At 45.2% G+C, this 57,671-nt stretch carries 63 protein-coding genes, 1 tRNA gene and 1 other annotated feature (2 of these 65 running past the window's edge); of the genes, 58 read left to right on the plus strand and 6 right to left on the minus strand.

Annotation, left to right across the window (positions count from 1 at the left end; all coding sequences use genetic code 11):
- Window positions 1–669 carry the final stretch of an ATP-binding protein gene (locus tag NST47_RS14310; RefSeq protein WP_341155751.1) on the plus strand. 1,185 nt of this gene lie to the left of the window's left edge, so only the last 669 of its 1,854 coding nucleotides appear in the window; the start codon falls outside the window, past its left edge; it ends in the stop codon at window positions 667–669.
- 91 nt (window positions 670–760) lie between these two features.
- Here NST47_RS14310 and serA read toward each other — a convergent pair whose 3' ends face one another.
- Window positions 761–2,347 carry a phosphoglycerate dehydrogenase gene (serA, locus tag NST47_RS14315; protein ID WP_341155752.1) on the minus strand — a complete coding sequence of 529 codons (1,587 nt, stop codon included), beginning with the start codon at window positions 2,345–2,347 and terminating at the stop codon, window positions 761–763.
- 66 nt (window positions 2,348–2,413) lie between these two features.
- Window positions 2,414–2,674: a binding site (T-box leader), on the minus strand.
- Window positions 2,675–2,780: 106 nt separating this feature from the next.
- On the minus strand, window positions 2,781–3,698 hold the full coding sequence (locus NST47_RS14320; RefSeq protein ID WP_076227673.1) for a hypothetical protein: 918 nt from the start codon (window positions 3,696–3,698) through the stop codon (window positions 2,781–2,783).
- A 67-nt stretch (window positions 3,699–3,765) separates the two neighbouring features.
- Between NST47_RS14320 and NST47_RS14325 the strand changes: the two genes are divergently transcribed.
- Both NST47_RS14325 and NST47_RS14330 read left to right on the plus strand, forming a co-directional pair.
- A complete protein-coding gene (locus NST47_RS14325) occupies window positions 3,766–4,359 on the plus strand; it encodes a CPBP family intramembrane glutamic endopeptidase (RefSeq protein ID WP_341155753.1) in 594 nt (197 codons plus the stop codon).
- On the plus strand, window positions 4,359–4,580 hold the full coding sequence (locus NST47_RS14330) for a hypothetical protein (RefSeq protein WP_076227669.1): 222 nt from the start codon (window positions 4,359–4,361) through the stop codon (window positions 4,578–4,580). Before NST47_RS14325 ends, NST47_RS14330 begins: the two co-directional genes overlap by 1 nt.
- Before the next feature lie 51 nt (window positions 4,581–4,631).
- Here the strand turns inward: NST47_RS14330 and NST47_RS14335 are convergent, their stop codons facing one another.
- Entirely contained in the window at window positions 4,632–5,537 is a 906-nt protein-coding gene (locus NST47_RS14335) for a polysaccharide deacetylase family protein (protein WP_341155754.1), read from the minus strand.
- A 114-nt stretch (window positions 5,538–5,651) separates the two neighbouring features.
- On the opposite strand from NST47_RS14335, the gene NST47_RS14340 reads away from it, so the two are divergent.
- The 26 genes from NST47_RS14340 to NST47_RS14465 all read left to right on the plus strand — a co-directional run bounded on the left by NST47_RS14340 (window position 5,652) and on the right by NST47_RS14465 (window position 27,616).
- On the plus strand, window positions 5,652–5,957 hold the full coding sequence (locus NST47_RS14340) for a hypothetical protein (RefSeq protein WP_341155755.1): 306 nt from the start codon (window positions 5,652–5,654) through the stop codon (window positions 5,955–5,957).
- Window positions 5,958–6,157: 200 nt separating this feature from the next.
- Complete coding sequence (locus NST47_RS14345; RefSeq protein WP_076227663.1) at window positions 6,158–6,760, plus strand: genetic competence negative regulator; 603 nt, start codon at window positions 6,158–6,160, stop codon at window positions 6,758–6,760.
- A gap of 90 nt (window positions 6,761–6,850) precedes the next feature.
- Window positions 6,851–8,350, plus strand: coding sequence for a DnaB-like helicase C-terminal domain-containing protein (locus tag NST47_RS14350; protein WP_341155756.1), 1,500 nt, complete (start codon window positions 6,851–6,853; stop codon window positions 8,348–8,350).
- Between the two features lie 168 nt (window positions 8,351–8,518).
- Window positions 8,519–9,211 (plus strand): glutamic-type intramembrane protease PrsW, encoded by a 693-nt coding sequence (gene prsW / locus NST47_RS14355; protein ID WP_076227659.1) that lies wholly within the window; start codon window positions 8,519–8,521, stop codon window positions 9,209–9,211.
- A gap of 47 nt (window positions 9,212–9,258) precedes the next feature.
- On the plus strand, window positions 9,259–9,420 hold the full coding sequence (locus NST47_RS14360; RefSeq protein WP_179097343.1) for a hypothetical protein: 162 nt from the start codon (window positions 9,259–9,261) through the stop codon (window positions 9,418–9,420).
- A gap of 109 nt (window positions 9,421–9,529) precedes the next feature.
- On the plus strand, window positions 9,530–10,888 hold the full coding sequence (ypeB, locus tag NST47_RS14365) for a germination protein YpeB (RefSeq protein WP_341155757.1): 1,359 nt from the start codon (window positions 9,530–9,532) through the stop codon (window positions 10,886–10,888).
- 133 nt (window positions 10,889–11,021) lie between these two features.
- The gene (locus tag NST47_RS14370; protein ID WP_341155758.1) at window positions 11,022–11,675 is read left to right on the plus strand and encodes a flagellar brake protein; all 654 of its coding nucleotides are present in this window, start codon (window positions 11,022–11,024) and stop codon (window positions 11,673–11,675) included.
- A gap of 201 nt (window positions 11,676–11,876) precedes the next feature.
- Window positions 11,877–12,554: a (d)CMP kinase gene (gene cmk, locus NST47_RS14375; protein WP_341155759.1), complete on the plus strand. Its 678-nt coding sequence runs from the start codon at window positions 11,877–11,879 to the stop codon at window positions 12,552–12,554.
- A 1-nt stretch (window position 12,555) separates the two neighbouring features.
- Complete coding sequence (locus NST47_RS14380; RefSeq protein WP_076227651.1) at window positions 12,556–13,140, plus strand: lysophospholipid acyltransferase family protein; 585 nt, start codon at window positions 12,556–12,558, stop codon at window positions 13,138–13,140.
- A gap of 124 nt (window positions 13,141–13,264) precedes the next feature.
- A complete protein-coding gene (gene rpsA / locus NST47_RS14385; RefSeq protein WP_341155760.1) occupies window positions 13,265–14,545 on the plus strand; it encodes a 30S ribosomal protein S1 in 1,281 nt (426 codons plus the stop codon).
- Window positions 14,546–14,567: 22 nt separating this feature from the next.
- Window positions 14,568–15,686, plus strand: a complete 1,119-nt coding sequence (gene fni, locus NST47_RS14390) for a type 2 isopentenyl-diphosphate Delta-isomerase (RefSeq protein ID WP_341155761.1) — start codon at window positions 14,568–14,570, stop codon at window positions 15,684–15,686.
- Window positions 15,687–15,784: 98 nt separating this feature from the next.
- Window positions 15,785–16,405 (plus strand): YphA family membrane protein, encoded by a 621-nt coding sequence (locus NST47_RS14395; protein ID WP_341155762.1) that lies wholly within the window; start codon window positions 15,785–15,787, stop codon window positions 16,403–16,405.
- Window positions 16,406–16,546: 141 nt separating this feature from the next.
- Window positions 16,547–17,869: a ribosome biogenesis GTPase Der gene (gene der / locus NST47_RS14400; RefSeq protein ID WP_341155763.1), complete on the plus strand. Its 1,323-nt coding sequence runs from the start codon at window positions 16,547–16,549 to the stop codon at window positions 17,867–17,869.
- 9 nt (window positions 17,870–17,878) lie between these two features.
- The gene (gene plsY / locus NST47_RS14405; protein WP_341155764.1) at window positions 17,879–18,475 is read left to right on the plus strand and encodes a glycerol-3-phosphate 1-O-acyltransferase PlsY; all 597 of its coding nucleotides are present in this window, start codon (window positions 17,879–17,881) and stop codon (window positions 18,473–18,475) included.
- Between the two features lie 14 nt (window positions 18,476–18,489).
- Complete coding sequence (locus NST47_RS14410) at window positions 18,490–19,497, plus strand: NAD(P)H-dependent glycerol-3-phosphate dehydrogenase (protein WP_341155765.1); 1,008 nt, start codon at window positions 18,490–18,492, stop codon at window positions 19,495–19,497.
- A 267-nt stretch (window positions 19,498–19,764) separates the two neighbouring features.
- A complete protein-coding gene (locus NST47_RS14415; RefSeq protein WP_341155766.1) occupies window positions 19,765–20,043 on the plus strand; it encodes a stage VI sporulation protein F in 279 nt (92 codons plus the stop codon).
- A 150-nt stretch (window positions 20,044–20,193) separates the two neighbouring features.
- On the plus strand, window positions 20,194–20,373 hold the full coding sequence (locus tag NST47_RS14420) for a DUF2768 family protein (RefSeq protein WP_076227637.1): 180 nt from the start codon (window positions 20,194–20,196) through the stop codon (window positions 20,371–20,373).
- 19 nt (window positions 20,374–20,392) lie between these two features.
- Window positions 20,393–20,686, plus strand: a complete 294-nt coding sequence (locus tag NST47_RS14425; RefSeq protein ID WP_341155767.1) for a 2Fe-2S iron-sulfur cluster-binding protein — start codon at window positions 20,393–20,395, stop codon at window positions 20,684–20,686.
- A 58-nt stretch (window positions 20,687–20,744) separates the two neighbouring features.
- Window positions 20,745–21,347 (plus strand): nucleotidyltransferase domain-containing protein, encoded by a 603-nt coding sequence (locus NST47_RS14430; protein WP_341155768.1) that lies wholly within the window; start codon window positions 20,745–20,747, stop codon window positions 21,345–21,347.
- A gap of 33 nt (window positions 21,348–21,380) precedes the next feature.
- Window positions 21,381–21,716 (plus strand): 2Fe-2S iron-sulfur cluster-binding protein, encoded by a 336-nt coding sequence (locus NST47_RS14435; RefSeq protein ID WP_341155769.1) that lies wholly within the window; start codon window positions 21,381–21,383, stop codon window positions 21,714–21,716.
- 3 nt (window positions 21,717–21,719) lie between these two features.
- Window positions 21,720–22,466, plus strand: a complete 747-nt coding sequence (locus NST47_RS14440) for a hypothetical protein (protein ID WP_341155770.1) — start codon at window positions 21,720–21,722, stop codon at window positions 22,464–22,466.
- Between the two features lie 276 nt (window positions 22,467–22,742).
- Window positions 22,743–24,221 (plus strand): stage IV sporulation protein A, encoded by a 1,479-nt coding sequence (gene spoIVA / locus NST47_RS14445; protein WP_076227629.1) that lies wholly within the window; start codon window positions 22,743–22,745, stop codon window positions 24,219–24,221.
- Window positions 24,222–24,412: 191 nt separating this feature from the next.
- Window positions 24,413–24,688, plus strand: coding sequence for an HU family DNA-binding protein (locus NST47_RS14450; protein ID WP_076227627.1), 276 nt, complete (start codon window positions 24,413–24,415; stop codon window positions 24,686–24,688).
- A 411-nt stretch (window positions 24,689–25,099) separates the two neighbouring features.
- Window positions 25,100–25,357 carry a YolD-like family protein gene (locus tag NST47_RS14455; RefSeq protein WP_341155771.1) on the plus strand — a complete coding sequence of 86 codons (258 nt, stop codon included), beginning with the start codon at window positions 25,100–25,102 and terminating at the stop codon, window positions 25,355–25,357.
- A gap of 224 nt (window positions 25,358–25,581) precedes the next feature.
- Window positions 25,582–25,655 (plus strand) — tRNA-Pro (locus NST47_RS14460).
- A gap of 584 nt (window positions 25,656–26,239) precedes the next feature.
- On the plus strand, window positions 26,240–27,616 hold the full coding sequence (locus tag NST47_RS14465; RefSeq protein ID WP_341155772.1) for a sulfatase family protein: 1,377 nt from the start codon (window positions 26,240–26,242) through the stop codon (window positions 27,614–27,616).
- A 59-nt stretch (window positions 27,617–27,675) separates the two neighbouring features.
- Here the strand turns inward: NST47_RS14465 and NST47_RS14470 are convergent, their stop codons facing one another.
- Together NST47_RS14470 and NST47_RS14475 are read right to left on the minus strand one after the other, a co-directional pair.
- Window positions 27,676–28,362 (minus strand): response regulator transcription factor, encoded by a 687-nt coding sequence (locus NST47_RS14470; RefSeq protein ID WP_076227622.1) that lies wholly within the window; start codon window positions 28,360–28,362, stop codon window positions 27,676–27,678.
- A gap of 75 nt (window positions 28,363–28,437) precedes the next feature.
- Window positions 28,438–29,913, minus strand: a complete 1,476-nt coding sequence (locus tag NST47_RS14475; RefSeq protein WP_341155773.1) for a HAMP domain-containing sensor histidine kinase — start codon at window positions 29,911–29,913, stop codon at window positions 28,438–28,440.
- A 157-nt stretch (window positions 29,914–30,070) separates the two neighbouring features.
- Here NST47_RS14475 and NST47_RS14480 point away from each other — a divergent pair, with 157 nt between their 5' ends.
- The 3 genes from NST47_RS14480 (at window position 30,071) to NST47_RS14490 (ending at window position 33,248) form a co-directional block, all read left to right on the plus strand.
- On the plus strand, window positions 30,071–31,393 hold the full coding sequence (locus tag NST47_RS14480; RefSeq protein ID WP_341155774.1) for an ABC transporter substrate-binding protein: 1,323 nt from the start codon (window positions 30,071–30,073) through the stop codon (window positions 31,391–31,393).
- A 67-nt stretch (window positions 31,394–31,460) separates the two neighbouring features.
- The gene (locus NST47_RS14485) at window positions 31,461–32,348 is read left to right on the plus strand and encodes a carbohydrate ABC transporter permease (protein ID WP_341155775.1); all 888 of its coding nucleotides are present in this window, start codon (window positions 31,461–31,463) and stop codon (window positions 32,346–32,348) included.
- Between the two features lie 24 nt (window positions 32,349–32,372).
- A complete protein-coding gene (locus NST47_RS14490) occupies window positions 32,373–33,248 on the plus strand; it encodes a carbohydrate ABC transporter permease (protein WP_341155776.1) in 876 nt (291 codons plus the stop codon).
- A gap of 298 nt (window positions 33,249–33,546) precedes the next feature.
- On the opposite strand, the gene NST47_RS14495 is transcribed toward NST47_RS14490, so the two are convergent.
- Window positions 33,547–35,115, minus strand: a complete 1,569-nt coding sequence (locus tag NST47_RS14495; RefSeq protein WP_341155777.1) for an IS1182 family transposase — start codon at window positions 35,113–35,115, stop codon at window positions 33,547–33,549.
- Window positions 35,116–35,373: 258 nt separating this feature from the next.
- Here NST47_RS14495 and NST47_RS14500 point away from each other — a divergent pair, with 258 nt between their 5' ends.
- The 26 genes from NST47_RS14500 to NST47_RS14625 all read left to right on the plus strand — a co-directional run.
- Complete coding sequence (locus NST47_RS14500) at window positions 35,374–36,300, plus strand: phosphatase PAP2 family protein (RefSeq protein WP_076227608.1); 927 nt, start codon at window positions 35,374–35,376, stop codon at window positions 36,298–36,300.
- 103 nt (window positions 36,301–36,403) lie between these two features.
- Window positions 36,404–36,631, plus strand: coding sequence for a trp RNA-binding attenuation protein MtrB (gene mtrB, locus NST47_RS14505; protein WP_076227605.1), 228 nt, complete (start codon window positions 36,404–36,406; stop codon window positions 36,629–36,631).
- Window positions 36,632–36,734: 103 nt separating this feature from the next.
- Window positions 36,735–37,268, plus strand: a complete 534-nt coding sequence (locus tag NST47_RS14510) for a hypothetical protein (RefSeq protein WP_341155778.1) — start codon at window positions 36,735–36,737, stop codon at window positions 37,266–37,268.
- 83 nt (window positions 37,269–37,351) lie between these two features.
- Window positions 37,352–38,212 (plus strand): heptaprenyl diphosphate synthase component 1, encoded by an 861-nt coding sequence (locus NST47_RS14515; RefSeq protein ID WP_341155779.1) that lies wholly within the window; start codon window positions 37,352–37,354, stop codon window positions 38,210–38,212.
- A gap of 11 nt (window positions 38,213–38,223) precedes the next feature.
- A complete protein-coding gene (locus NST47_RS14520; protein WP_076227596.1) occupies window positions 38,224–38,943 on the plus strand; it encodes a demethylmenaquinone methyltransferase in 720 nt (239 codons plus the stop codon).
- 25 nt (window positions 38,944–38,968) lie between these two features.
- Entirely contained in the window at window positions 38,969–39,841 is an 873-nt protein-coding gene (locus NST47_RS14525; RefSeq protein WP_341159672.1) for a UbiA-like polyprenyltransferase, read from the plus strand.
- Window positions 39,838–40,461, plus strand: coding sequence for a UbiX family flavin prenyltransferase (locus tag NST47_RS14530; protein WP_341155780.1), 624 nt, complete (start codon window positions 39,838–39,840; stop codon window positions 40,459–40,461). Before NST47_RS14525 ends, NST47_RS14530 begins: the two co-directional genes overlap by 4 nt.
- Window positions 40,458–41,432 carry a polyprenyl synthetase family protein gene (locus NST47_RS14535; protein WP_341155781.1) on the plus strand — a complete coding sequence of 325 codons (975 nt, stop codon included), beginning with the start codon at window positions 40,458–40,460 and terminating at the stop codon, window positions 41,430–41,432. The genes NST47_RS14530 and NST47_RS14535 overlap by 4 nt, the downstream gene beginning before the upstream one ends.
- 78 nt (window positions 41,433–41,510) lie before the next feature.
- Window positions 41,511–41,954 carry a nucleoside-diphosphate kinase gene (ndk, locus tag NST47_RS14540; RefSeq protein WP_076227589.1) on the plus strand — a complete coding sequence of 148 codons (444 nt, stop codon included), beginning with the start codon at window positions 41,511–41,513 and terminating at the stop codon, window positions 41,952–41,954.
- 15 nt (window positions 41,955–41,969) lie between these two features.
- Entirely contained in the window at window positions 41,970–42,749 is a 780-nt protein-coding gene (locus tag NST47_RS14545) for a CheR family methyltransferase (RefSeq protein ID WP_341155782.1), read from the plus strand.
- Window positions 42,750–42,819: 70 nt separating this feature from the next.
- Window positions 42,820–42,984 (plus strand): hypothetical protein, encoded by a 165-nt coding sequence (locus NST47_RS14550; protein ID WP_341155783.1) that lies wholly within the window; start codon window positions 42,820–42,822, stop codon window positions 42,982–42,984.
- A 176-nt stretch (window positions 42,985–43,160) separates the two neighbouring features.
- Entirely contained in the window at window positions 43,161–44,324 is a 1,164-nt protein-coding gene (gene aroC / locus NST47_RS14555) for a chorismate synthase (protein ID WP_076227585.1), read from the plus strand.
- A 62-nt stretch (window positions 44,325–44,386) separates the two neighbouring features.
- A complete protein-coding gene (gene aroB / locus NST47_RS14560; RefSeq protein ID WP_341155784.1) occupies window positions 44,387–45,481 on the plus strand; it encodes a 3-dehydroquinate synthase in 1,095 nt (364 codons plus the stop codon).
- A gap of 3 nt (window positions 45,482–45,484) precedes the next feature.
- On the plus strand, window positions 45,485–45,862 hold the full coding sequence (gene aroH, locus NST47_RS14565) for a chorismate mutase (RefSeq protein ID WP_076227581.1): 378 nt from the start codon (window positions 45,485–45,487) through the stop codon (window positions 45,860–45,862).
- Window positions 45,863–46,235: 373 nt separating this feature from the next.
- The gene (gene trpE, locus NST47_RS14570; RefSeq protein ID WP_341155785.1) at window positions 46,236–47,777 is read left to right on the plus strand and encodes an anthranilate synthase component I; all 1,542 of its coding nucleotides are present in this window, start codon (window positions 46,236–46,238) and stop codon (window positions 47,775–47,777) included.
- A 30-nt stretch (window positions 47,778–47,807) separates the two neighbouring features.
- Window positions 47,808–48,851: an anthranilate phosphoribosyltransferase gene (gene trpD, locus NST47_RS14575; protein WP_341155786.1), complete on the plus strand. Its 1,044-nt coding sequence runs from the start codon at window positions 47,808–47,810 to the stop codon at window positions 48,849–48,851.
- Window positions 48,838–49,638, plus strand: a complete 801-nt coding sequence (trpC, locus tag NST47_RS14580; protein WP_341155787.1) for an indole-3-glycerol phosphate synthase TrpC — start codon at window positions 48,838–48,840, stop codon at window positions 49,636–49,638. The genes trpD and trpC overlap by 14 nt, the downstream gene beginning before the upstream one ends.
- 8 nt (window positions 49,639–49,646) lie before the next feature.
- A complete protein-coding gene (locus tag NST47_RS14585) occupies window positions 49,647–50,402 on the plus strand; it encodes a phosphoribosylanthranilate isomerase (RefSeq protein ID WP_341155788.1) in 756 nt (251 codons plus the stop codon).
- The gene (gene trpB, locus NST47_RS14590; RefSeq protein WP_341155789.1) at window positions 50,383–51,588 is read left to right on the plus strand and encodes a tryptophan synthase subunit beta; all 1,206 of its coding nucleotides are present in this window, start codon (window positions 50,383–50,385) and stop codon (window positions 51,586–51,588) included. The genes NST47_RS14585 and trpB overlap by 20 nt, the downstream gene beginning before the upstream one ends.
- Window positions 51,575–52,387: a tryptophan synthase subunit alpha gene (gene trpA, locus NST47_RS14595; RefSeq protein WP_341155790.1), complete on the plus strand. Its 813-nt coding sequence runs from the start codon at window positions 51,575–51,577 to the stop codon at window positions 52,385–52,387. The genes trpB and trpA overlap by 14 nt, the downstream gene beginning before the upstream one ends.
- Window positions 52,388–52,465: 78 nt before the next feature.
- Window positions 52,466–53,566, plus strand: coding sequence for a histidinol-phosphate transaminase (gene hisC, locus NST47_RS14600; RefSeq protein ID WP_341155791.1), 1,101 nt, complete (start codon window positions 52,466–52,468; stop codon window positions 53,564–53,566).
- A 30-nt stretch (window positions 53,567–53,596) separates the two neighbouring features.
- Window positions 53,597–54,691: a prephenate dehydrogenase gene (locus NST47_RS14605; protein WP_341155792.1), complete on the plus strand. Its 1,095-nt coding sequence runs from the start codon at window positions 53,597–53,599 to the stop codon at window positions 54,689–54,691.
- Between the two features lie 339 nt (window positions 54,692–55,030).
- A complete protein-coding gene (locus NST47_RS14610; protein ID WP_076227563.1) occupies window positions 55,031–55,621 on the plus strand; it encodes an RNA polymerase sigma factor in 591 nt (196 codons plus the stop codon).
- Entirely contained in the window at window positions 55,621–56,250 is a 630-nt protein-coding gene (locus tag NST47_RS14615; protein WP_341155793.1) for an anti-sigma factor family protein, read from the plus strand. The genes NST47_RS14610 and NST47_RS14615 overlap by 1 nt, the downstream gene beginning before the upstream one ends.
- A 72-nt stretch (window positions 56,251–56,322) precedes the next feature.
- Window positions 56,323–56,901 carry a histidine phosphatase family protein gene (locus NST47_RS14620; protein ID WP_341155794.1) on the plus strand — a complete coding sequence of 193 codons (579 nt, stop codon included), beginning with the start codon at window positions 56,323–56,325 and terminating at the stop codon, window positions 56,899–56,901.
- Window positions 56,902–57,052: 151 nt separating this feature from the next.
- A protein-coding gene (locus NST47_RS14625; RefSeq protein WP_341155795.1) for a hypothetical protein crosses the window boundary here: on the plus strand, window positions 57,053–57,671 show its 5' portion. Its footprint extends 506 nt past the window's final position; the window shows 619 of its 1,125 coding nt (coding positions 1–619); its start codon is at window positions 57,053–57,055; the stop codon falls past the right edge of the window.

A 57,671-nucleotide genomic window follows, 5' to 3' on the forward strand; every position in this document is an offset into this window, starting at 1 on the left:
CGTACGCCATTATCGATGCTGCAGGGCTACAGCGAGGCGCTGCTTGATGATATCGCAGGTTCCGCTGAAGAGCGACAGGAGCTGGCTCAGGTCATCCATGAGGAATCGCTTCGAATGGGTAGACTGGTCAGAGACCTTTTGGATTTGGCTCGGATGGAGACCGGTAATATCGAGCTGCATTTTCGAGTGGTGGAGGTACGGAGCTTTATCAAGCGCATGCATCGCAAGTTTGCTGCCCTATCGAAGGAACAAGGCATTCTGATGAGCTATGAGCTGCCAGAGGAAGAGCTGATTCTGTACCAAGCCGATGAAGATCGGTTAGAGCAGGTGCTGACGAATTTATTGGATAATGCCATACGGCATACGCCCGCTCAAGCGGAAATCGTCATGCGTGCTGAGCGGCACACATACAAGGATGAAGCTGCAGTTCTAATCGAAATTATCGATCAAGGTATCGGGATTCCTGCGGGGGATCTGCCTTATGTATTTGAACGCTTTTACAAAGCGGACAAGGCCCGTACACGCGGTGCAACAGGGGGGACAGGACTTGGTTTATCGATTGTTCGTAACCTGGTAGAGGCGCATCAAGGCGCTGTTGCTGTTAAAAGCACCGTGGGGCAAGGAACGACATTTTCTGTGCTGCTTCCCGTTAAAATGATAACAACATAAAAAGAGAGCTCCGATAACGTATCGGAAGCTCTCTTTTTATGTTGAACGAACAAGATTATTCTTGTTGTTCGTGAAACAGTCGAACAGGATATTAATCCAGTGTGAGCTCATTCACATGTGTCAGCTCAGGCAATTGGATAAGCTGTTGTAGAACTTCCTTAGGTGTCTTTTTATCTGTTGACAAGACCATAATGGCCGAGCCGCCAACAACCTTACGACCTACCTGCATCGTAGCGATGTTGACATCATTGTTGCCAAGCAAAGTTCCTACTTTACCGATGATGCCGGGTTTGTCGTTATGAGAAATGAGCAGCAAATTGCCGTTTGGTGCGATATCAACCGGGTACTGGTCTATTTGTACGATCCGCTCGCCATATCCGGCTAGCAGCGTTCCGGCAACAACACGCACCTCGTTTTTGGCTTTCAGCGTAACTGAAACCAGATTAGTGAAGGTTTGTGTGGCTGCTGATTTTTGAATCACGATATTCACATCACGAGTTTTGGCAAGGTGCATCGCATTGACGATATTAACACCTTCCAGTTGATTAGCAAGAATACCGCGTACGATATAACGAGTTAATGGTGCTGTGTCCACATCAGCCAAATCTCCGGAGTAATTAACTACGATTTCTTTGATCGCAACTTCGGTAGTTTGACCGATAAATTTGCCAAGCTTGTCACCAAGGTTGAAGTAAGGCTGTAGTTTGCTTAACACCGCTGGTGGAACCGGAGACATGTTAACAGCATTTTTGAAAGGCTCGTCACGTAAAATATGAAGCACTTCTTCGGATACGTCGATAGCTACATTTTCTTGAGCTTCAACTGTAGATGCACCCAAATGCGGGGTCACGATGATTTTGGGATTGTTCAGGAATGGGTGATCGGCTTGAGGCGGCTCTTGCTCATATACGTCAAAAGCAGCTCCAGCAACGATACCGGTATCAATAGCTTCAACCAAAGCAGCTTCATCGATAATGCCGCCGCGCGCACAGTTAATAATGCGTACGCCTTTTCTCATCAGTTCGAATTGTGGGCGGGCAATGATATGACGCGTCTCTGGAGTCAATGGTGTATGCACCGTAATAAAATCAGCTTGTGCTGCGATTTCATTCACGCTTCCGAGCTTAACACCCATTTGTTCAGCACGTTCTTCAGTCAGGAAAGGATCATAGCCGATAACATTCATACCAAAAACCTTGGCGCGCTTGGCCACTTCACTTCCGATACGGCCCATTCCAAGAATACCCAGCGTTTTATTACGCAGCTCAACACCAACGAAAGTTTTGCGATCCCACTCACCGCTGACGGTTTTTCTGTAGGCTTGTGGAATGGAGCGTGCTACAGACATCATCATAGCAAATGTCAATTCACAAGTTGCAATTGTATTTCCATCAGGAGCATTGATGACAACAATACCACGGCTGGTAGCTGCTTGAAGATCGATGTTATCTACACCAACGCCTGCGCGTCCTACAACCTTCAGCTTGGGAGCAGCAGCCATAATGTTATCGGTCACTTTGGTTTGGCTTCTTACCATCAATGCGTCATAATCAGCAATAATCTCGATTAATTCGCTTTCCGATAAGCCGATTTTTTTGTCCACTGTCACGTCTGCTGCATCATTAAGCAGTTGAATTCCCAAATCACTGATTCCATCCATTACTAATACTTTGTACATGTACGCCAACCTCCACTTTTTTCTAGACAAACTAAAAAACTCTCCATCCTCGTACGTTAAACGTATACAAGGGACGAAGAGTTACTTTCGTGGTACCACCCTAATTCACTGTCTGATTGCACAAACAGCCTCATGAGCCGCAAGGACTCAGAAATGTAACGGTTTCTAACCGGCTGCACCTACAGACGTCTGGAATCACGAGATTCAGGCGGCATTCAGAACAGCAACTCTGGAGTGCTCTCTTGTAGACCCTAATGTCCGATTTGCACCTGTTCATCGGCTCTCTGTGCATTAAAGGTGTTACAGGTTCTCCGTCAACGTTTTGTAACAAATTGAATTTTCATAAGCGTAACATGACCCCAAAGGCGATGTCAATAGGGGTAATGGGGTTGTCACAGCTTGTTCAAAAGCTGTCAGATCGGTGTTCTTTTTTTTAATTTTGTGTAAAAAAGAACGGGAGCTGCGGTAAGGTTTCATTCGGATATAAGCGATTTTTATTGCGGATGAAATCTCCAGAGCGGACGGCATCTGTAGCATTCAGGAGATCAATAACCTGCTGAACATCTGCCAGGTTTAATTTGCTCGATTGTCCCGAGCTTACCATTTCATCAATTCGGCTTGAAAGGTCCTGAGGTGTATATAGTTTGAACAACTTGCCATTCAATAATGCATTGGATATGTATTCATTCTTCATGCTTAAACTCAGAGGGGTCCAATCCTTGAGAGACAAAGGTTTGCTAACATCGACCTGCTTCAGCTGCGGATTATCAGCCAAATTCCATTTGATGATGGAATCGTAATAATCTTTTTGAGCAGACAGAGAGAATTTTTTGGCTTCAACCAAATAAGCATCCTTATTCATTTCGGCAACGAGATCATAACTGGGAGTACTGTTGGCTTTTCCTTGGATGTTACCCAGCGCCTCACTGAACAGTTTTAAGCTTTTTAAATAATTTTGCAGTCCTTCCTGCAATAGCGGGGAAGAATCTGGCATTGACTTATTGCTGAGCTCGCTATACTTTTCTTTGGCAAGCAAGCCGAGGTCCTTGAGAATTGCTGAAGCGTCTGAGGAGCGATTGGTCTCAAGCTCATTCATTTTTTCAAACCATTTCATGTGAAATTCCCTGTATGGCTGATAAATGGTATGATAGTAGGACACCAGATACTGTTGATGATAAGCGGAATACCCATTCTGGACTTCTGTTTTTTTGAATAGAAGCTCCTCATACTTGGCTGTGGCACGTTCTTGTCCCATTCGAAGACCGAAGAAAAAAGTTCCTAAAGCTAGAACAAGCATAAAAATAAAGGTTAATGCAAACAAGTAATCATAACGTGACAATCGTTTGTTCATAGCCAAGGACACCTCGTTTATTTTCTAATGATAGTATAGGTGATAATGTCGAAAAAGGGAATAATAGATGAAAAAATTTAATTTTAGGCAATTTAAGTTTCAGAAGCTGGATATAACGACTATTGATGAGCGTACCGTTGTTCTCAATGTGTATATCACGCAGTTTCTCGTATTTGCGGCGGGTTGTATCATCATGCTTTTTCAAAAACCGTGGTTCCAGCAAATGTTTTCATTTCATCAGGGGATGCTTTTGCTTGTATGGGGTGCAGCATTTGCTGTTGTGGTCCTGATCGTTGATGTGCTGATTTCGAATTGGGTTCCTCCGGAGGTTACGGATGATGGGGGCATCAATGAGCTGATATTTAAGAATCGACCGTTATGGCATATTATTGTGCTGTCCTTTGTTGTCGCATTTTGTGAAGAATGGTTATTCAGGGGTGCGATTCAAGCGTCGTGGGGGCCCTATTGGACCAGTATTTTATTTGCCGCGATTCATATACGGTACCTGCAGCACTGGCTGATGACGGGGCTCGTATTCGGGATCAGCTACGGACTTGGATGGATATACATACAAACAGGTTCGTTGTGGACGCCGATTATTGCGCATTTTATGATCGATTTGATTATGGGTTGCATCATTCGTTATAGGAGAGAGAAATAATGAGTTCCAGCATAAAACCGAATCAGCAAGCTCAAGAGGATACAACACCTCTAACAGAGACAGACGAGGATGAAACGTTTCTGCCCCCTCGAAAAGTGGTTCACCCGGCGGAAAGCGACAGATGGCTGCGAATTTTTTACTTGTCACTGTTGTGGGTGTTTATATTGTTAGTCGCCGGTTTATTATTATGGGGCTGGCAGCGGGTAAAAGGAGAGTCTTAACAAAAAGGTGAACCGAACAGCTGATGCTGAGGGTTCACCTTTTTGTTAAGCTTATAACGTTGTATCGATCGTTGCGGGGTCTACGAAGCCATAATTTTTTTGTTCCAGCTGTGTCAGCAGGTTATCCATGGCTTGGACGGTCCATTGCAGCTCGTGCATCAGAATATTGCTGCCTGGCCGCAGCTGCTCAAGCACGTTGCTGACTACTTTATCCGGATTGTTGCTCTTGGTGGTCATTTCCCAGTCCAATGAGCCGTTGGACCATGTCATGAACAGCATATTTTCCTGCTTCACCTTTTCCCGGACCAGATCTCCACCTGAACCAAATGGGGGGCGGAAAAATTGGGGCGCTTTTCCGGTCAGCTCCATAATCTGTTTTTGCACATCCCCGATTTGCTGATCGATCTTATCTTTATTTTCTTTTTTTAAATCAATATGATCCCAGGAATGATTACCTATCATATGACCGTGGTCTGTAATGAGCTTGATCAATTCGGGCTTCTGCTTGACACGATATCCATTTACAAAAAATATCGCCTTTGCGTGATGCTTGTCCAATGTCTCAAGCAGAGGTTCCAGCATGTCCTTGTCCTTGGGGCCATCATCAAAGGTTAACAAAACAACGTTTTTGTTGGCCGCGGCAGAATCAATCGGCACAATATCGTAGGATTTGGGATTTAATTTATACAGCTTGGCAGTTGCTTGTGGTGCTGCTGCCGCAGGTGGTGTGGTAGGTGTCTGTGGTGCTGGCGTCGTACCTTCTGGTGCTGTTTGTATAGGTTTAGCAGGCTCTGCTGGCGTATTGCTATTCTCAGCAGGCTTGGGAGCTGTGGGAGCAGGGCTGACACTGCTGGTTGGCGGAGTGGCTGGTGCAGCAGGCTGCGTAGTGGATTGACAAGCTGTGGCTGAAGCCAGTAGTGCTGCTGCCGTGAGGCCCATCAGCGTTTTTTTTATCATGGTGGAAGTACTCCTGTTCTATGTGAATTTGGGTGTTTCCTGATTTTATCATGCATGGAACGCAAGTACATAGTGAAAAATAAGTATCGTACCTAAATAGATGGAGGGATGACTATGAGAGTAGGGTCTTTTTTACTTGGCGGACTTGTAGGTGCAGCGGCAGTTGTCTATTTGAGCGGCAAGAGCAGGTCGATGTTGATGTCCTCCTTTAGCAGCAATAACCAGTCTATAGGCAATAACGTAAATAAAAATGGCAGCAACCATCAGTCTGCCAGTCATAATGCGAATAAATCCGGCAGCACGGAGAGTTCCGGGTTAGGACGCGTTGAGGAAATCATTAACAAAGAGCCTGCTTTGAAGGCAACTGTTGATGAAATTTTGCGCGACAGCAAGCATAAAGAGCAGTATCAGACGCAGTAAAACAGGCGTTAAACAAGGGATTAAAAGGCATGAACGGGGATTTTCCTGTTCGTGCCTTTCTTTTTTTATAGCCACAATAGATTTATTGTTATGTTGTGATATAATACTCATATAATTGAATACAAGCTTGAAGCTTATTCACCTTTTTAAGCTTACTTCATAAGCTGTTATTAATAGTGGCGGCAAGGGAGGAATCCTGTATGAAAATGGAGCGTTTGAGTCAGGACAAGATACGGATTTTTCTCACTTTCGACGACTTGACGGAGCGAGGTATTCAAAAGGACGACATGTGGAGAGAAATCCCCAGAGTTCATGAGTTGTTCAGTGACATGATGGATCAAGCATACGCTGAGCTGGGCTTTGACCCTACAGGGCCTTTAGCTGTTGAAGTGCTTGCTCTACCCGCTCAAGGGATGGTCGTCATTGTGACACGCGGCAAGATGGAGTTTCATCATACTTCGGAATCGTTTGATGAAGAAGTAGAAGAAATGTATGAGCTTGAAGTGACTCTTGAACAAACGGATCAGATCTCTTATGTGTTTCACGATTTTGAAGATTTGCTGCGTATGGCAAAGGTTATTCAACCCTTGCTCACTGATGGAGGCATTTTATTTTCTTATAAAGAGAAATGGTATTTGCAGCTTGATGCTGTCGATATGGAAGAGAGTGGGTATCAATCCATTATCGCCGTCTTGTCCGAATATGGCGATGCTGCTTCGGTAACCCGATCTGTTCTTGAGGTTTATGGCAAAACGGTGATAGCAGCCGATGCCATCAATGTGCTGTGCACGCATTTCAAATAGTGTCAAGGGTTAGGTTGTACGACGCATTCTCAAAAACAGTATTGTTTTTGTGAGTGCTTTTTTTATTGTTCATAATACAGGAGGGGCATCATGTCTATCAACCAAATGGGGACGTCCAAATCAGCCTTGAATCTGGAAGAAATGGTCGTATATTATCAAAAACAGCTTCGTGACGATGCGTTGTACTATCTTGGCAAACGAGGAATCGAGCAGGAAACGATTGAATTGTTTCGGATCGGTTTTGATCCTGGCAAAATAGGCTTTTATGTGAGTCCCCATCAATGGGGCGATTATTTTGAAAACCGGATTATTATTCCCGTGACGAATGCGCAAGAGGTAATAGTTGATTTGATTGGAAGATCCATCGACCATCGGGAGCCGAAGTACAAATCACTGACCGGTGAGGATTTTATGTTCAACGAGGAGATATTGGAGGACACTGAGGACGTCATTTTGTGTAATGGCGTATTTGATGTGTTAAGTCTCGCACAAGCGAGGCTGCCAGGAGTGAGCGTCCCTTATTGGCTCGGATTTAAAGAAACACATGTCGAGCCCTTAAAAGATAAACGTGTATTTATTTGCATGGGCAACGATGAATGGGGACGGCGGGAAAGTGTAAGAATTCAAACGATGCTGCAGCAAGCAGCCAAGGAAACCTATATCGTCCATTTACCGGAAACGATCCGTGATGTGAATGACTTTTTTGTCAGGGCGCAAAACCCGTTGGAAACGTTCATCGAAATTCTCAATCAAACAATGGAGGATACGATGATGGTACCCGTGGCACCGGACTCGAACCATATCACGATTTATACCGAGGAATATATGAAACGCTATCGTGGACAAGTTTCCGGCACACCGAGCGGTATTACGAAGCTGGATGAAGCCTTGTTCGGCGGATTTGGTTGTGGGCTGTATTTGCTGACAGGGGCTGCGTCCATCGGAAAAAGCATGCTGATGAAGCAAATGGCTGATCATATTGCGCTTGACGGGACTCCTGTCATATATGTGTCGTGGGATATGACTGGTTTTGAGCTGTGGGCAAGAAGCATTGCACGTATTCTTGGCGTGGAACCACAGCTTGTGATGAGCGGTAAAATTGATCCGGATCAAATCGGCGCGGCCAATGCCCAATATATTCCGATTAGTAAAATGCTATGGACGCTCGAATGCTCCATGGAAACGACACTGGAAAAAGTAATTGCCTCCATAGGTAAAATTGCGATGGTCGTGGGTAAAATGCCAGTCGTGTTCATCGATCATCTGCAGCGTGTGCCGATTGTAGGCGGAAAATCACTTCCGGCAACAGCAGCGGAAAGAAATACGATGATTACGTATGCATTAAAGCAATGGTCCAAGGAAGCTAACGTGACGGTCATTGCCGCTATGCCTGTGGGCGATAATATTCCGATATCCATCCCTGAGGGTGTGGAAGCATCAGCTGATGTAATTATGCTGCTCAATCCGCAGGGCTTGTCCGTAACCGGAGAGGAACAACATATTGCCCTCCAGCTGTTGAAAAACAGAAACGGCTCCCTTGTGCAAATTCCACTCGTGTTCCAGCACCAAAAAGCGTTTTTTTCACAATAAAATGCTGATAGGTGCACAAAAAGAAAGGCTAAGACTGGATGGAAGCGGAAGTGCATGCCAAATTGCAAGAAGTGATGGAAAAAAGCTTTGAAAATGTCTATAATATTCATAAAGTGAAAAATATCGATACGCGTTTGTATGCTTCGAAAACTCTCAGGAGGTGGCACCTTGAGCATTGTTTCAGTCATCTTGGCAGCAATTGCGCCAGGTGTCGCTCTACTTGCTTATTTTTATTTAAAGGATCGATATGATACCGAGCCGATTCATCTCGTTGGCAAGATGTTTTTGTTCGGTATTTTGCTTGTATTCCCTGTGATGGTGCTGCAGCGGGCTTTTGTTCATGGCTTTGGCGATGATCCACTGGTGTTTTCTTTTTTGATTTCAGCGGGCGTTGAGGAATTCTTGAAATGGTTTTTGGTTTATTTCCTCATTTTCCGGCATGCGACCTTTGATGAGCCTTATGATGGAATTGTATATTCAGTAGCGGTTTCGCTCGGGTTTGCGACGCTTGAGAATGTGTTTTATGCCTTGCTGAATTCGGCCTCCATCTCCACGCTGCTAATGCGAGCCTTCCTGCCTGTTTCCGGTCATGCGATGTTCGGCGTCATGATGGGCTACCATTTGGGTAAAGCCAAGTTTAATCCCGAGCAGCGAACAAGGCAGCTGTTCTACTCCTGCTTTATGCCTATATTATGGCATGGAGTTTTTGATTACGTCCTGCTTACCGCGAAAACCTACTGGATCTGGATCATGCTCCCATTGATGGCCTTCCTGTGGGGACGAAGTCTGTGGAATGTTAAAAGAGCGAATGCCAGGTCACCGCTTCGTGTACTTAGGCGGGAAGAACGGGTTGAAATGTAAATTGCTTGTCCATACTTATAACACATAAGACAAGCAGGAGGGAAGGTATGATCACTAAAGATCGAATCAAGGTGTTAATTCGCTGCAACCTGTGCGGTGAGCGGTTTGTGCTGAAAGGCAAGCAAGATAAGGGGAAGATCGATACAGGCTTCAAGCAATGTCTGTGCAGCAACGAAAAAGATTTTTTCATAGAAACCCGATGTTTTTAAACATCCGCTTAAAGGAGCCTTGACAGGCTTTTTTTTTATGCATGAATAAGACCGCTTCCTTCGACAAAAGCTAAAACCAATATTGGGTGATGAAGGGGGATATGCAACCATGTACAGCCGTTTGAGCATTGTTATGTTTCCGATTTTGCTAGTCGTCCTGATTGGTGCCGGAATGTGGGGATACCTCGAGCATCAGGAGAAAAACGCGATTTTAATCAAGGCCGAAAATCAGTATCAGCGGGCGTTTCACGATCTGTCATTCCATGTGGATAGCTTGCATACTGAGCTTGGCAATACATTGGCCTTAAACACGGCGTCACAGGATTCCTATAAAAAAGGCTTGATCAATGTATGGCGAATCACAAGCGAGGCGCAGAATGAGATCAATCAGCTGCCTTTGACATTGCTTCCTTTTAACAAAACAGAAGAATTTTTGGCCAACATGGCCAACTTCTCATACCGGGCAGCCTTACGCGACTTGGGGAAGCAGCCACTTAACGAACAGGAAATGCAAACCTTGAATGCTCTTTACCAGCATGCCAATGAAATATCTACAGATCTCCGCGGAATGCAAAGTAAGGTTCTCGCGAATAATCTGCGTTGGATGGACGTTGAAACAGCGCTGGCTACACAAAAGGAGCCGCTGGATAACGCGATTATTGACGGGTTTCAAACTGTAGATAAAAAAGTCGCAGACTACGCGGATGTCAAGTGGAGTCCTTCCGTCATGAGCACGTATCAAGCCTATGATGCGAAAATGCTGACAGGCAATGATGTAACTGCCGAGGACGTGCGGCAAAAAGCGGCAAAGTTTTTGAACATTGCTGATCCATCCGCGGTTAAGGTCGTTGAGAATGGAGTCGGCACCGAGTTTGAATCGTACAGCGTTACTGCACCCAAAGATAATATACCGGATGGTACACAAATGGATTACAGTCATAAGGGAGGAGAGCTTCTATGGTATTCGGCTGTCAGAGATGTACCGGATACGAAGCTAGATATAAGAGGCGCTCGTGATGCGGCAGCGGAATTTCTCGATACACATGGCTACTCCAATATGACGGCCGTTTCCTATGATGAATATAATAATGTGGCCAATATAACATTTGCGAGCCGCATGAATGACGTCATCAATTTTATTGATAAGGTTGCTGTTAAGGTAGCAATGGATAATGGCGATGTGACAGGGCTTCAGGCAACTGATTATGTATATAATCACAAAGAGCGGCAGTTGAATTCGCCGAAGCTTAGCGCTGAAGAGGCCCATAAGGTACTGAATTCACAAATGCAGGTGGATCATCAATCGTTGGCCTTGATTCGCAATGACTTGCAGGAGGAAGTACTGTGTCACGAGTTTACCGGACGCATTAACGGTGGGGTTTATCGTATTTATATTAACGCAGAGACAGGCGTTGAGGAAAAAGTTGAACATTTACGCAAGGAAGAGCAAGTTGCGAGTCAAGTATAATTTTATAATATTTAGGGAGAGTCTTCGACAAGACTCTTCTTTTTTTGCTTCCCATCTGTTATTCGCATGTTATAATAAAGGCTAGACTCCAGAATGAATTCTGGTTTAGATCAAATTGCGGGGGGTGCACATATTGCTTCCAAAGGTGAACCAGATTTTACATATACAAATTAATTCAATCGATGAGGAAGAAGCGAAACAGGAATATAAATCCCGGATTGCTGACCAGGATGATAATTCGATTTTTATGGAAATCCCGATAAATGAGAAAACAGGACGTCTAAAGAAGCTTTATATCGGCGATGAATTGTCGGCTTATTTTATTTTGGATGGCGGTGTAAAAAACTATTTTACCACCTCTGTACTGGGATTTACCGATGATGTAATTCGTCTAATCCAGATTCGCAAGCCGACTCCCGAAACGATTACGAAGATTCAGCGTCGCAGCTTTCTTCGTGTACCAGCAGAGCTCGAAATGGCAGTGAAATATTCCGATCAATTGCAATTTATTGCGGTTACCGATGATGTAGGTGGAGGCGGTATCTCATTTTTGTGTGACGGCTATATTCCGCTTGCTGCACAGCAAATGGTCAGCTGCTGGCTGCTGGCGAATTACAAAAATGGACAAATTGAGCACATTCCCTTCAAAGGTGAGATGGTTCGGATCAAAATGCTCGAATCGGGCAGACAGCAGGTTATGATGCGTTTTGCCGAAATCACCGACAGAGATCGACAGAAGATCATCAGATACTGCTTTGAAAGACAGCTTGAATTTCGCAAAATGTAATTTTTATTATGAAAATAGCCTATGGATGATCCGCATCCCGCATGCGATTTTACGACCGTAAACCAACAGAAAGGTTCACCTTTCTGTTAATAAGTATGAGACAGCTTTGCAATCCCACTTTCACCTATGGTATAATTTTCATTGGTTACAGGCGGGGTCTGTTGTCACATGCATGACTTTTATTTCTGGGAGGCCCTTGTTTTGGAGAAATTTAACATTGCTATAGATGGTCCGGCGGGAGCAGGAAAGAGCACAATTGCCCGACTCGTTGCCAATACATTAGGATTTATTTATGTAGATACGGGGGCTATGTACCGCGCGGTCACCTGGAGTATACTGCAAGCCGGCCTTATACCAGAGCAGGAATCTGAAGTTATCGCTATGACTCGTGAGCTTGACATTCGTCTTGAACCAGGCCCGAGTGGTCAGCAGGTCATTGTTAATGGAAAAGATGTGACCTTGGATATCCGTACTGTTCAAGTGACGAGCAATGTCTCGCAAATTGCCAGAATTGCAGAAGTACGTCACATTCTGACAGATAAACAAAAGCTTCTTGCAATTGACAAAGGCGTTGTGATGGATGGCAGAGATATTGGTACTCATGTTCTTCCTGATGCAGAGCTGAAGTTTTTTCTCACAGCAAGTGTTAAAGTAAGAGCCGAGAGAAGATTCAATGAAACCAGAGATCGTCCAGAGGTAACTCTGGAACAGCTCGAGCAGGAAATTGCTGCTCGCGACCAGATGGATGCGCAACGAACACACGCTCCTTTGATTCAGGCCGCTGATGCTGTATTGCTGGACACGACCGACTTAACCATTCCTCTTGTAGTAGAGCGAATTTTGGAGTTGTGCAGAACCAAAGTCGGCGGAGGGAAGTAATATGCTTTATTCTACCTTACGTGCTCTATTTCATTTTATATTCCGTTTGATATTCCGTTTGAAAGTAATTGGAATCGAGAACATTCCTGAGGACAAACCTGTTATCCTATGTGCAAATCATACAAGCAATATGGATCCGCCATTGTTGGGGAGTCCGCTTGTCACAAGGCGTGTACATTATATGGCAAAGGCTGAGCTTTTCGATTTGCCGGTATTGGGCTGGGTACTTCCAAGAATTAGTGCGTTTCCTGTAAAACGTGGTGGTGTGAGCAAGGAATCGATCCGCTTATCGCTTCAGCTTTTACAAGGCAACCAGATCCTTGGGATTTTTCCGGAAGGATCTCGCAGTAATGCGGGCGGAATAGGGAAGAAGGGTGCGGCAAGCTTGGCACTAAAATCAGGAGCCGTGGTTATTCCTTCTGCTATAGTGGGTGGCTATAAGCCTTTTCGCAGAATGACGCTTGTATATGGCAAACCTCTCGATATTAGTGAGTTTGCTGATAGCGGAAGTTCAGGCGTGGAGGAAGCAACAAACCGCATCATGGAAGCCATTCGTGATCTGGTTAAGAAATACGAATCAAAATGATAATTAGTGGAATACTTAGAAAAACAATTAACCGCGTAATTTTTGCGTTGGTAAATTATATTAGAAAGCAGCAATTGTAACTAATTTATTTGGTTGAGGTTGCTAACATAGGAGGAATTGAACCATGTCCGAAGAAACTAAAGCAGAAATTCAAGTAGAACAAGCAGAGCAGCAATCCACCCAGGAGCAAGAGCTTTCCCAAGAGGAATCGATGGGTAACGTATCCATTCTCAAAAAAGGTGACACTGTTAAAGGTAAAGTCATTAAAATTGAGGATGACCAGGCATTCGTTGATGTAGGTTACAAGTATGATGGTGTGGTTCACATTAAGGAGCTTTCTTCTGTACAATTAGGAAGTGCCAGTGAAGGTGTTGAAGTGGGACAGGAAGTTGAGCTGAAGGTTCTGACTATCGATGACAACAAGGAAAAGCTTGTACTTTCCAAACGTGTAGTTGACAGCGAAAAGGCTTGGGATCAACTTCAGGCTGACCTTGACAACAAAACCATTCTGGAAGCAAAAGTTGCTGAAGTTGTAAAAGGCGGACTTGTTGTTGACGTTGGTTTGAGAGGTTTTGTACCTGCTTCTATGGTTGAACGTAATTTCGTTGAAGATTTCAGCGATTACAAAGGACGCACTTTGAAGCTGCGTGTCAAAGAAATCGATCGTGAGAAAAACAAAGTTATCCTTTCGCAAAAAGACGTTCTGGATGAAGAGTTTGAAGTGAAAAAGAAAGAAATTATCGGCCAACTATCAATAGGTCAAGAGCTGACGGGAACTGTTCAACGTCTAACTCAATTTGGCGCGTTTGTTGATATCGGTGGTATTGATGGACTGGTTCATATTTCCGAAATGGCATGGCATCATGTTGAAACACCTTCGGAAGTTGTAAAGGAAGGCGATCAGGTTAAGGTGCAAATTCTGAAGCTGGACCCAGCTAACGAGCGGATCAGCCTAAGCATTAAAGCAACTCAACCAGGACCATGGCAGCAAGGAACCAGCAGCTTTAACGTTGGTGATATCATCACAGGTACAGTTAAGCGTCTGGCTCAATTCGGTGCATTTGTAGAAGTGGCTCCAGGTGTTGAAGGTTTGGTACATATTTCCCAAATCGCTCATCGTCACGTAGCTACTCCTTCTGAAGTGTTGAAGGAAGGTCAAGAGGTTCAAGTGAAAATTTTGGATCTTAACCTGGATGAGAAACGTATCAGCTTGAGCATTAAGGAAACAGAAGAAGCTCCTGCTTCAGCGACTCCTGCTGCAAGAAATGATAAAGGTGGAGACAGAGGGGACAGACCTTCTAGAGCACCAAGAGAAAAAACAGTTATTGCTGAGGAATACCAAAACCAAGGGTTAAACACGACTTTGGGCGAGCTTCTTGGCGAAAAATTAAGCAAATTTAAATAATAGATTGAAATGAGGAGTCAAGTTGCGTATTCCGAGAAAGTTGGAGCATGTCCATCATGCGCTAAAGCTTGGGCAAAGTGGAGAACAAGGTTTCTCTGACCTTAAGCTGATCCATAACTGTCTCCCGGAAACCTCATTAGGACGAATCTCATTACAAACCCTGATCGGCGAACTCAAACTGAGTTCGCCGATTATTGTTAATGCGATGACAGGTGGGGCCCAAGAGACAGAAGAAATTAATCGAGAATTAGCTATCGCAGCTCGAGAATGTGGTTTGGCTATGGCCGTTGGTTCTCAAATGTCGGCAATTAAAAATGCCGAAGTGTCCTCCAGCTATCAAATCGTAAGGAAAGTGAATCCGAGGGGAATCGTGTTTGGCAATCTGGGAAGTGAAGCCACTCTCGAACAAGCCGAAAGGGCTGTTGACATGCTTCAGGCTGATGCGCTTCAGATTCATTTGAACGTCATGCAGGAGCTCATTATGCCCGAAGGTGATCGTGATTTTACTGGGATGCTGGAAAGAATTACAACCATTGTAGAGCGGTTGCACGTACCTGTTATCGTAAAGGAAGTCGGCTTTGGTATGGCGCGTGAAAGCGCTGCTGCCTTACTGGAGGCAGGTGTAAGTACAATCGATGTCGGGGGCTATGGAGGCACCAATTTTGCAGCCATTGAGAATGCACGGCGAAATGTGCAAATGGACTGGCTGAATGACTGGGGATGCACAACCACTATAGCCTTGTTGGAGGTAATCGAGGCTGTCAAGTTAATGAGAGCACATACTGCAACTCATAAAAAACTGACCGTTATCGGCTCTGGAGGCGTACGAGGAAGTCTGGAGGCCTGCAAAGCCCTCTCATTAGGAGCCTCAGCTGTGGGGATTGCAGGAGCCTTTCTGCACATACAGCGAACCGAGGGGACGGCTGCTTTGATAACTAGAATGGATGACATGCATCAGGAGTTAAAGCTGTTAATGACAGCTCTGGGCGCTGGCTCTATAGAAGATTTATGGAACGTCCCTCTTGTCATTAGGGGCGAGACTGCTGAGTGGTGCACAGCAAGAGGCATAGATATCAAAAGCTATGCAAGTCGAACGGGATTGATAAATAACCCTGCGATTAGCCATACTAAGGTAAAGTAAAGTGTGAGATCTCTTAGGTCTATGCTTACGAGGTTAGTTTTCCAAGGAAAACTTTTAGGTGGGTGCCAATGAATCCAGGGTATTTATCATGGTTGCTAATGATCATCACGATAATTTTGTTTATCAGCGGCTGGAAGGATTTTTTGTTGAGAGGTATAACTTCCAGAGTGATACTTCTTTTTTTTGTTTTGTGGATCATCGGGAATTGCTTGGTCATCTCGCTACCGTTTGGAACCTTGGCTGTCTGGGTTCCTGTTTTGTTAATTATGGTGTTATGCATTTTGTGGAAGCTGCCGGGAGCGCTGTATCATAAGCTCCATATTATATCGGTTGGTGCTTTGATGGGGTCATTGTCGTTTTTTATGCAGGAGACGGTTCAACTGATGCCTGCTTCCATATACGGAAACTTGGAGCTTGCTATGGCGCTGTCTATCGGGGTTTTGGCAGTAATTACCATCAAGCACCCTTCTGCACAGATAGCGGCTATTTCGATTGGTCTGCTGCTTGGTGAGGGTTACATCATCTATATTAACAAAAGGCATGTTGGTATGGAGTTGGGTTCCTTACGCTTGCAGGATCGATGGTGGCTGACCCTTGTGGTGACAAGAAGCTTGTCCATTGGTTTAATGTATACATTTTTGGCCGGAAAGCACGGTATGATCCGCATGGCGAACGTAATTAAGGCAGGAGTCAAAAAAATAAATAATAAGAATGATTAGCCGCGATTATCCAATCGGTTGATCATTTTAAATACATAGCCAGCATTTACATTGATTTCGGATAAGTCAAATGCTATGATGTAAGTTGTGGAATTTTTCGAGTTGCGAATTTTGCTTCACCCAAGAAAGGAATGAAGTTTAGTGGCGAGACCTATAGTAGCCATTGTTGGCCGACCGAATGTCGGGAAATCGACGATTTTTAACCGGATCGTTGGCGACAGGCTTGCAATTGTAGAGGATATGCCCGGAGTAACCCGGGATCGTTTGTATGGAGTTGGAGAATGGCTGGATCACAATTTCAGTGTCATCGATACCGGCGGTATTGAGATAGAAGGGGATAGCGAACTGTTAAAATCGGTTCGTGCCCAGGCAGAGCTGGCTATCGAGGAATCCGATGTTATTATTTTTATGGTTGATGGCAAAGCAGGGATTACTGCGGCGGATTCTGAGGTAGCAGAGCTTTTATTTCGTGCCAAGAAGCCCATTGTGCTTGCCGTTAACAAAATCGATAACATCAAGCGACAGGATGATATTTACGAGTTTTACAGCCTAGGCTTCGGAACTCCATATGGGATTTCAGGCTCACATGGTACAGGGCTCGGAGATTTATTGGATGCGGTTGTCGAAAACTTTCCTGAGGATAATGAAGAGGAATATGGGGAGGATGTTATTCGTGTTGCGCTCATCGGCCGACCGAATGTGGGCAAATCCTCACTTGTCAATGCGATTCTTGGCGAGGATCGGGTTATCGTCAGTGATGTTGCAGGTACGACCCGTGATGCAATTGACACCCCGTTTGAACGGGATGGACAGAAATATGTCATTATCGATACGGCAGGTATGCGTAAACGCGGTAAGGTATATGAAAACACGGAAAAATACAGTGTTATGCGCGCGATGAAAGCCATTGAACGGGCTGATGTGGCTCTTGTGCTGATTAATGGTGAAGAAGGCATTATCGAACAGGACAAGCATGTAGCCGGTTACGCGCATGAAGCGGGTAAAGCAGCTATTTTCGTCGTCAACAAATGGGATATGGTAGAAAAGGACGAGAAAACGATGAAGGAATTTTCACAAAAGATTCGTGATCATTTTCTGTTCATGACCTATGCGCCCATCGTGTTTCTTTCTGCCAAAACCAAATCGCGGTTACATAAGCTGCTTCCTGTTGTCGTTCAGGTAGCTGAACAGCATGCGCTTCGTATTGCGACCCATGTTTTGAACGATGTGATATCGGATGCGGTAGCTATTAACCCGCCACCGACAGACAAAGGTAGAAGACTAAGAATCAACTACGCGACTCAGGTTACTGTGAAACCGCCGACAATTATTGTTTTTGTCAATGATCCGGAAATGATGCATTTCTCTTACGAGCGTTACCTGGAAAATAAAATTCGTGCTGCTTTTGGATTTGTTGGAACACCAATGAGGCTGTTTTCGCGGAAAAAATCAGATGATGAATAGGAGCGGTGCGTGGTGTGGTATGTCATACCCATCCTGATCGGATATTTGCTCGGTTCGGTCAGCTTTAGCTTGTTGGCAGGAAAGCTGCTCAAAGGGATTGATATCCGAAATCATGGCAGCGGTAATGCGGGAGCAACCAATACGTTACGGGTTCTTGGTGTAGGACCTGGGGTTACGGTGCTGCTGTTGGATGCTTTAAAGGGAGTTATTGCCGTCATGCTCGGAAGCTGGTTAGGTGACGGCAGCTCGTTATTATTGGTGTTGTGTGGTGTCGCTGCTATCGCAGGGCACAACTGGCCGATATTTTATGGTTTTCGCGGCGGCAAAGGGATTGCCACCACGATCGGTGTAATGATCACGCTTGCTTTTGTTCCTGTTTTAATTGCTGGTGCAGCCGCTATACTCGTTATTGCGATTACTCGATATGTTTCCTTGGGGTCTCTGCTTCTTACCGCACTCTTACCTATCCTTATCTGGTCAATGGGTTTCCCTATGGAAATATTCATCGTGAGCTTAATCCTATTCGTATTCGCTTGGTATCGTCATCGCAGCAACATCGTAAAGCTCCTCAATGGAAAAGAGAACAAGCTGGGTGCAAAAAAATAATCGGAGGTGGGCTCATGCCTCGAAAAGTATCTGTGCTTGTAGCTGGAAGCTGGGGAACCGCGATTGCCTCCGTGCTGGCGGAAAACCAACTGGATGTCACCTTATGGTCACGTAATGAAGAGCAGGTTATGGAAATTAATCAGGAGCATCGCAACCACCGGTTTCTGGGGGATACGGTGCTGTCTGATAAGATTCGCGCAACGAACTCGATGGAAGAAGCATTATTTCAAGCCGATGCGGTAATCGTGGTTGCACCTTCCTCTGCTCTGCGGAGTGTGGCTTCACAAATGAGGGCGTTCTTGTCAAAAGAAACGCTTCTTATTCATGCGACCAAAGGCTTCGAGGCAGACAGCCTGAAACGGATGAGCACGGTATTAGCTGATGAGCTGCCCGATTATGATGCGGCTTCCATCGTCGTGTTATCCGGTCCGAGTCATGCGGAGGAAGTCATTAAGCAATGCCCGACCACCGTCGTTGTCGCTTCGGAAAGTATGGCTGCTGCTGAAGCCGCCCAGGATCTATTGATCAATTCTTATTTTCGTGTATACACGAATCCGGATGTCGTTGGTGTGGAGGTGAGCGGCGCCTTAAAAAATATTATTGCTTTGGGTGCCGGTTTAACTGACGGTTTGGAATTTGGGGATAATGCGAAGGCAGCCTTGCTGACCCGGGGGTTAGCTGAAATATCCCGTCTCGGAACGGCAATGGGGGGGAATCCGCTTACTTTTGCCGGTTTGGCAGGTATCGGTGATCTGGTGGTTACCTGCACGAGCAAGCACAGCCGTAATTGGCGGGCCGGTTATTTGTTGGCTCAGGGTAAACCGCTCCCTGAGGTGCTGCAGGAAATGGGAATGGTTGTAGAGGGTGTCAAAACGACACAGGCTGCTTACAGGTTATCCCGACAGTATGAAGTCACAATGCCGATTGCTGAACAGCTGTATGAGGTGTTGTTTAATGGGAAAGAGCCGATTGCGGCTGCGGACGACTTGATGGGCCGTGGACGTAAAGATGAAATTGACTGAATCAGACAAGCCTCTATAAACAAACTGAACGCTTTTAGTCAGCCGCCTACACGGTTGATATCCCTCCTTCATAAAATACTTCAGTAGGACTGGGAACAGCCTACCAAGCTGCTTTGCTGTAAAAGCTCAGAGGATGCTCGCGAAGTTAGCCTATCTGGGAAGTGGCTCAGCGATTGTTTGCGATGCTAGCTTTCCGCATGAGAAGCTTTAGCTGGCAATTGCTTACGAAGATAGCTTTCCTAAAGGAAAGCTTGTAGGAGGGATTTAATGGCTAATAAGGATGTATCCAAGGATGTACTCAACGCTGTCAAGAAAAAAACCGGTAAAAGTGTCAGCGAGAAGGACATTCATAAACTCGCTAGCGCAGTCAAGCCTTCCACCTTGCAAAGTGATGCACAATTGAAGCAGCTCATTAAGCAGGTATCCGGTCTTGTGAATGTACCCGTATCGGAGGCAACGGTTAATGAATTGATTCATGCTATCAAAAGCAGCAAGATGAGCGCAGGCAACATGGAGCAAATGGTGAAAATGATTTCCAAAAAGTGATCGGTTCCGGCATGAGACATTCCTCGGGGAATGGCTTGTGCTTTTTTTCTGTCACATAGGCTTCACGGCTTGAAGTCACGTTGCTGTGTGAATTATGGTATAATAGGGCATGTTTAGGCCTATTTGATTTATATAAGGAGCAGCGAATAAATGAGTCCAATGGATAAAATGTGGGCATCGTTCGTGGCCATCGGGTTGATGGCAGGAGCGTCCTTCTTGATTTCATACGCAAGAAACCGTACAAGAGGTGTTATACGGATTATTTTGTCTATCATTGCTTTTCTGATGTTTGTACCCATTTTGCTGTACATGGTAGTGTCTATTTTGTAAATGGAGGATTAAACTCGCTATGGTATTGCTCAACGGGCGTAAGGTGCAAAAGCAAGTAGAAGGAGAAAGCGGACTGACCGTATTGGATCTGGCTCTCAAGCATGAAGTGGATTGGGGGTTTGCCTGTACTCGAGGTACTTGCGCACGCTGTCGTTGTCTGGTAACAGAAGGACGGGAGCATCTTAAAGAAGTGACGGATGCGGAGTGGGATCGTTTGGAGCCCGAGGAATTGGATGCGGGATACCGTCTTGCTTGTCAGGCGGTTATAAAAGAAGATGGACCGGTAACGATAACGCACAAACCGTACTTTTAATGAAGGGTCCTGACATCCGGTTATAACGAACGACAAGGTTTGCAGGGGGGATTAACAGATGTATGCATGGGAAACGCTCACAGGACCGCTCAGAACGATTCAGGACTGCTTACGGGAGGTTGAGGCGACTTGGCTTGTAGGTGGAAGCTGTGGGCTGCTGCTGCAGGATGTTGCTCTGACCGCTGCTCCTCGTGATCTGGACCTGTATGTTGACGCTGAGGGAGCACTTGAGCTTCATCAAGCTTTGTCCGACTATGCTACAGATTCCCAGGTTGAAGACCGTTCTTCCATCTATCGCTCTATTCTGAGTCATTACAGGATTGAAGGGGCCAAGGTTGAACTTGTAGGAGGATTTGAAGTTACGAGTAAGGATAGCTTATATAAAGTGGAAGTGGACTTTTTACACAAGCACTATAGTCCAAAGATTCATTTAACAGGAGAGGCTCCTACAAGGGAAATTTTGGAGACGCTGCATGTAATGCCCTTGGAGCACGAGCTTATCTTTAATGTTCTTCGCAATCGTCCGGATCGTTATGAGGCTATCGCGGCGGTGATGAAAAGTCGGCAACCGGCATGGAGTCATGCTATGGAGGCTTTGGTAGAGCGTAATGCTTGCAGTGAATCCCTTATTCATGAGCTCCAAAGACTTCTGCTGACGTAAACCGATGAGGTTGGATTAAGGAGTGAAGATGATATGGGAGCTAATGTGAGTTTCGAACCGGATAACAAATCGTTCCAGGCCAAGCCGGGAATGTCGATTCTGGAAGTTTCCCGCAAGGCCAGAGTTCATATTCGAACGCGCTGTGACGGTAAGGCAGCTTGTTTAATGTGCAAGGTTATCGTGCCCGATCAGTCCGGTCTCGCTCCGCTCAATACGAACGAACGATTAAAGCTGGGAGGGCTGCAGGATCAGGGGTACCGGCTAGCCTGCCAAGCCAAGGTGACCGGGGATGTTACGGTAACGATTCCTGAAGACCCGCTCAAGGCTGCGATTCGCAAGCAGCTGGAAGCACAGCGAGAGGACGATTAGGTGATGAGAGAAAGTAAAAAGTCAGCTGTGGCCTTATTCATGTTGGGCTTGTGTATGCTGCTGCTGACAGGCTGTATGTATCCACAGGAGATGCGTAAGGAACAGCAGGTGGCTACAGGTGAATTTGTTGTTGTTGTTCAAAGCGCGATTGACCAATTTCAGGCCAAGACGCATGTGTTGCCGATTAAAAACAGTGAAGAAACGACGCCGATCTATGAAAAGTATCCGATTGATTTTAAAAAGCTTAAAGAACGTTCGTTGATCAGCAATGTGCCGGCGAATGCTTTTGAAAATGGCGGCAGCGTAATCTATGTCCTGGTTGATGTGGAAACCAAGCCGACGGTTAAGATGATGGACCTCACTTCTTTTCAAAAAACGGTTGAGGTTCAGAAGCTTGTAGACGAATATAAATCCAAAAATAATGGACAAATTCCTAAAGGAGAAGCAGTTTCTTCTGCCTTTTACCGAATTGATTTTGCAAAAATGAACAAAAAGCCGATTGTGGCGCAAAGTATGTATACCCGACAGGTACAGCTTCCTTTTCTCATGAATGATATGGGGCAGGTGGCTATCGATTACGCTGAGGAAATGATGCGGCTTATCGATAAAAAGTCGCTTCAGACCAGTTTAAATGACAAGCAGGACCTGAGAGAATTACTAGTCAAGGAATCTTATTATGTACCGGCTCGCTCCTACGCGTACCACTGGATTCATGGACAACCTACACCTGTTATGGGAGTGCCTATGTAAGCTTTCGTTGCACCAAAACGGTTTGTTAGCCTCTATCACCTTGAAGTTGAAGGGAGATAGAGGTTTTTTGCGTTGTTGCAGAATAATTGGCGCGTCCCGTTCATATAGTTTCAGAGAGATGATGCAGCGGCTTAGCTATGCCGTTATGAGCAAGGAGTGATAGCAAGAAAGTTCGGTTAAACAATTTATCATAATTGGCTAACTCGTACATATATTTTACTAATCTAAAAGAATAGTACGAGTTTCGCTTTATACCACCTGTAGGAGGGATTCTCATTGGAAAAAGTGGATATTTTTAAAGACATTGCAGAGCGTACGGGCGGGGATATTTACCTGGGGGTCGTAGGGGCGGTCCGTACGGGGAAGTCGACGTTTATCAAACGTTTCATGGAATCCATCGTGCTGCCGAATATTCAAAATGAAGCGGATCGGGCACGTGCAACGGATGAGCTCCCACAAAGCGCGGCGGGACGCACAATCATGACGACTGAACCGAAGTTTGTACCGAATACAGCTGTGCAGCTGCATGTAGCAGAAGGTTTGAATGTAAACGTTCGATTGGTTGATTGTGTCGGCTATGTCATAGATGGTGCCAAAGGCTACGAGGATGAGCATGGGCCGAGAATGATTAACACACCGTGGTTTGATGAAGCCATTCCGTTTCAGGAAGCGGCTGAGATCGGTACCCGAAAGGTCATTCAGGAGCATGCAACGCTTGGTGTGGTGATTACCACAGACGGCTCTATCGCGGAAATTCCGCGTTCCTCTTATGTAGATGCTGAAGATCGGATTATTAATGAGTTGAAAGAAGTAGGTAAACCGTTTATTGTGATTGTGAACTCAACCAAGCCTAATGGTGAGATTGCTCAGGAGCTAAGAAGCCAGCTTCAGGCAACACATGATATACCGGTAGTATCGATGAGTGTAGCCAATATGAATGAAGATGACATGATGTCTGTGCTGCGCGAGGTGCTTTACGAATTTCCTGTACATGAAGTTAACGTCAATCTTCCGAGTTGGGTTATGGTTCTGTCAGATAGTCACTGGCTGCGCTCCCACTTCGAGAATTCCGTTAGAGAGACGGTTCAGGATATTCGCAGGCTGCGCGATGTGGATCGTGTTGTCAGCCATTTCGAGGAATATGAGTTTATTGATAAAGCTGCCTTAGCGGGAATGAATATGGGCCAAGGCGTGGCTGAGATCGATTTGTATGCGCCCGATGAGCTGTATGACCGGATATTGATGGAGGTCGTCGGCGTTGAGATCCGCGGCAAGGATCACCTTCTGCAGATGATGCAGGAATTCAGTCATGCCAAAAGGGAATACGATCATTTTGCGGAAGCACTGGAAATGGTGAAAACGACTGGGTATGGCATAGCCCCTCCGTCACTTGCGGATATGGCACTGGATGAGCCGGAGCTCATTCGTCAAGGCTCACGCTTTGGCGTTAGGCTGAAGGCGACTGCGCCTTCGATTCACATGATCAGGGTCGATGTTGAATCCGAGTTCTCGCCGATTATCGGTACCGAGAAGCAAAGTGAAGAGCTGGTTCGATATTTGATGCAGGATTTCGAGGACAATCCATTGAAAATATGGGAGTCGGATATATTCGGAAGATCGCTTCATTCCATCGTTCGAGAGGGTATTCAAGGCAAGCTCGCCATGATGCCGGACAATGCGCGCTACAAGCTTCAAGAAACACTTGGTCGTATCATTAACGAAGGCTCAGGCGGATTAATTGCCATAATTTTGTAAAATAACAAATAATAGTGATGAAAATGCACTCCGAGGGGTGCATTTTTTGGTTTGTACTTGATAAAGTGCTGTGGGTGTATTAATATAATCTTGATTTGTTCGGTTTCCTTAATTTCCTATGTATATTTTTGAACATTTCAGTTAACAAAGAAAGTAACGGTATAAATTACTCTTGGGGGGAGGTGAATGGCATGAATAAATCTGAATTGATCAACAAAGTAGCAGAAACATCCGAGCTTTCCAAGAAGGATGCGACGAAAGCGGTTGAAGCTGTATTTGAAGCAATTTCCGAAGCCCTACAAGGTGGAGATAAAGTGCAATTAGTTGGATTTGGAAACTTTGAAGTTCGTGAACGTTCCGCTCGTAAAGGACGTAACCCGCAAACAGGCGAAGAAATCGAAATTCCTTCTAGCAAAATCCCTGCTTTCAAACCAGGCAAAGCTTTGAAAGATGGAATTCAATCATAATGTTTTTTCCTACATACTCATTTCTACATACTTCCATTGTATGAACTGATGGTATGAGCGACACCTTAACCTGAACTGGTTAAGGTGTCTTTTTTTGTTATGGTTGCCCGACATCATGAGTATTAGCACAACTCGGCAATGTGGATACTTGGAGTATCCATTGTATATAAGTGCTGTCAGATCGCCAGAAATGGAGTTTTAGAGCGATTTAACACATCAATACGTAGGTCGTCTTATGTACGCAAGGTAAGTCGCTTAGAACGTGCATGTATGCGCTCAAATATGAAAGCATTCCGCTCGTAATCTACAAGGGGAGCCTTTTTAAGTTAATCGTCCAAAAGTCCCTTGACTAATCGGTCAGCTCATCTGTTATAATGGGAACAAATGTTCTTATCGACGGAGGTTGTACATATGACATTAAGTAAGTGCCCAAGACCGGAATTAACGAAAAGTGAACAATCGGAGTTAATCGAACGATTATCGTCTTCAAGGTCTAATAATTTGAGTGTGAAGATTACGTTATACGGAGAATATGAGGACCGCCGAATAACTGGAATCGTAACAGGACTGGATCCACGGCTTCATTTTATTAAAATCGAGACAACGGGAACGAAGTGGGATTGGCATCTCATCGACTTCGCGAATGTGGTTGAGGTAGAGTTTGAATGAAAGCTTTCGGTGTTGCACAAGATCGAACCAAAAGGGGGTTGCAGATGTATTCGAATGGCTTCTACGTATAACTAAGTGAACCGCAAGTTGTATCGATTTGGGTTGCAAGGATCCGCGGCTGCGTGATATAATATGATCCAACGAACAGTAAAGATCGGTTCTCCATTTGAGCGAAAACACCACGTCCGACAAGCGTTTATGCCCGTAAGGAACCGAGGGAACAACGGATATTAGCGCAGCTTGGTAGCGCGCATCCTTGGGGTGGATGAGGTCGTCGGTTCAAATCCGGCATATCCGATACATGAAGTAGACCTTGCTTATGTGGGGTCTACTTTTATGAGAATATTCATTGATCGAAACAACTTCAAGGCCTGCAGAGGCTTTATAACTTATATCATATTAAAAGCCTTAGATAAGCTCTTTTTATAAAGAGACGATCTAAGGCTTTTTGCTGCGTGCGGGCCCAAGAAGCTGTGGCAGGTATGCTTCTTCGGATTCAATCTCTATAGCATATTTTCTCGCTATGGTTACTCGGTATTTGCGATCTAAAGTAATTGACCCAATGTATTTTGATGATGTCCCTCAGTACGTTTGGTATGCTCAAGCTGTTGCGGCAGCGGTAGACACTGAATGGATAACGGATGTAACCAAGCGAATGTAAGCTCGCTTCATACAGTACAGAATAAACAATAAGTAAAATGAATGACCAGTGAATCGCAAGGTGAATAAAACATTCAACTGTGAGATAAGCAGGATTCGAAGTAAAATAAAGTTGAATTTGATCTTGGAACTAGGTAAATGGCCTAAGTAGATACCGAGGGTTTTACTTGCTCAACAGCACTATTTATTTATGAATAGAAATAGTATAGGGAGGTTATAACCATGTCGATAAAAAAGCCCAATATTCTGTTTGTATTTCCGGACCAGTGGCGAAAACAGGCAGTAGGTTTTCGAAACGAGGATGAGGTGTACACACCCAACATTGACCGGTTTGCTGCGGAAAGTGTTGATTTGGATAACGCGATCAGTTGTTTCCCGCTTTGCTCGCCGAATCGCTCTGTCATGATGACGGGACGGTTCCCTCTATCCACAGGCGTAACGACGAACTGTAAGCTGGGGCTTCCTGTAAAGCTTCATGATGATGAGATTACGATCGGTAATATATTGAGCAGCGAGGGTTATCGTACCGGATATATTGGAAAGTGGCATCTGGACTTGCCCGAGCAGTCCTTCGTGCCTGAGCCGGAGTCCGGGGCAAGACACTGGGATGCTTACATCCCTCCAGGCCCCCGCAGATTTGGATTCGATTATTGGTATGCGTACAATGCCAATGATCAGCATATGGCCCCCCATTATTGGACGGATTCGCACCACCAGATTGTACCCCATGAGTGGTCGACCAAGCATGAAACAGATGTAGCGATTGAGTTCATACGAGAGCACAATGCAGAACAACCCTTTTGCCTGTTTGTATCGTGGAATCCGCCTCATCAGCCTTTTGAGCAGGTGCCAGATTCGTATAAAGCTTTGTATGCTGATCAGCCAATTCATCTTCGTCCCAATGTTCTTGGGGAAGGCACAGAACAAGCGCAGCAGCATATACGGGATTATTATGCTGCTGTGTCAGGAACCGATCACGAATTTGGTCGATTACTTGCCGTGCTGGAAGAGGAGGGCCTTGCCGAAGATACGATCGTTGTCCTTACATCTGATCATGGCGAAATGATGGGGGGCCATGGATGGCTTGAACACAAAAATGTATGGTATGAGGAGTCTATAGCTGTTCCCTTTTTTATCCGTTATCCTCGTGAATTGAAACCACGTCAAGACTCTATATTGTTCAACAGTGCCGATATCGTTCCGACTTTGCTTGGCTTAATCGGGATATCAGTACCGGCGCACATTCAGGGTATTGACCATACGGGAATTATTCGCGGTGAGGAAGGAAAGCGACCTGCCTCGACATTTATTTGTCATTATCCAGGAGTTGTAAATGAACACGAGCTGGCGCAGCAGCGGGGAGACAACATCAACGCTTACGGTTGGCGAGGTGTACGTACTTCCCGCTATACCTATGTCGTCCAGAAATCAATCCATGATCAAGGCGCCAAGCGGTTGTTGTATGATAATGAGCAGGATCCGTATCAGATGTTTCCAATCGAATTTAATGGGGTTCCTGATGATTCGGTTGCCTTGGAGCTGGAGAATGAGCTTCAATCCTGGTTGATCAAACTTGAAGATGAATTTTCTTTAATCTGAGAATGAACGACATAGATAGCCCCTGTTTGGTTGTGAAGCCAAAGCAGGGGCTATATGATTTACAGCTTTCTCAACACTTCGAAAATACGTAATTCGTTGACGGACCGTATGACTTCAGCGATGCTGGATTGGTGGAATTTTTTTAATAAGCTGTTGATTTGTTTTTTGATCGTTTCGTATTCAACACTGCGTTCTTCCGCAATTTGCTTTCTGGACTTACCCTCGCATAACAAACGAAGCACCTGAAGCTCACTTGGCGTTAATTCGGAGATGATCTGGATGATGTAAAGCAGACTGCTTTCGGTTCGCTTTACTCTGGCAAATTCCTCCCTGATTTTCTCAGCGATCATTGGACGGATAGGTGAACGGTTATGATAGGCGGAAAGAATAGCTTCGATCACCTCCTCATTCGTCGATGTCTTGAGTAAATAATCGATAATTCCAGTTTGAAAAGCAGAAAAGATAAAATTTTCGTCTTTGTGCACGGTAAGTACAATAATTTTGATATGAGGCAGCTTTTCGTTGATTTGTCGGGCCGCATCAATCCCTGCATATGAGCTTTCCATTTCAATGTCCATTAAAATGATATCCGGCTGCTCGATTGCTGCATGCATGATGGTTTCATATCCGGAGGATGCTTTGGCCACACATTCCATTTGGTCAGATTGAGCTATGACTCGTTCCAATCTTCTACGATGGGCTTCCATATCATCTGCAATCAATATGCGAATCTTTTTTTCTGGCATGGAGGATCCCCCTTGTTCTAGCTATCATAATAATTGGGTAGAGCTTAGGGTGAATAAAGTATTCCCCCTTGTCGTCTAAATTAAAGGTAAAAAGATGGTGAATTTAGTGCCTTGGCCTATCAGGCTTTCCGCCTGAATTTTACCATCGTGGCCGGTAACGATCTTGTGACAGTAAGAAAGACCGATTCCCCAATTATTCACCGAGGACTTGGTAGTGAAAAAAGGATCGAAAATCATATCCAGATGGTCTTCGGGAACGCCGGGTCCATTGTCAGTGATTTGAATGATTCCCCAGCCGTTATGGTGATAGGTTTCAATCAGGATAAGGCCATCTTCCTGCCGGGACAGAGAATCTGTGGCATTCTCCAGCAGGTTATACAGAGTCTCACTCATATGATGCAGATCCATATAGACTAATGATTGCGGGTCTTCCAATTTCACCTGTATGTCGGCTTTGCTTTCGCTTACCTTGAAGAAGGACAACACCTGCTTGACAGGCTGATCGAGAGAAAGCGGCTGCAGATTTAATTCAATGTTCTTCAGCTTGTCAGCTGCCTGGTCAATGCTTTCCATCGCCGAACCGCACGAATTTAAAATGAGCTGTAAACTATAAGCAGTTTCTTCGTCCCCGTTACTCCGCTCCTTCACATATTCAGCTTCCGATTGAATTGCGATTAAGTGATTTTTTAAAGCATGCGTAAAAGCTCTTGTCCCCAAGGTTGCTGTATCTATACTTTTATTAATTTGAATATCCCGGTTAATACGATACGATTCGATGGATTTGAACTTGTACACAATAAATATGATGAACGTTAAAGCCAAATAAACACTGTATGGAAGTACATACAGAACAAGCGGATGCGAGTCGAGAGGAGGCTGCAAATAGTTGTAGTAGCCTTCCATATAGGTAGCTTTGACCAGGTTTTTGGGAGCCCATGAAAATAGCAGCAAATGAATGATAACTACCGGAATCAAAGCAAGGATATGAAAGGCGGTCAGATTTTTAATGAATTTAATTTTGGGATAGTTGATGTAATAGTGCAGCAATAAACCAAAGGCGAGCATCACCATGACGTATTTTATATGTTTTAATACAAAATCCAGAGCTCCCAGAATGGGAATAGAGTTCAATTGCTGCTGCCACACAATATTAAGTGCAGGATCAAAGGCAAGGAGCTGGAATACCATCAACATACCGACTACAACATACACGATACGTTGTATTTTCGGTTTCATATTGCGTGTGAAGGATACAGCAAATAGAAGCAGGGAGCTATAAAAAATAATGACCCCCCCATTCAACATACGGATGAGCAGGTTAGGGTTGAATTTAGTCAGCACCAGATAGTTCCAGGTTCCCGGACTGAAGTTAAAGAATGAGTGAATAATATTGTAATAATAATTAAACTTGCTTAAATAGAGAGTAAACGAAATGAATGAGAGCACCCATCCGACGATAATTCCATACAAAAAACGGGTAGAAGAGTTGTTCAGTTTTTTATAGGTAAATAAGATAGAGGAGATAAGAAACAACAGGGTTACGAAGATCATATAGGCTACCTCATGACTGATTAACACCCGAATCCAGCAGCGTTCGCATCGCACCGTGGGGGAATAAAACTTTCAACTGTCGGGCGTTCCTAATCCCAAATATAATGAAGCTATTAAAGCGCATTCAAAGCATAACAAAACAAAAGGTGGTTGTAAAATGAAAAAAATAATGAATCTGGCTCTAACAGGCACACTGGTTGCAGGACTTGCAGCTGGTTGTACTCCAGTCAAGGAGACCTCTAATGAAGGTGCTGCAAAGCCTGCTGGAGAGAATACTAAGCCTGTTTCTTTAAAAATGACTGTACTTCCGGACGACCTCGATACCTTCAAGCTGGTATTTGAAGAGTATAAGAAAGAGAACCCGAATATCACGGTCCAATTGGATACAATTCCCCAACAACAGTATTATGACAAGCTGCGTCTTCAACTATCCTCGGGGGATGACATCGATTTGATTGGCGGAAATATGGACGTATTCCTGGATACGGGAATTCTGGAGCCACTTGATGATTACATTAAAAAAAGCAATGTGGATGTCTCTGGTTTCGGACCGCTGTATGACAACCTGAAGGTGAACGATAAAATGTATGGTTTGCCTTACCGGAAATCGAATTGGATGCTGTATTACAATAAAACACTGTTCGATAAAATGAATGTTCCTTATCCGAAAGCAGATATGACCTGGGAAGACTTCCGTGAGTTAGCCAAAAAAATGACCCAAGGCGAAGGCGCCAACAAAATGTACGGTGCATTTCTCCATCCATGGGCTCAAACCTGGTATATCCAGGCTGTACAAACGGGAGCTTCTATTATCGACAAGGATTTAACCCCGTTTAAGAACGCACTCCAGTTCCGCATGGACATGGAGAATGATGGTTCAATTATGTCCTGGGCAGAGCAAATTACGACCTCGGCTCATTACAATTCCGCCTTTCAAAAAGGGAATGTAGCGATGAACCTGATCGGAGATTGGCATATTGCCCAACTGCGAACAGCTGAGCAAGAGAAGAAAATTAATTTTGATTGGGATGTCGTTCCTGTGCCGCATCCTGCTGGAGTAGCTCCGAACACCAGTCTGGCGACTCCCGTTTCCTTGATGCTGAACAAGGCTTCCAAGCACAAAGAAGAAGCATTTAAGCTTCTCCAGTTTATGACCACCGCCAAAGGCGCTAAGATATTCGCAGCCAAAGGCTTTCTTACAGGCTACACGAATGATGATATTCGCAAAGCCTATATAGGGGACGGAAGTATGAAGCCCACAAATATTCATTACTTTGTCGAGCAAAAGGAGTATCCGGAATATCCACTGCTGCCTGGTATTAAAAATATTGTACTCAACAATATTTACAAGCAGGAAGGAGAAATGGCACTGACCAAAGCTCAAACTGCAGACCAGGCTATTCAAAAAATAGGCGAGCGCATTCAGAAGGAATGGGCGGACAAATACGGTAAAGATTTCAAAGCAGCAGCGAAAAAATAATGAATTCCAATCGAACTTCACTTGAGCCAAGTGAAGTTCGATTGCTAAGAATAGGAGTTGAACCGTGATGAGAACGAACAGAACCTTCTTCACCCGAGATCGCAAAGTGGGATACACCTTTTTGCTGCCCAACATGATTGGCTTTCTGGTGTTCATCTGCTTCCCGGTAGTAGCCTCGTTTTTGATGAGCTTTACAGATTGGAACGGATTCGGACAAATCGAGTTCGCCGGCCTGTCCAATTATACCCGACTTTGGGGAGATGAAACCTTCCGGATTTCGCTTATGAACAGCTTGATTATGACTATTGTGTCTGTACCGGCAACCTTGTTTCTGGCCATATTGGCCGCAGTGGCTCTGAATAAAGGAGTCAAGGGCGTCAAGCTGTTCCGCACAGCGATTTTCATGCCCCATATTACCGCAACGATTGCCGTCGCTGTTGTATGGCAATTGCTATACAATCCTTCGATGGGACCTATTAACGGACTGCTGCGAAGCTTAGGTGTCGAGCAGCCGCCTATGTGGCTGGCGTCAACCACATGGGCGCTTCCCTCTGTGATCATCGTAAGCATATGGCATTCTGTAGGTTATTACATGGTTCTGTATTTGGCTGGATTACAAGGCATACCCAAAGATCTGTATGAAGCAGCTTCGCTTGACGGAGCCGGGAAAACCTCGCAATTCAGGAATATTACTATACCAATGCTATCACCCGTTATCTTTTTTACAGTCATTATCGGCATTATCAATTCATTTAAAGTTTTCGATATGGTCTACGTGCTGACCAAGGGTGGACCAGGGCGTTCGACGCATGTGCTTGTATACGATATTTATTACACAGCCTTCCAACGATATGAATACGGTTACGCATCGGCAATGGCATATGTGCTTTTTGCAATTATTTTGGTGATTACCTGGATTCAATTCAAAGGGCAAAAAAAATGGGTGAATTATTAAGCAAGTCAACAAGGAGGAACTCTCATGAGCACTATTGTGGAGCCAAGGGCATCCTATTCCGCTTCGAAGCCTTATCGGTTGTCGGCTATAATGCGTCAAATACTGCTGTATGCCATCATCATAACGGTATCATTATCTATGATTGCTCCGTTTATATGGATGCTTTCTGCTTCTGTTAAGTCGGAGGCGGAAGTTTTTTCTTACCCTATTCAATGGATTCCAGGCATTTTTTATTGGAGTAACTATGAGAAGGTGTGGTTGAAGCTTCCGTTTTTCACTTATTATTTAAATACGATTAAAATTGCAGTTTCAACGACGATCCTGCAAGTCATTACTTGCTCGCTGGCGGCTTATGCCTTCTCCAAGGTGCGTTTTCCCGAGCGGGATAAGTTATTCTTTTTGTATATAGCTACAATGATGATCCCTTTTCAGGTAATGATGATTCCGCAATTTATGCTGATGAAGCAGCTTGGGCTGATGGATTCGCATTGGGCGTTGATTCTGCTTGGAGCTTTCAGTCCGTTTGGTGTTTTTTTGTTCCGCCAATTTTTTATATCGGTTCCAGAGGAGCTTTCAGAAGCGGCCAGAATTGACGGTTTAAGCGAATTTGGTATTTATTTACGTATAATTATGCCATTGATGAGGCCAGCTATTGCCAGCTTGACGATTTTTACGTTTATGCATGCCTGGAACGATTTTCTGGGACCACTGATTTATATTAATTCGGATCATTTGTTTACTTTGCAGCTCGGGATGCAGCATTTTCAATCTGAGCATGCGACTGAATACGGTCCATTGATGGCTGCAGCCGTATCTGCAATTGTTCCTACGATTCTGATCTACTTTTTTGCTCAAGACCATTTTGTGGAGGGTATAACTGCCGGCGCTATAAAAGGATGACCCCATATGTGGAAGACAGCTATAGAAGATGCAATGAATACAACTAAAAGCCCAGGCCGCCCTCCTGGATATGAATGTTCCGATTCACTCTGAACCCTATCGTGACAGCTCTGCCTCAGCCATCGTCTGTGGTTAAGTGAGTAGGCCTTCTAAACATTCGACCATTTTCCGCTTCATATTATATACAGATTGCACGTTTGAATCGTGTTATTCTCATCATGATAGGAGGCTGTCCCAAAAGTAACTTTTGGAACAACCTTGAGTAACTATTAAGATTAATTTTAAAAAAACGGAGGAGCTAAGCGGCCTGTTCTCGCTTAGCTCCTCCGTTTTTTGCATCTACAGCTGCCTTCTTAAGCAGATTATGGGCGAGGGAAAGCCACCCGGCCTCAAGGCTTACTTTAGGTAAGCCTCGAAGCAGAAATCTTCTAAATCCTCGGTTGTTCTTGATATCACCAAACACAGGCTCTGGTTCGATCATACGTCGAACCGCCAGCGCATAACCTTCCTCGCTGCGGAGTTTCTCACGAGCCTGATTCTTTAATCGCAAATAGTTCATGCTCACTTTGATTTCGCGATTGCCTGCGGCTTTCGTGCATTGTGCTTTCAGCGGACATCCTTCACAGCTTGCGCTTCGGTAATGATGATGCTCGATTTCGTACCCACTCTCGGTTTTCTCCGTGCTTACTCTGTGAAAAGCGAGCGTCTGCCCCGCCATGCATGTCCATGTATTTTGTTCGCTGTTATAGGTCCAGTTGTCGATTTTGCTGATGTCTTTTTGCCATGCTTTGCTTTTCTCACGGTGATACGTGCCATATTTCACAATGGCTTCGATCTCATTTTGCTCTAAATAATCGTAGTTTTCCTCGCCACCGTATCCCGCGTCGGCGATGACGGTACTTGGCAGCTTACCCAATTGCGACTTTACTTGTTCTAAATGAGGAATAAGGCAGCGCGTATCTGTCGGTCTTTGGTGCACACTATAGCTGAGAATGAATTGATTTTCGGTGCCGATCTGTACATTGTACCCTGGCTTGAGCTGACCGTTTCGCATGTGATCTTCTTTCATCCGCATGAACGTGGCGTCTGTATCCGTCTTGCTATAACTGTTCCGATTCCCTAAGATCTCTTCCTGAGATTCGTATTTTTGAAGGCGAGGAAGCAAGTCTTTTCGAAGTTGACGCACGGCTTTCTTGAGTGGCTTGTCCTTTGGCTTCTCTTGCAGTCTTTCTTCCAACTGCTTGACGGCGAGCTCTAGCTTTTCACTTGTGATTTCAGAGGATTCACCTAACTCGCAAAGGTCTCTGCCGCCATGCGTCCGCTCTTCTTGCTTTTCCGCTTCTTCGATGGTCGCAAACAAGCTGTGCACCTTCTCCTGGAGCTTTGCCTTATGCTTCACGACCGCTTTGCCCCAAACAAACGTGTACCGATTGGCGTTGGCTTCGATCTTGGTTCCATCAATAAAGTAGTGTTCCAGCTCAACGTATTTCTCGTCTGCTAGAAATTGAAGAACCGCGGTAAACACCGTTTCCAATACTTCTTTCATTCGCTCGGAACGAAAACGATTGATCGTACGGAAGTCCGGCCGTAGTCTGCCCGCGACCCACATGAACATGATGTTCTCACGTACGGCTTTGGCGATCTGGCGGGAGGAATAAATGCGCTGGGTGTAGGCGTAGATGATGACTTTGGTCAGCATTTTAGGATGATAGCTGTCGCGACCGCCTCCAGGGAAAGCCGCGTTAAAGATGGCGTCATCGAGACGATTCACCGCAGCATTCACGACGCGAACGAGGTGATGTGGAGGAATGTCTTCCTCCAAATCCATTGGCAGACAAAGTTGATCCATGGTATATTGAATGTACAAAGAAACCGTCTCCTTTTGTAAGTGGTTGGGTGGTACCTCCATTTTACCAAAGAACGGTTTCTTTTTGTGTACAAAAAAGTGAAGAGGCTATCCCTTTGTCGTTTATGACTTTGGGACAACCTCTTTTTCTGTGCATGGATTGAGAACTACCTCCTGATATGTTAAAATTTTATGAAGCAAAATAGGCTAATTTTTGATATACTTAGCCGACGGCTATTCATGTGTCATATCACTGTTGCAAAGGGGAAATACTAGACTATGTACAACCGAGCAAGGGGATGGCTCGCTTCCCTGGATTGGACCCATTATGGGATTATTGCATCAATCTATCTGATATGGCGAATCGGTGAGGGTGGAGGCTGGAGTACTGCATGCTGGATGCTGCTCCTGATATGCTTGCTGGGTGTTCGAACGGACCAGATTGATGTTGATTGGAAACGTTTTTTTGTGTTTGGATTACCCCTGCTATATTTATTCTATTATTTTTACGGTTCAGGTAACAGCTTATGGTGGAACATCGCGAACTGGATGTTTGAAAACAATCGACATCCATGGACCTGGGATGATGCGATGAACAGTATTCCACTCAACAATGCAGCCTGGATGCGCATTTATAATTCTCCTGCACTGGATCAGGCAATGGTCTGGGTGTACAACTACGGCTTTGTATTATCGCTGTGGCTTTGTATCGTTCGCAGCTTCTGGACCCGAAGCATCAAAAAGATGCTGTCCTACGCCTTGTCGGGTCACGTTTTGCAATTCCCATTGATCTTACCCTTCTACAACCTGATTATGCTGCGTGAGGTTTGGTTTGTGAAAGGCCAGCGGGATTTGCTTGGACGTGTATTTACAAGCGAGAATGAATTGCTGACCAATGTGATGAATTGTTTTCCGAGTATGCATACATCCATCTCCTTTGCTATGCTGCTGCTGGCCCTTCGTGAGAAGGATCGGATTTTCAAATATATGATGGTCACTTATTGTTCATTGATTATTATATCGACCATGTATTTGCAAATTCACTGGGTTCTGGACGTATTTGCGGGTATGGCCTTTGCATATGGAACTGTCAAGCTGGCAGATTTACTAATTCGCATATGCTCAGACAGGCTGCCAGAATGGTTAAAAGGCTATTACAACAAAAAACAGAAAAAGAAATATCCCGATACGACGATGGTTGCCTGATGGTGGCCATTTTTCTTGTCTGAATGTCATTAAAGAGTTGACATTATCGTTGATTTTCTGCATCATACTAGTAAGTAAGCATGGACAGGAAGGAAGATTACAAATGGATGACAAGCAAAGTCAGGAAGAATATTTTGTTGTTAAAGCCAAGGAGAACGGCGTACAGGTTATCGGCTTGACACGTGGACAGGATACGAAGTTTCACCATACCGAAAAGCTGGATAAAGGCGAGATCATGATCGCCCAGTTTACTGCTCATACCTCGGCTGTGAAGATCAGAGGCAAAGCCGTAGTGATGACGAAGCACGGTGTTATGGATACAGAGGAATAATTTTTCTTGGATCCTGCAGGCATAGCCTGCTTTTTTTTGTTGTACAATGATAAGAGCAGAATAGTCGCTCTGCGCGCCCGAATGAAGACTAGGGGGTTGTACAATGAAATGGTTGATTCGACTGCTTGCCACTTCGATCTTGACCGTCTGTGTCGTGCTGTCAATTTCATTATTGCCACAGTTGGAAAACGATTGGGATTCACCAGTTTTCAGCTTGGTAAGAGCAGAGCCTTTAACGGAATTAAACGTTGTGGATGTTATGAGCAAATTACAGCTTCACTTGCGCATACGCAAGGTTGAGGTCAGTCATGCTATCGTATCGGTTGACCTGTTGGCTTCTCCGTCATCAGACAGGCTAGAGGTTCTTAAGGATGTAAGCGGAATCCCGCCATTATTGTTCAGCCATTCTTCCAACATTAATCAAGTTCTGGTTCGAGTTTTGGATGGTTCCAAGCAGGCTGGTGGCAGTACTTCATTACTTATAGCGGCAGATGCGCGACGTGAGAAAATGGTTAGAACGGATTACAGGCTGGAGACGAAGACTGCAGAGGAAATGGAGCAATATTTGCAGTCCCATTATCGTATGACCTTTACGCCTAACTGGCGAGAGAAATTTGAAGCAAAAAGTTCAAATTGATATTGTGCGTCAACACTTTGATTGTGCTATAATAGTTTGGATTATGATCAAGAGATGTTCTTGTACCGGTTCGGAGGCTAATGATGAATTGTTATCGGATACCAGAGATGGCCCAAAAATATATAGATTATGACATGATACAGAAATACACGGAACTCCCGGATTTCCCCGAATTTCGAACAAGGATTCTATATGCATTTCTCAATAGAAATAGTCAATTACATGATTACAGCGAACTGTTCAGTCTGGTAACGAGTCTGGTTCAGTTGGGACTCGACACTCATGATACAGTCAGCATTACGAATCAGGCCAAGGATATGAAGTCAGCCAGATCAAGACAAATCAAGGTGCTGGCAGGTGATTATTTCAGTGCCCGGTTCTACTTTCTGCTCGCAGAGGCTGGACACATTGCTATGATAGGAACACTTTCTGATGCTATTTGTGAAGCAAACCGCTTAAAAATCGTTTTTTATCAAACGTTAAAAAGCGTGAGCCTAACCTCGGAAGAGTATGTAGCTCAATCAGTAGAAATCAGATCGCGGATTTATAAAGCCTTTTCTCAGTTCATGGAAGGATCGCTCTATAAGGTTTGGCCAGAAATATTGCGGTTATTCACATTATGTGAGCTGCTGCTTCAGGAAATAGGCAAGCCGGAGAAACAGCAGCAGCCGGACAGCTGGAGCTTTGGGTATATGCTGCAGCAGATTTCCAAAGAAGAGCGCAGGAACATGCAGCTAGAGGAACCTGACCCAGGTAAAATACGTGCCATATGGATGAAGTACAAAATATCATCACAGTTATATCAACTGCTAGAAACAACGACACGTCAGCTGCAGGACAAGCTGCGAGCACTCGAAAGCAAAGAGTTGAGTGAAGAGCTCATGTTGATAGGAGAGCCGTTTGATCGCTACCTGTCGACTCCAAAAGTATTGGAAGAAATTTGAGGTGAACCGAAGTGCAGTCCAAATCTAAAGAAGAATTTGTTCATTCTGTCTTTGAAAGTATAGCTCCCAAATATGATCTCATGAATGACATTCTCAGCTTCCGCAGACACAAGGCATGGCGGAATTTTACAATGAAGAAGATGAATATGCAGCCGGGCAGTACGGCTATTGATCTGTGCTGTGGGACCTGTGATTGGACGATCAGCATGGCTAAAGCAAGTGGTACCGGGGATATGGTCGGTCTTGATTTTAGTCAGAATATGCTCGATTATGGCGCGGTCAAAATTCGCGAAGGCGGATTGGACAAGCAGATTAAGCTGGTACAAGGCAACGCCATGAAGCTGCCATACGAGGATAATACCTTTGACTACGCGACAATCGGATTCGCTCTGCGCAATGTGCCTGATCTTGTGAAGGTGATCGAGGAAATGCAGCGTGTGGTTAAGCCTGGTGGATGGGTCGTTTCCTTAGAATTATCCAAGCCTACCTGGCAGCCCTTCAAAGGGATATACTATTTTTATTTCCAAACTATACTACCTTTACTGGGTAAATTAATTGCCAAAAGCTATGAGCAGTATAAGTGGCTGCCGGAATCCTTGATAAACTTCCCTGATCATAAGCAGCTTGCCGAAATTTTCAAAACAACAGGGTTGACTCAAGTCCAGGCGTATCCGCTAACCGGAGGCATCGCAGCACTTCATATCGGCATCAAGAGGCAGGCGGCGGAATGAGAAACGGGAGTGGTGGATTTAGATGCTGTTGAAAAAGACGAAGATTTTTTTGGAAATGATCAAAATTGAGCACACGCTTTTTGCACTGCCATTCGCATTTATGGGAGCCATATTGGGCTCTATTGTCATGACGAACCATTTGCCGGGTTGGGCCGCAATTGGGTGGGTCATTCTGGCAATGATAGGCGCTCGCAGCGCGGCCATGGGTTTAAACCGGGTTATCGACAAGGTATTTGATGCCAAGAACCCGAGGACGGCTGCCAGAGCGATTCCTGCCGGATTGATTTCCTCGAAAGAAGCTATCATTTTTATTGTGATTTCATTCACACTGTTATTTTGGGCAGCCTCTAATTTAAGCCCGCTTTCCATGAAGCTGCTGCCTATTGCGGTCTTTTTTCTTGTGTTATATTCGTATACAAAACGCTTCACCTGGGCTTGTCACTTAATCCTTGGTTTAACGCTTGGACTAGCTCCACTTGGAGGCTGGGTCGCGGTGACGAACGATATCTCACTGCCGGCTATCATTTTTTATGTGTCGGTTTCCTTCTGGACAGCAGGGTTTGATGTCATCTATGCATGTCAGGATACAGAGTTTGACAAGAACGAAGGACTGCATTCGATACCACAACGATTTGGTGTTGCAAAGGCGTTAAAAATTGCCCGTTGGTTCCATCTGGTTACAGCTATCGGATTCATTGTCTTATTTTATTTAACAGATTTGAGCTGGCTCTATTTGATCGGTATTCTTATCGCGAACCTGTTATTGTTTTACCAACATAAGATTGTTACACCTACGAATTTAAGCCGCGTGAACATGGCCTTCTTTACCTTAAACAGTACATTAAGCTCAGTCGTATTCATTTTTTCCCTGGCAGACTTGGTGGTGCTCCATAAATGAGTCGACCTTGGGTAATTGGTATAACCGGAGCTAGTGGAGCAGCTTATGGTGCACGTTTGTGCACCTATTTGCTCTCTATAGGAATGGAGCTGCATGTGCTGGTTACAGATGCCGGCTGGCGGGTATTAAAGGAAGAGCTGGGGTGGGACTCTAGCAACAGAAAGGCAACGCTTCAACAACATTTTGGTTCTCAACCAGGAAGCTTTCATTATCATCCGATTCAAGATATCGGGGCCAGCACGGCAAGCGGCTCATTTCGGACGGCTGGGATGGTAGTTGTTCCTTGTTCAATGGGAACTTTGTCAAGTATTGCAAACGGTACCTCGGATAATTTGCTGGAGCGGACGGCTGATGTGATGCTGAAGGAAGGCAGGCCGCTAATCATCGTTCCTCGCGAAACTCCATTGCATGCGATACATCTTGAAAATATGCTTAAGCTGTCCCGAATGGGCGTCCGAATGATTCCGGCCATGCCGGCATTTTATCAAGGACCTCAGACGATAGCTGACATGATTGATTTTGTTGTAGGTAAAGTGTTGGATGCGATGCAGGTGGAGCATGAACTGTTCAAAAGATGGGGTTCACAGGGAGATAAATCTGTGACGCAGGTGACGGAATGAAACTGATCGAATTGTACGCCAAAATGAAAAAGGATATTACTTATATCGAAAAAGAGCTGGAGCGCAGTATCGACAGTGAGCATGCACTGCTTCGTGAGGCTTCGCTTCATTTATTAAAGGCGGGCGGCAAAAGAATCCGGCCTGTTTTCGTTCTGCTCGGGGCCAAGTTTGGCCATTACGATCTGGAACAGATCAAGCATATCGCGGTTCCTTTGGAATTGATTCATATGGCCTCATTGGTTCATGATGATGTGATTGACGATGCTTCGACACGCAGAGGTCAAAAGACCGTCAGATCCAAATGGGACAATCGGATTGCTATGCATACCGGAGATTACATATTTGCCAAGGCTTTAACGGTTGTTACCAAGCTGCCGAATGCAACCATTCATCAGATTATGTCGAAGGCGATCGTTGAGATGAGTATCGGTGAAATGGAGCAAATTCGCTTCTTTTTCAACACCGAGCAAACGTTACGGGACTATTTGCTGCGAATAAAGCGTAAAACAGCCCTGCTGATTGCGATAAGCTGCCAGTTAGGTGCGATTACAGCCGGTGCTGAGGACGATTTGTCCATGCGGTTGTATCGATTTGGTTACAATGTTGGAATGGCTTTTCAGATTCGTGATGATTTACTCGATTTGTGCGGCTCTGAGAGGGAGATTGGTAAACCGCCTGGCAGCGATATTCGTCAGGGGAATATTACGGTACCGATCATTTTTGCTTTGCAGCAGCCTGAGCTCAGGGATGTATTATTAGAACAAATGCAGCAGATCAAGGAAGCTGACGGTCAAACGGATATTAGTGCGTTTATCAAGCTGATCCGCAGCAGTGAGGGTATTCGTCGGTCAGAGCAGCTGGCTTCAAGTTATATTGATAAAGCGATAGCAGCTCTTGAGGGCTTGCCGGACATCCAGGCCAAGAAGGATTTTGTCGGTGTAGCTCATTTTATAGGAAATCGTTCGTATTAAAATGTTAGCTTTTGCCATGGAATGGTTATCATAATACAATAACTATGTTATATTGGGATTTAAAAGGAGGATGGGAATATGGAACGCAGCTTTTTGATGGTAAAGCCGGATGGCGTGCAGCGTGGTGTGATTGGTGAGATTGTAAAACGGTTTGAACAGAAAGGCTTCCAGTTGATTGGGGCCAAGCTGATTCAAATGTCGAAGGAGCAAGCAGAACTTCACTATGTGGAGCATACAGGTAAAGATTTTTTTGAAAGGCTCGTTTCTTTCATTACCTCAGGTCCGGTGTTTGCAATGGTCTGGGAAGGCGATCAAATTATCGCATTATCCAGAACTATGATTGGTAAAACAAGCGCTGTAGATGCTGCGCCCGGGACCATCCGTGGGGATTATGCGATACATACCAATTTTAATTTAATACATGGTTCGGATTCTCCTGAGAGTGCTGAGCGGGAGATCAATAACTTTTTTACTGAACAAGAATTAGTGAGATACACCAAGTCTATACAAACGTGGATTTAGGGTGGGATGTTGGCAATGGAGGATCAGGATTTTTTGCTATTTGTAAAAAAGGTCAAGGATTACACGTCGATCGATTTGGCTCAGTATAAGGAAGCTCAGATGAAGCGGCGGTTGACCACATTAAGAACCAAAAAAGGTTATACTACGTTTGTTGCCTTTTTTGAAGCGATGACCAAGGATAAGGATCTGTTCTACGAGTTTTTGGATCGCATGACGATCAACGTATCAGAGTTCTGGCGCAACCCGAATCGATGGGAAGTGCTGGAACGTGTTTTTATACCGGATATGCTTCGCAAAAACCGTAAGCTCAAATGCTGGAGCGCAGCCTGTTCCACAGGGGAAGAGCCTTATACGTTGGCAATGATTTTGGCCAAGCTGAATGCCTTGAATGATACCCATCTGCTCGCTACGGATATTGATGACGGTGCCTTGGCCAAAGCCAAGAATGGTGTGTATTCAGACCGTTCAATCCGGGATGTTCCTCAGGCTTACCTCGATAAATATTATAAAAAAGAAAATTTGACTTATTTGGTGAGCGATGAGTTGAAAAAGGGTATCCGTTTTCAGAAGCAAAATTTATTGACGGATAAATTCGATAACCAATTTGATCTGATTATTTGCCGTAACGTGATGATCTATTTCACTGAAGAAGCAAAGCATCTGTTGTATCAAAAATTTGCGGATTCTCTTAAGCCGGGCGGCGTTTTGTTTGTAGGCAGCACGGAGCAAATTTTTTCACCGGGTCAATACAAGCTGGAGCCGGCTGAAACTTTTTTTTATCGCAAGAAAGAGTAATCATACATGTATAAACTTTTCCAGTCTTGCCCATACTAAGGAGTAATTAGTTAACTCTTAGGAGGGTCAAATGGACAAAAGGAAGGTTATCATGGCTTACCGCAAGGGCTTTATTACCATGCAGGAATGTGCACAGATTCTCGGAATTGACTCTATGCAGATTTTAGGTTTTGTGGATGCGCCCGACCAGATCGTACATGCGGAACCATACATCAAACAATCGATCCATATATGATTTTGATCTTGCACCATTCATAAGAGTAGGAAAGAAGCGTAACCTCGGCTTTCATGCCGCTGCTGCGCTTCTTTTTTTGTATACACGTTTCTTGTCAAACTGTGAAGCCTATACTATAATTAGCAAAGGAATCGGGTACATACCTACGGAAGAGAATGTCGGAAGGGGATAAACAAGTGAGATATTTAACAGCAGGCGAAACGCACGGACCACAGTTGACTGCAATTATCGAAGGCTTTCCAAGTAATGTCACGATTGACTTCGAAAAGGTGAACTTTCAACTGGGCCGCCGTCAAAAGGGCCATGGTCGCGGACGCCGGATGCAAATTGAGAAGGATACCGCAAGTATTGTTGGCGGTGTAAGACATGGTAAAACAACGGGGGCGCCAATAGCGCTTGTGGTTGAGAATAATGACTGGAAACACTGGACTTCAGTGATGAACATTGAACCGATTGAAGGCAATGACGAGTCCAAACGAAGAGTTAACCGTCCACGTCCGGGTCATGCAGATCTTAACGGCGGTTTGAAATATAATCAAAAGGATCTACGTAATATTTTGGAGCGTTCGAGTGCGCGTGAAACAACGATGCGTGTCGCAACAGGTGCTGTAGCTCGTCAACTATTAGAAGCATTCGGAATAAAGGTAGCCGTACAAGTTATCCGTATTGGCGATGTTGAAGTGAAGCGTCAGGATTTGCCGATTGATGAGCTGATCCGTATTACTGAGGAATCTCCGGTACGTGTCGTTGATAAAGAAGCAGAAGCTCTTATGATCGCAGCGATTGATGCTGCCAAAGAAGATGGGGACACACTTGGCGGTATTGTGGAGTGCATTATTGAAGGTGTACCCGTTGGATTAGGCAGTCATGTCCAGTGGGATCGCAAGCTGGATGGCCGCATAGCTCAAGCTGTACTATCCATACAAGCGTTCAAAGGCTGTGAGATTGGTATCGGTTTCGAGGCTGCCAAGCTCAGAGGCTCCAAGGTTCATGATGAAATTATGCATAGTGAAGATCGCGGCTTTTATCGCGCATCGAATCGTGCAGGAGGCTTTGAAGGTGGGATGACGACAGGCGAGCCAATCGTGGTGCGCGGCGTAATGAAGCCTATCTCAACCTTGTACAAAGCTTTGCAAAGTGTTGACATCGACACCAAGGAGCCGTTTACAGCTCAAGTAGAGCGTTCCGATACGTGTGCGGTACCAGCGGCGGGTGTTATTATGGAGAATATTGTCGCCTGGGAAGTAGCTAATGCATTTCTTGACAAATTCGGTGGCGATTCCTTGGAAGAAATTCGCAGCAACTATAACAGCTACCTGGAGCAGATCAAGAACTACTAATTCTGACTGTTGCAGCTATCAGGTACACGTAAATAGTCATGCAGATGGGAGCGTTGAAACGAATGAGAGAGCTAAAGGTTGATTTGGGTGAGCGTTCCTACCCTATTTACATCGGACAAGGCATCATTGAACAAATCGCAGATTTATTCAGCAAACACGGGATCAGCAAAGGCTCGCCAATGCTTGTCGTTACCGATGATCATGTGGCCAAGCATCATTTGCCACAGGTGATCAGCCGATTGGAGACAGCGGGTTTTAAACCCATCTCCTATACGGTCGCTTTTGGTGAGAAATCCAAGTCACTAAGCGTTCTGGAGGATATTATTGGCGTGGCCCTACAGGCCGGGTTGGACCGTAAATCAGCCGTTGTCGCTTTAGGCGGCGGTGTGGTTGGAGATTTGGCTGGTTTTGTGGCTGCGAGTTATATGCGCGGAGTAAAATTCGTGCAAATTCCGACTACGATCCTAGCACATGACAGTAGTGTGGGCGGTAAGGTTGCAGTTAATCACCCACTGGCCAAAAATACGATCGGAGCGTTTCATCAGCCGGAACTCGTGCTCTACGACACTTCGACCTTGCAGACCTTGCCAGATCGTGATGTCCGTGCCGGACTGTCCGAAATGATCAAGCATGGATTGATATGGGACGCCGGATTTACGGCATGGTTGGAAGAAAACGCACAAAAGCTGGTACAGCTTGACGCTGAGGCTTTGGAATATGGCTTATACGAAGGCTGTAAAGTGAAAACAATCGTCGTCTCCAAGGATGAAAAAGAGCATGGGTTGCGTGCGATCCTGAATCTTGGGCATACGATCGGCCATGCACTTGAAGCGACAGCCGGGTACAATGAACTGCTGCATGGAGAAGCGATTTCAATTGGGATGGTAGGTTCAGCCAAGGTAGCTGTTCGTCTGGGCTATTCAGAGGAAATCTACACGACAACAAAACGCATTTTGCAAGCATTTGGTTTACCAACAAGTATACCCGAGCATCTGGATACCGATGCGATTATGAGTGCTATGATGCATGACAAGAAATTTGATGAGGGCAATATCGTCTTCATCGTACCAACCGAAATTGGTAAGGTGGAGATTAACAAGAATGTGTCCGCGGCTTTGGTGAGAGATGTCGTGGAACAGCTGAAACGGGAGGTATAGCTCATGTTTGTTCGGGGAATTCGCGGTGCGACAACAGTAGAAAATAATGAAGAAAATGAAATTTTAGCGGCGACAACAGAAATGTTGAATCATATTATTGCCGAGAATGGTATCGTACCGGATGAAATAGCCAGTGTATTTGTAACGGTAACGACCGATTTAACAGCGACTTTCCCTGCGCGTGCCATTCGTGCAATGGAAGGCTGGGAGCTCGTACCGCTGATGTGTTCATTGGAGGTTCCGGTTATCGGCAGTCTTCCATTATGCATCCGCTTGATGGTTATGGTGAACACCGAGAAGAGACAGGACGAGATCGTTCATATTTATTTGAAGGAAGCTATGCGCCTTCGTCCCGATTTATCCAAATTGACAAAATCATAATACAAATAGTATAGTATGGGTAGCAAGTAGCAATACCAGACGAGTAGAGTAGAGTGAGTAGTTGAGCAGAGTTGAGATGAGCCGAGTGTAACACCGAATACCGTACAGGTGCTTGTTTGTGTGCGTGTATAGCTGCTTCTGCTGTAAGATTAGCAGTGCTGTTTCGGTATGGTTAATATCATCTGCGATACCCACCTCTACTTGACGTAGAGGTTTTTTGTTTTTTTATAATATCAGAATTTTTAAGTTTTCAGCGGAGCTGAATATTCTGATATTGCAAGAAAAGCTGCATTTAAAACACGGATGTAGCTCCACCGAATAGGCTTCGATCAGAAGCTTTTCTTATATGAGATGAGCAGAGGAGTGATCGTACATGTACACACCAGAACTAAAGGAAGTTATCAGCCTATCCAAGCAATATAATTTGGTCCCGATCGTTCGTACATTAATGGCGGACACGGAAACGCCGATACGTGTATTTCAACATTTTTATCATGAAAAACGCGCCTTTTTGTTGGAAAGTGTGGAGGGCGGCATTAAATGGGCCCGCTATTCTTTTATTGGAACAGATCCCTTCATGATGATAACTGCTAAAAATGGCGTGACCGAGGTTGAAACACAATCGGAGAAAAAGCATACCATTGAAAAGCCAATTGATGTGCTGAAAGCATATCTTCGTTATTACAAAAGTCCGGCATTACCTGATTTGCCAAGGTTTACAGGAGGAGCAGTTGGTTTCTTCGGATACGATCTGATGCAGTATTATGAAAAGCTGCCTGCTCACAAGGTGGATGACCTGCAGATGAATGATATTCAATTTATGTTCTGTGACCAGGTCATTGTGTTCGATCATTTCAAACAGCAGCTTAAAATTATTGCTAATGTGCACATTCCACAGCAAGGAACGGATGCTGATATTGCAGCGGCCTATGAGGCAACGATTGCCAAGATCGAAGAAACGATAGAGCGTCTCAGACGTCCTTTACCAGGTCTTACTTTATCGCAGCAGTCTATCCCAACAGATGTGGAGCTGGGTGAAGTCAAATCGAATTTGACCAAGGAGCAATATATAGCCAATGTAGAGCAGGCAAAGGAATACATTCGTGCGGGAGATATTTTTCAGGTGGTGCTTTCGCAGCGTTTTGAAATCGAGACCGATGTATCCCCGCTGCATGTATACCGGATCCTGCGGACGTTGAATCCTTCACCCTACATGTATTGCCTCAAGATGGACGACGAAGTGATCGTTGGAACATCGCCTGAGCTGCTTGTTCGTGTAGAAGACGAGAAGGTCGAAACGCGTCCGATAGCTGGAACCAGACCAAGAGGGAAAACATCGGAGCAGGACAATGCTTATGAAGCAGAGCTGCTTGCGGATGAAAAAGAACGTGCCGAGCACTTGATGCTCGTAGACCTGGGACGTAATGATATTGGCCGTGTGGCTGAGTTTGGCTCCGTTCATTGTGATACATTCATGCAAATAGAGAAGTACTCGCACGTGATGCACATCGTTTCCAACGTATCAGGTAAAATTGCCAAGGATAAGGACTTTTTTGATGCATTCCTGTCGTGTTTACCGGCAGGTACTGTGTCTGGTGCGCCGAAGCTGCGGGCGATGGAAATTATAGCCGAGGTTGAGAATGAATCACGTGGCGCTTATGCCGGTGCTATTGGATATCTTGGTTTTTCAGGAAATCTGGATACGTGTATTACAATTCGTACGATTATTTTCAAAAATGGCAAGGCCTACGTACAAGCTGGAGCAGGCATCGTATGGGATTCGGTTCCAGAAAGCGAATATCAGGAGACCATTAATAAAGCAACGGGTATGCTCAAATCGATCCGTACTGCGGAAATCGTGTTTGCCCAAAAGCCGCTGGCACCTTCCGTCATTAACCATGATTATTACCAATAATTCATATCTATAAGAAAGGAAGTTACGGCTATGGATTCTACAATTACGGTTCAACAGGCGATACAGAAGGTGCTTGACTCCGGGCATTTGACAAGATCAGAGGCATCGGCGGTGATGACAGATATTATGGATGGCAGGGCAACACAGGCACAGATAGGTGGGCTCCTTACAGTTCTTCGGATGAAGGGCGAGACCATTGAGGAGATCACCGGATTTGCCGAGGCCATGCGCTCCAAAGCAAACCATGTATTGACGGAGCAAAGTCAATTGCTGGATACCTGCGGGACAGGTGGAGATGGTGCGGATACCTTTAACATATCGACGACTGCAGCGATCGTTGCAGCGGCTGGTGGCGTCAGGGTAGCCAAGCATGGGAATCGTGCCATGTCGAGCAAAAGCGGCAGCGCCGACGTATTGGAAGCTCTCGGTGTCAATATTACACTGGATCCTCTGCAGGCAGCACAATGTCTGGAACAGGTGGGCATATGTTTCATGTTCGCTCAGCTGTATCACCAATCGATGAAGCATGCAGCGGCTCCACGTAAGGAGCTTGGCGTCAGGACAGTATTTAATTTGCTCGGGCCTCTGACCAATCCGGCAGGTGCAGATCGTCAGGTGCTTGGCATATTCGATCGTGGCAAGACTGAAACGATGGCTCATGTAATGCAGGCGCTGAATGTTAAGAGAGCCTTAGTCGTTGCCAGCTACGACGGGCTGGATGAAATTAGTATCTCTGATACTACTCAACTGACTGAGCTCAGAAATGGCGATATTACCACTTATGAAATTACTCCCGATTTACTAGGGCTGAGAAGCTATAGTCTAAAGGAAGTGATTGGCGGCGATGCGGTGACGAATGCGGAGATCGTTCGCGATATTTTCCAGGGCTCGCCTGGTGCTTGTCGTGATATCGTCCTAGCCAATGCTGCGGCTTGCTTCTATGTAACAGGAAAATGCGCTACACTGCAAGAGGGCGTCAAATATGCAGCCCATGTGATCGATTCCGGACAGGCGGCTTCCAAGCTGCAGCAACTAGTCCAATGTACAGGAGAGCTAAGTCATGTTTCTAGATAAAATTGTTGCGACCAAACATAAAGAGATTGCTCTATTGAAAGAAAACCAAACCATCGCAGGCATGGAAAAGCAAATTGCTTTGCTTCCTTCGTGCCTTGGGTTTGAACGTGCATTAACTACAAACCGCAAGCGCTCAATGGGACTCATAGCTGAAGTGAAAAAGGCTTCACCTTCCAAAGGCTTGATCCGTGCTGATTTTGAGCCTGTACAGCTTGCACAAGCCTATGTCAATGCAGGAACGGATTGTATCTCTGTATTGACGGATGTTGAATATTTTCAAGGCTCGAATGAATACCTGCAGGCGGTGCGTGCAGCTGTACAAGTACCGATTTTACGTAAAGATTTTACCATTGATATACACCAAATTTATGAAGCACGCGTGATAGGTGCGGATGCGATTTTATTGATTGCTGCTATTCTGACGACCGAGCAGATGCGGGAATTTTCCCGGACGGCCAAAGCAATCGGCTTGGATGTGCTAGTAGAGGTTCATGATCAGGCGGAGCTTGACCGTGTGCTGGAGTTGGATGTATCGTTAATTGGCATTAACAATCGCAACCTGCAAACCTTTGTCACAGATTTGAAAACGACAGAGCAGCTTATAGCCCACATTCCTGCTGGTGTGACGGTTGTAAGCGAAAGCGGCATCTCGCTGTCCTCCGAAGTCGCTTATCTTCAATCGGTTGGTGCTGAAGCTCTACTTATTGGGGAGCATTTCATGCGTCAGCCAAGCGTTGAGCAGGGTGTACACGATTTAATGGGTGTATTTGCAATGAAAGGGCAGTGAGGCAAGCGATGAGCAGTGTTAAAATATGCGGGCTGCAGCAGCCGGAGATGGTGCGCTCCCTTCTCCATTTGCCTATAGATTATATTGGTTTTTTATTTGCCAAGAGCAAACGGCAAGTTACGTCGAAGCAAGCTGCTGAGATGATTGAGGTGCTTGCGGAGCAGCGTTCGGCAGGCAGAAGTCATCCTTTGTCAGTGGGAGTTTTTGTGAATCCTTCTCAGTCGGAGCTGACTTCGATCATGCAGGAGGCCCCTCTGGATGTCATTCAATTTCACGGTCAGGAAAGCCCTGAGCAGTGCCAGTGGGTCAAAGATACGTTCCCGGGTGTACAGGTTTGGAAGGTTGTATCTGTAGTTCAAGGTTATCCATCGCACAGTGATAATGCGTTAGCGGCTGAGGCGAACGGTCAATCTGGTGTGCCTACAGCTGAAGAGTTGAATCATGTAGATGCCTTGTTAACCCCCTATAAGTATGTAGTGGACGCAATTCTTTTGGATACATTCGATCCTGAATATGGCGGCGGCTCGGGTAAAACCTTCGCATGGGAGGCAATTACTGCTTATCAGGCATGGTGCAGTGCGGTTAACCTGCGTCTCTTTGTAGCGGGGGGGCTTCTGCCGGACAATGTAGGTGAGCTTCTCGATACGTATGCCCCGGATGGTGTGGACGTATCAAGTGGTGTGGAGACAGATGGAGTTAAGGATTTGGATAAAATTACACGTTTTGTGGAAAGGGTGAAGCATCGTGATACAAGTGCCGGATGAGCAAGGAAGGTTCGGAAAGTTTGGAGGACGTTATGTTCCAGAAACATTGATGAACGCTCTGATTGAATTGGAGACAGCCTATAAAAGCTTTGTGAAGGAAGACAAATTTCAACAAGAGCTGAACCATTTTTTACACCAATATTCGGGTAGACCGACCTCTTTATTTTATGCGGAGCGATTGTCGGCTCATTTGGGTGGGGCCAAGATTTATTTGAAGCGTGAGGATTTGAACCATACAGGTGCTCATAAAATTAACAATGCTTTGGGACAAGGGTTGCTTGCTAAATGGATGGGCAAAAAGAAACTGATCGCCGAAACCGGTGCAGGACAGCATGGCGTGGCTACAGCGACTGTGGCAGCTTTACTTGGTTATGAATGTAAAGTGTTCATGGGCGAAGAAGATATGAAACGTCAGCAGCTGAATGTATTCCGAATGAATCTGCTGGGTACGGAAGTTGTTCCGGTCGTATCAGGTACTCGTACACTGAAGGATGCATGCAACGAAACATTGCGTTATTGGGTCAGTCATGTTGACGATACGTTCTACATTCTTGGTTCGGCGACAGGTCCGCATCCATATCCAATGATGGTTCGCGATTTTCAACGCATTATCGGAGATGAGTCCCGCAGACAGATTCTGGAGCAGGAAGGCAGACTACCGGATACGATCATTGCAGCAGTTGGTGGAGGCAGCAATGCAATTGGTATCTTTTACCCATTCATTGGAGATACAACTGTCCGCTTGATTGGTGCTGAAGCAGCGGGTAAAGGGATTGACACGAAGCTGCATGCGGCAACAATGACGAAGGGCAGTCATGGTGTGTTCCAAGGCTCGATGAGTTACTTGCTGCAGGACCAATTCGGGCAGATTCAAGAAGCACATTCAATCTCGGCAGGTCTGGATTATCCGGGAATTGGTCCGGAGCACGCTTACTTAAAGGATTCCAATCGTGCTGAGTACTATCCGATTACAGATCAGGAAGCACTGGATGCGCTGCAGCTGCTCAGCCGCACGGAGGGGATTATTCCTGCACTGGAAAGCGCGCATGCGATTGCCCAAACGATGAAGGTTGCGCCTACGATGGGCAAGGACGAGATCATTATCGTCAGTTTGTCAGGTCGCGGAGATAAGGATGTAGAAGCGATTATGAAGTATTTGGGAGGTGACGCTAATGAATCGCATTGATCGTAAATTTGCCGAGCTAAAGGAGCAGCAGAAGCCTGCTTTTATCCCATTTCTAACGATTGGGGATCCAGACGTGAGAACCTCAATCGATATCATTAAACAATTGGAGCAATCCGGAGCAAGCATTGTGGAGTTGGGAGTTCCCTATTCGGATCCGCTCGCAGATGGTCCGGTCATTCAGCGTTCGTCACAACGTGCATTAGGCAGCCATCAAATATCGATCAGAGATTGTATTGAAGCTGCACGCGTGGCTAGAAGCGAAGGCTGCGAATTGCCTTTCATTCTGTTTACTTACTATAATCCAGTGCTGCAGCTGGGCTTGGACAAGATATTCCCGCTGCTGCAGGAAAGCGATATTAGCGGCCTCATTATTCCGGATCTGCCTATGGAGGAGGATCAGGAGGTACAGACATTGGCCAAAGCCCATGGGATTCATCTTATCCCGTTGGTAGCACCAACTTCCAAGGAACGCATTGAGCGGATTGTCACCCGTGCATCGGGTTTTGTATATTGTGTATCTTCACTTGGTGTGACAGGAACGAGAACCCAATTCCATAGTGGAATTGATCAGTTTATCGAGACAGTACGAGCTGCTACGACACTACCGATTGCGGTAGGCTTCGGTATTTCCACTCACGAACAATTTGCCAAATTTGCGCAAAGCTGTGATGGTATTGTTGTCGGCAGTGCGCTGGTGCGTCAGGTTGAAGAAGTGCTGCCTTTATTTGCAGATTCAGCGACTCGACCGCAAGCTTTGCAGCAGATTGATGATTTTGTGAGTAAATTAATAGGGTCGTAATGATTGGCAAGCGAACCGTAAATAAGTTAAAATAGTGGTTACGAATGGAAACATCAATTCTTGAATGGAGTGACCTGCGTGCAACCAAAGAAAAATATTGTCCATCTTCCTGTTTATAAACCGGGCAAGCCCATGGATGAAGTAAAAAGAGAGCTTGGTTTAACCGAAGTTATTAAGCTGGCTTCGAATGAGAATCCGTTTGGCTGCTCACCCAAAGCAAAAGAAGCCATCATTGCGAATATTGATCAAACCAGCATTTATCCGGATGGCGGCGCTGTAGAATTAACGGCTGCTGTGGCGAAGCACTTCAATGTGGGAACCGATCAGGTGATTTTTGGAGCGGGCTCCGATGAAATTATTTTAATGCTGGCGCGTGCCTATCTGGTTCCGGGGGACGAGAACATTATGGCGTTCCCGACATTCCCACAATATAAGCATAATGCCGAGATTGAAGGCGCTGTAAGTATAGAGGTGCCTTTGAAGGATGGTACGCATGATTTGCAAGCGATGCTGGATCGGATTAACGAACGCACCAAAATTATTTGGCTGTGCAATCCTAACAACCCGACAGGCACGATGAATTCTCATCAAGAGGTTGTTGATTTTCTGAATGCTGTACCTGCTCATGTGTTGGTCGTACTTGATGAGGCTTATGCCGAGTACAATGTTAGCGGGGATTACCCGGATAGCATTGCACTCATAAATCAATATAAAAATGCTATTGTACTTCGTACTTTCTCCAAAATATATGGACTTGCCTCCCTGCGCATTGGCTATGGTATAGGGCATCCTGAAGTGATTCGTTCGATCAATCAAGTCCGCGAACCTTTCAATACGACCGGATTTGCTCAAAAGGCGGCGCTCGCTGCAATCCAGGATGAAGCCTTTATTAACGACTGCCGTGAAGCCAATGCTCAAGGTATCGTATATTTATCTGAGCAGTTCAGAGCACTTAAGCTGCCGTTTTATCCTGCACATGGCAATTTTATGATGGTGGATGTACAGCGCTCAGGTGCGCAGGTATTTGATTCACTGCTTCGCAAGGGCATTATTATTCGTCATGACCCGACCTGGCAGCTGCCGACTATGATTCGTGTGACGGTTGGAAGCCAGGAACAAAATGAGAAGTTTATCGGTGCGCTGCAGTTGGCGCTTAATGAAGTAACTGCGGGTGTGTAGGCGGACGGTTTTGGGAGGGTTTGAGCTTCAATGATAAAAATTGCTATATTTGGAGTGGGCCTGATTGGCGGCTCTCTGGCGCTCTGTTTTAAAGGAAAGCCTGAGCTGTATGTCGTCGGCCATTCCAATAATCCACGGTCCGTGGACAAATATTTGAAGCATGGTGTGGTTGATCATGCTACGGTGTCGATGGAAGAGGCTGCGACTGACGCTGATTTTATTTTTCTATGTGTTCCTGTCGGGAATATGGAAGATTACTTAAATCAATTGTCACGCTTAAAGCTGAAACCGGGATGTATCATTACGGACGCAGGCAGCACGAAAGCTTCCATTACCGCGTGTGCGGAGCGGCTTGATTTTAAAGATGCCTATTTTATCGGTGGGCATCCGATGGCAGGCAGCGAGAAGACAGGAGTGGAAGCGGCCAGTCTGTATTTGTACGAGAACGCATTTTATGTGCTTACACCGATGGAGCAAACGCCCCAGGAGGCTTATGACAGGCTTGCTGCATTGCTTCGCTGGACTAGAGCTCATATTATAAAAGTCGATTCCAGTCTCCATGATGATATCGTAGGTGCGATTAGCCATCTTCCCCATATTATCGCCGTTGCCTTGGTTAATCAAATAGCAGGCTATAATCAGTCCAATAATTTGTATGAGAACCTGGCGGCTGGCGGTTTCAGGGATTTGACACGAATTGCATCTGGAGACCCGATCATTTGGCGGGATATATTAAGCGATAATCGGGAAGTGCTGTTGAAGCTGCTGGTTGATTGGAACTCAGAAATTGCTCATTTTATTCAACTCTTAAAGGATGATAATGGACAAGGGATTGAGGCCGAGTTCCGTAAAGCCAATGAGTTTCGCAGCAGCCTGCCGGAGCGTCGTAAAGGTGTGCTTTCATCCGTATTTGAAATCTATGTGGATGAGGTTCCAGATCACCCCGGGATTATCGGGCAGATTACGATGCTGCTGGGTAATAACAAAATCAACCTGAGCAATATTCATATTATCGAAAGCCGTGAGGATGTCCCTGGCAATTTGCGATTATCCTTCCGTGATGAAGAGCATATGGATCGAGCGATCGAGCTATTGACACAAGAGAATTACACAGTTCATGTGTAATTCTTTTTTTCTTTGCTTCAAACAAAATTATAAAGCGTTTTCAAATAACTATTGACAATTTGTAACCGTATACATATAATAAAAGTACAGTATGGTTTCTCTCCACTCCTATCCGAAATCATTGCACTATGTGCAACCACCTTTTTTTGAAAAGGTGGTTTTTTTTATGAAATATTTTAGTACATCGTCGAAAAAGCAGGAATTTTGCTCATCATTACCGAATGATATATATTACACCGTAAATATTTTTAATAAACGCGCAACTTTTTTGCTCCCGCAAAGTCAAATGTAGTAAGAATCACTGGGGGTAGCAAGGAATCACAAGGAGGGTCGTATTGAATGACCGATTCCCAGTTGATCAGAGAGATCAAGGATGGTAACGTACAACTTTACGACGAATTAATGCGACGCTACGAACGTAAAATTTTGGCATTTATCTATCACATGTTAAAGAGCGCGCATATGGATTCGATGGCTGAGGATTTATGCAATGAAACCTTTTATAAAGCCTATCGCAGCCTAAGCTCATTTCGAGAAATTGAGGCGACTTTTTCAACATGGCTGTATACGATTGCTAGAAATACCGTGCTTAGCGAACTGCGTAAAAATAATCATGTGAAGGTGTCTTTGGATCAGGGTGGTTTTGAGCCTCATGCTGATGCCGATTCGATGCCAGAAGTAAGTATATTAAGGAATGAGAAAGTATCGATGGTACGAGATGCCATTAATAATTTACCAGAGAAGCAGCGTTCAGCACTCATAATGCGCGAATATGATCAGATGGATTATCAGGAGATTGCGAATATCCTCGGTCAAACCGTAAGTTCGGTCAAATCCTTACTGTTCAGGGCAAGGGCGAGTGTCAAACTTCAATTGGAACCTTACTTTCTTGACCCAGTCTTTGAGGAGTATGAAGGGATGAAACGATGATGAAATGTGAAGAAATTCAAGAGTTACTCGGTGCTTACTGGGATTTGCCAGCGAATGATCCCATAAGAGGCAAAGTTGACGAACATATCAAGCATTGCGAGAGCTGTGCTGCTGAGTTTCAAATATGGCAAGAGAGTACGGATCTGATTCAATGTGCTGCCGAAATGGGAGAACCGTATGCTAATTCTACTCCAATTTCACGCAGTGTTATGGATCGTATCTACAAGGATGAATCATGGAGAGTCCCTGTCACTGGCAAAATGTATGCATTTTCGTTCAAGGTGCGCCGTAACCTGACAGCTATGATCGCGATTTGCCTCGCATTGTTCATTTTCTCATTTGTCTACTCCATAAATAATCAGCCAAGTGGAGATACAGTAGCATTAACAAGTGATTCTTCTGTTATAGGCAGAATGAGTGATCCTGTTGTAGTGGCAGGCGGTAAGGCGGAATCCATGAATGTACGTACAATGCCTTCGGCAGTTGCAAGCCTAAAGGGTTTTAGTGAACCGTTCATGTACCAGGTAGGTCCGATTCATACTTACAAGGATTATCTGCTTTTCTTATCGCTTCTGGGACTGACTTGTACGTTATTGACGATGAACTGGTTTTCCAGAACCAAATCGTAGTTTGAAGCTGAGCCCCTTAGGGGCTCTTTTATATATTTATATAATCGGAATAGAAAGAGAGTGGAATCTACATTGATTACAGTAGGATTGATTCGTCATGGGACGACAGAATGGAATATTGCGGGCAGGATGCAGGGACAAATGGATACAGAGCTTGCAGCCGTCGGTATTGAACAAGCAGAGCTTTTGGCGCATCGACTGAAATCTGAGCTGTGGGATGGCATCATGTCCAGTGACTTGATCAGGGCCAGGCAAACGGCGCACACGATCTCTAATATAACAGGGGTTCCTTTCCTTGGTGAAGACGCTCGTCTGAGAGAAAGGCATTTTGGACAGCTGGAAGGGACCACTTTAGAGGATCGGATTTCACGATTTGGTGAAAGCTGGAGAGAGCAGGAGCTGGGGCTTGAATCAGATGAGGCCTTATTGGAAAGATGGTCTTCATTTTTTGCTGATCTGGAGCAAGCACAGCGTGGGAAACGAGTTCTGGTTGTTAGTCATGGAGGCTACATAGCACCGGTGCTGGAGCGGATTATGGGCGAGCCGGTAGCCTCTCATTTAAGCAACACCTCTATCACCGTGATTGAGCTCACGGCAGATGCGGTGTGGAATTGTCACTTATTGAACTGTACCGCTCACTTGAATAAATGAAATAATATGTAGAGATAGGGACTGCTGAGCTGACTCGGCAGTTTTTTTGCTGTATAACCTAATGCTGCAGGCTATAAAAATTTAATCTTTCACGTTTAAATATGGTGTTTTTTCCAATAATGGTAGTAAGCCATTATCGGAGGTACTCACGATGAATTTAGCGGACATGTTAAGCTACGCCGATATACACGATCTAAGTCGGATCGCGGGCACCTATAATTGCAGCTGTAACGGACATTCCAAAAATGAGCTGATCCAATCCATTCTTGCCACCGTCAGCCGTAAAGATGTTTTTGAACGTCAGGTAACCGATCTATCGATTGAGGGTATCCGCTTTTTGAATTCGTTGATTTTTGACAAGCGCGGCACTTTCAGTATCGAGGAGCTGGTGGCACGGGTTCAGCAGAGCCGTTTCGTGAAGGATGGAGAGGATGCATGGAATCCACGTGAAATGATTACTCGCTTTAAGCAGCAGGGTTGGTTATTTAATGGTCATTCCAGGGATACCCGGTATGTATTTCAGGTCCCCGCCGATTTGAAACAAAGATTTAGCGCAGCCTTGGCCAAGCAGTTTCAGCAGCACATTCAGGTAACGGACGAGCCTGGTGTATACCGGGATGAGCAGAGGCTTATCATTGATGATATCCGCAACTTTCTCAGCTTTGTGCGAGATCAGGAAGTGATTCTCTCTGCTGACCATTATATGTACAAACGACATTTGCAACAGATATTGGATCGCTTGTCGGTTAAGGAAGAGCCTGTTGGTAAAA

Source organism: Paenibacillus sp. FSL H8-0034, assembly GCF_038000305.1.
Classification (GTDB): Bacteria; Bacillota; Bacilli; order Paenibacillales; family NBRC-103111; genus Paenibacillus_S.

Coding starts and splice junctions, on each gene's coding strand:
- NST47_RS14490 (WP_341155776.1), top strand. CDS start 32,373: ATGAGCACTATTGTGGAGCCAAGGGCATCCTATTCCGCTTCGAAGCCT.
- serA (WP_341155752.1), bottom strand. CDS start 2,347: ATGTACAAAGTATTAGTAATGGATGGAATCAGTGATTTGGGAATTCAA.
- NST47_RS14380 (WP_076227651.1), top strand. CDS start 12,556: ATGCTTTATTCTACCTTACGTGCTCTATTTCATTTTATATTCCGTTTG.
- NST47_RS14515 (WP_341155779.1), top strand. CDS start 37,352: ATGAATTGTTATCGGATACCAGAGATGGCCCAAAAATATATAGATTAT.
- NST47_RS14500 (WP_076227608.1), top strand. CDS start 35,374: ATGTACAACCGAGCAAGGGGATGGCTCGCTTCCCTGGATTGGACCCAT.
- NST47_RS14425 (WP_341155767.1), top strand. CDS start 20,393: ATGGTATTGCTCAACGGGCGTAAGGTGCAAAAGCAAGTAGAAGGAGAA.
- mtrB (WP_076227605.1), top strand. CDS start 36,404: ATGGATGACAAGCAAAGTCAGGAAGAATATTTTGTTGTTAAAGCCAAG.
- NST47_RS14615 (WP_341155793.1), top strand. CDS start 55,621: ATGAAATGTGAAGAAATTCAAGAGTTACTCGGTGCTTACTGGGATTTG.
- NST47_RS14530 (WP_341155780.1), top strand. CDS start 39,838: ATGAGTCGACCTTGGGTAATTGGTATAACCGGAGCTAGTGGAGCAGCT.
- NST47_RS14465 (WP_341155772.1), top strand. CDS start 26,240: ATGTCGATAAAAAAGCCCAATATTCTGTTTGTATTTCCGGACCAGTGG.
- NST47_RS14485 (WP_341155775.1), top strand. CDS start 31,461: ATGAGAACGAACAGAACCTTCTTCACCCGAGATCGCAAAGTGGGATAC.
- NST47_RS14535 (WP_341155781.1), top strand. CDS start 40,458: ATGAAACTGATCGAATTGTACGCCAAAATGAAAAAGGATATTACTTAT.
- NST47_RS14350 (WP_341155756.1), top strand. CDS start 6,851: ATGTCTATCAACCAAATGGGGACGTCCAAATCAGCCTTGAATCTGGAA.
- NST47_RS14435 (WP_341155769.1), top strand. CDS start 21,381: ATGGGAGCTAATGTGAGTTTCGAACCGGATAACAAATCGTTCCAGGCC.
- NST47_RS14585 (WP_341155788.1), top strand. CDS start 49,647: ATGAGCAGTGTTAAAATATGCGGGCTGCAGCAGCCGGAGATGGTGCGC.
- NST47_RS14550 (WP_341155783.1), top strand. CDS start 42,820: ATGGACAAAAGGAAGGTTATCATGGCTTACCGCAAGGGCTTTATTACC.
- trpD (WP_341155786.1), top strand. CDS start 47,808: ATGGATTCTACAATTACGGTTCAACAGGCGATACAGAAGGTGCTTGAC.
- NST47_RS14410 (WP_341155765.1), top strand. CDS start 18,490: ATGCCTCGAAAAGTATCTGTGCTTGTAGCTGGAAGCTGGGGAACCGCG.
- NST47_RS14430 (WP_341155768.1), top strand. CDS start 20,745: ATGTATGCATGGGAAACGCTCACAGGACCGCTCAGAACGATTCAGGAC.
- NST47_RS14480 (WP_341155774.1), top strand. CDS start 30,071: ATGAAAAAAATAATGAATCTGGCTCTAACAGGCACACTGGTTGCAGGA.
- NST47_RS14320 (WP_076227673.1), bottom strand. CDS start 3,698: ATGAACAAACGATTGTCACGTTATGATTACTTGTTTGCATTAACCTTT.
- NST47_RS14360 (WP_179097343.1), top strand. CDS start 9,259: ATGATCACTAAAGATCGAATCAAGGTGTTAATTCGCTGCAACCTGTGC.
- NST47_RS14545 (WP_341155782.1), top strand. CDS start 41,970: ATGGAGGATCAGGATTTTTTGCTATTTGTAAAAAAGGTCAAGGATTAC.
- NST47_RS14470 (WP_076227622.1), bottom strand. CDS start 28,362: ATGCCAGAAAAAAAGATTCGCATATTGATTGCAGATGATATGGAAGCC.
- NST47_RS14420 (WP_076227637.1), top strand. CDS start 20,194: ATGAGTCCAATGGATAAAATGTGGGCATCGTTCGTGGCCATCGGGTTG.
- aroH (WP_076227581.1), top strand. CDS start 45,485: ATGTTTGTTCGGGGAATTCGCGGTGCGACAACAGTAGAAAATAATGAA.
- ndk (WP_076227589.1), top strand. CDS start 41,511: ATGGAACGCAGCTTTTTGATGGTAAAGCCGGATGGCGTGCAGCGTGGT.
- NST47_RS14345 (WP_076227663.1), top strand. CDS start 6,158: ATGAAAATGGAGCGTTTGAGTCAGGACAAGATACGGATTTTTCTCACT.
- NST47_RS14440 (WP_341155770.1), top strand. CDS start 21,720: ATGAGAGAAAGTAAAAAGTCAGCTGTGGCCTTATTCATGTTGGGCTTG.
- NST47_RS14325 (WP_341155753.1), top strand. CDS start 3,766: ATGAAAAAATTTAATTTTAGGCAATTTAAGTTTCAGAAGCTGGATATA.
- trpA (WP_341155790.1), top strand. CDS start 51,575: ATGAATCGCATTGATCGTAAATTTGCCGAGCTAAAGGAGCAGCAGAAG.
- NST47_RS14335 (WP_341155754.1), bottom strand. CDS start 5,537: ATGATAAAAAAAACGCTGATGGGCCTCACGGCAGCAGCACTACTGGCT.
- trpE (WP_341155785.1), top strand. CDS start 46,236: ATGTACACACCAGAACTAAAGGAAGTTATCAGCCTATCCAAGCAATAT.
- aroB (WP_341155784.1), top strand. CDS start 44,387: ATGAGAGAGCTAAAGGTTGATTTGGGTGAGCGTTCCTACCCTATTTAC.
- NST47_RS14605 (WP_341155792.1), top strand. CDS start 53,597: ATGATAAAAATTGCTATATTTGGAGTGGGCCTGATTGGCGGCTCTCTG.
- NST47_RS14395 (WP_341155762.1), top strand. CDS start 15,785: ATGATCATCACGATAATTTTGTTTATCAGCGGCTGGAAGGATTTTTTG.
- ypeB (WP_341155757.1), top strand. CDS start 9,530: ATGTACAGCCGTTTGAGCATTGTTATGTTTCCGATTTTGCTAGTCGTC.
- rpsA (WP_341155760.1), top strand. CDS start 13,265: ATGTCCGAAGAAACTAAAGCAGAAATTCAAGTAGAACAAGCAGAGCAG.
- NST47_RS14475 (WP_341155773.1), bottom strand. CDS start 29,913: ATGATCTTCGTAACCCTGTTGTTTCTTATCTCCTCTATCTTATTTACC.
- trpC (WP_341155787.1), top strand. CDS start 48,838: ATGTTTCTAGATAAAATTGTTGCGACCAAACATAAAGAGATTGCTCTA.
- NST47_RS14450 (WP_076227627.1), top strand. CDS start 24,413: ATGAATAAATCTGAATTGATCAACAAAGTAGCAGAAACATCCGAGCTT.
- NST47_RS14510 (WP_341155778.1), top strand. CDS start 36,735: ATGAAATGGTTGATTCGACTGCTTGCCACTTCGATCTTGACCGTCTGT.
- NST47_RS14340 (WP_341155755.1), top strand. CDS start 5,652: ATGAGAGTAGGGTCTTTTTTACTTGGCGGACTTGTAGGTGCAGCGGCA.
- NST47_RS14415 (WP_341155766.1), top strand. CDS start 19,765: ATGGCTAATAAGGATGTATCCAAGGATGTACTCAACGCTGTCAAGAAA.
- NST47_RS14330 (WP_076227669.1), top strand. CDS start 4,359: ATGAGTTCCAGCATAAAACCGAATCAGCAAGCTCAAGAGGATACAACA.
- NST47_RS14610 (WP_076227563.1), top strand. CDS start 55,031: ATGACCGATTCCCAGTTGATCAGAGAGATCAAGGATGGTAACGTACAA.
- NST47_RS14455 (WP_341155771.1), top strand. CDS start 25,100: ATGACATTAAGTAAGTGCCCAAGACCGGAATTAACGAAAAGTGAACAA.